This is a genomic window from Bacillus sp. X1(2014), from assembly GCF_007678255.1.
On record NZ_VEED01000006.1, the window covers coordinates 172,133 to 229,803 of the forward strand.

Annotated in this window: 56 protein-coding genes and 1 pseudogene (2 of these 57 running past the window's edge); 16 read left to right on the forward strand and 41 right to left on the reverse strand. The window is 42.1% G+C overall.

From position 1 onward, the window contains the following. Both FS608_RS13940 and FS608_RS13945 read right to left on the reverse strand, forming a co-directional pair. Positions 1-430: the 5' portion of an HD domain-containing protein gene (locus FS608_RS13940; protein ID WP_144551750.1), read on the reverse strand. 869 nt of this gene lie to the left of the window's left edge; only the first 430 of its 1,299 coding nucleotides appear in the window; the start codon lies at positions 428-430; its stop codon lies off the left edge, out of view. A gap of 170 nt (positions 431-600) precedes the next feature. Then, complete coding sequence (locus FS608_RS13945; RefSeq protein ID WP_144551753.1) at positions 601-822, reverse strand: YuzB family protein; 222 nt, start codon at positions 820-822, stop codon at positions 601-603. A gap of 279 nt (positions 823-1,101) precedes the next feature. On the opposite strand from FS608_RS13945, the gene FS608_RS13950 reads away from it, so the two are divergent. Beyond that, positions 1,102-1,893, forward strand: a complete 792-nt coding sequence (locus tag FS608_RS13950) for an RsfA family transcriptional regulator (RefSeq protein ID WP_144551756.1) — start codon at positions 1,102-1,104, stop codon at positions 1,891-1,893. A gap of 242 nt (positions 1,894-2,135) precedes the next feature. Here the strand turns inward: FS608_RS13950 and lipL are convergent, their stop codons facing one another. Further along, entirely contained in the window at positions 2,136-2,966 is an 831-nt protein-coding gene (gene lipL, locus FS608_RS13955; RefSeq protein ID WP_144551762.1) for an octanoyl-[GcvH]:protein N-octanoyltransferase, read from the reverse strand. Positions 2,967-3,160: 194 nt separating this feature from the next. Next, entirely contained in the window at positions 3,161-4,132 is a 972-nt protein-coding gene (gene pta / locus FS608_RS13960) for a phosphate acetyltransferase (RefSeq protein ID WP_144551765.1), read from the reverse strand. A 259-nt stretch (positions 4,133-4,391) separates the two neighbouring features. Between pta and hemQ the strand changes: the two genes are divergently transcribed. Beyond that, a complete protein-coding gene (gene hemQ / locus FS608_RS13965; RefSeq protein ID WP_144551768.1) occupies positions 4,392-5,135 on the forward strand; it encodes a hydrogen peroxide-dependent heme synthase in 744 nt (247 codons plus the stop codon). A 228-nt stretch (positions 5,136-5,363) separates the two neighbouring features. Beyond that, positions 5,364-5,858 (forward strand): spore coat protein GerQ, encoded by a 495-nt coding sequence (gerQ, locus tag FS608_RS13970; RefSeq protein ID WP_144551771.1) that lies wholly within the window; start codon positions 5,364-5,366, stop codon positions 5,856-5,858. Between the two features lie 98 nt (positions 5,859-5,956). Here gerQ and FS608_RS13975 read toward each other — a convergent pair whose 3' ends face one another. The 14 genes and pseudogenes from FS608_RS13975 to fdhD all read right to left on the reverse strand — a co-directional run bounded on the left by FS608_RS13975 (position 5,957) and on the right by fdhD (position 18,793). After that, positions 5,957-6,331 (reverse strand): DUF423 domain-containing protein, encoded by a 375-nt coding sequence (locus FS608_RS13975; RefSeq protein WP_144551774.1) that lies wholly within the window; start codon positions 6,329-6,331, stop codon positions 5,957-5,959. A 148-nt stretch (positions 6,332-6,479) separates the two neighbouring features. Beyond that, positions 6,480-6,800: a YwdI family protein gene (locus FS608_RS13980; protein ID WP_144551777.1), complete on the reverse strand. Its 321-nt coding sequence runs from the start codon at positions 6,798-6,800 to the stop codon at positions 6,480-6,482. Between the two features lie 172 nt (positions 6,801-6,972). Next, positions 6,973-7,992, reverse strand: coding sequence for a thiazole biosynthesis adenylyltransferase ThiF (locus FS608_RS13985; RefSeq protein ID WP_144551780.1), 1,020 nt, complete (start codon positions 7,990-7,992; stop codon positions 6,973-6,975). A gap of 5 nt (positions 7,993-7,997) precedes the next feature. After that, positions 7,998-8,234 carry a molybdopterin converting factor subunit 1 gene (moaD, locus tag FS608_RS13990; RefSeq protein ID WP_144551783.1) on the reverse strand — a complete coding sequence of 79 codons (237 nt, stop codon included), beginning with the start codon at positions 8,232-8,234 and terminating at the stop codon, positions 7,998-8,000. Further along, a complete protein-coding gene (locus FS608_RS13995; RefSeq protein WP_144552156.1) occupies positions 8,227-8,691 on the reverse strand; it encodes a molybdenum cofactor biosynthesis protein MoaE in 465 nt (154 codons plus the stop codon). Before FS608_RS13995 ends, moaD begins: the two co-directional genes overlap by 8 nt. 5 nt (positions 8,692-8,696) lie before the next feature. Beyond that, a complete protein-coding gene (locus tag FS608_RS14000; RefSeq protein WP_144551786.1) occupies positions 8,697-10,628 on the reverse strand; it encodes a molybdopterin biosynthesis protein in 1,932 nt (643 codons plus the stop codon). 13 nt (positions 10,629-10,641) lie between these two features. After that, positions 10,642-11,874 (reverse strand): molybdopterin molybdotransferase MoeA, encoded by a 1,233-nt coding sequence (locus FS608_RS14005; RefSeq protein ID WP_144551789.1) that lies wholly within the window; start codon positions 11,872-11,874, stop codon positions 10,642-10,644. 17 nt (positions 11,875-11,891) lie between these two features. Then, positions 11,892-12,488, reverse strand: coding sequence for a molybdenum cofactor guanylyltransferase (mobA, locus tag FS608_RS14010; protein ID WP_144551792.1), 597 nt, complete (start codon positions 12,486-12,488; stop codon positions 11,892-11,894). A 15-nt stretch (positions 12,489-12,503) separates the two neighbouring features. Next, positions 12,504-13,313 (reverse strand): formate dehydrogenase accessory protein FdhE, encoded by an 810-nt coding sequence (locus FS608_RS14015; protein ID WP_144551795.1) that lies wholly within the window; start codon positions 13,311-13,313, stop codon positions 12,504-12,506. A 120-nt stretch (positions 13,314-13,433) separates the two neighbouring features. Further along, complete coding sequence (locus FS608_RS14020) at positions 13,434-14,147, reverse strand: formate dehydrogenase subunit gamma (protein WP_144552159.1); 714 nt, start codon at positions 14,145-14,147, stop codon at positions 13,434-13,436. After that, positions 14,140-14,964 (reverse strand): 4Fe-4S dicluster domain-containing protein, encoded by an 825-nt coding sequence (locus tag FS608_RS14025; RefSeq protein ID WP_144551798.1) that lies wholly within the window; start codon positions 14,962-14,964, stop codon positions 14,140-14,142. The genes FS608_RS14020 and FS608_RS14025 overlap by 8 nt, the downstream gene beginning before the upstream one ends. Next, positions 14,964-17,366: pseudogene (gene fdnG, locus FS608_RS14030) on the reverse strand (formate dehydrogenase-N subunit alpha); the annotation flags it as partial. The pseudogene fdnG and the gene FS608_RS14025, both read right to left, overlap by 1 nt. Before the next feature lie 12 nt (positions 17,367-17,378). After that, on the reverse strand, positions 17,379-17,951 hold the full coding sequence (locus FS608_RS31905; protein ID WP_483861889.1) for a twin-arginine translocation signal domain-containing protein: 573 nt from the start codon (positions 17,949-17,951) through the stop codon (positions 17,379-17,381). A gap of 65 nt (positions 17,952-18,016) precedes the next feature. After that, complete coding sequence (gene fdhD / locus FS608_RS14035) at positions 18,017-18,793, reverse strand: formate dehydrogenase accessory sulfurtransferase FdhD (RefSeq protein WP_144551801.1); 777 nt, start codon at positions 18,791-18,793, stop codon at positions 18,017-18,019. Between the two features lie 262 nt (positions 18,794-19,055). Between fdhD and pdxK the strand changes: the two genes are divergently transcribed. From pdxK to bshB2, 3 genes are all read left to right on the forward strand, one after another. Then, positions 19,056-19,901 (forward strand): pyridoxine/pyridoxal/pyridoxamine kinase, encoded by an 846-nt coding sequence (gene pdxK / locus FS608_RS14040; protein ID WP_144551804.1) that lies wholly within the window; start codon positions 19,056-19,058, stop codon positions 19,899-19,901. Between the two features lie 171 nt (positions 19,902-20,072). Next, entirely contained in the window at positions 20,073-20,420 is a 348-nt protein-coding gene (locus FS608_RS14045; protein WP_144551807.1) for a YojF family protein, read from the forward strand. Between the two features lie 29 nt (positions 20,421-20,449). Continuing rightward, positions 20,450-21,121 carry a bacillithiol biosynthesis deacetylase BshB2 gene (bshB2, locus tag FS608_RS14050; protein ID WP_144551810.1) on the forward strand — a complete coding sequence of 224 codons (672 nt, stop codon included), beginning with the start codon at positions 20,450-20,452 and terminating at the stop codon, positions 21,119-21,121. Between the two features lie 341 nt (positions 21,122-21,462). On the opposite strand, the gene FS608_RS14055 is transcribed toward bshB2, so the two are convergent. Together FS608_RS14055 and FS608_RS31265 are read right to left on the reverse strand one after the other, a co-directional pair. Then, positions 21,463-22,023: a Crp/Fnr family transcriptional regulator gene (locus FS608_RS14055; protein ID WP_260871684.1), complete on the reverse strand. Its 561-nt coding sequence runs from the start codon at positions 22,021-22,023 to the stop codon at positions 21,463-21,465. Beyond that, complete coding sequence (locus FS608_RS31265; RefSeq protein WP_260871685.1) at positions 21,984-22,205, reverse strand: hypothetical protein; 222 nt, start codon at positions 22,203-22,205, stop codon at positions 21,984-21,986. The genes FS608_RS14055 and FS608_RS31265 overlap by 40 nt, the downstream gene beginning before the upstream one ends. A 242-nt stretch (positions 22,206-22,447) precedes the next feature. Here FS608_RS31265 and FS608_RS14060 point away from each other — a divergent pair, with 242 nt between their 5' ends. From FS608_RS14060 to FS608_RS14090, 7 genes are all read left to right on the forward strand, one after another. Beyond that, positions 22,448-22,903: a c-type cytochrome gene (locus FS608_RS14060; RefSeq protein WP_144551813.1), complete on the forward strand. Its 456-nt coding sequence runs from the start codon at positions 22,448-22,450 to the stop codon at positions 22,901-22,903. A gap of 17 nt (positions 22,904-22,920) precedes the next feature. Next, on the forward strand, positions 22,921-24,786 hold the full coding sequence (gene nosZ / locus FS608_RS14065; protein WP_144551817.1) for a Sec-dependent nitrous-oxide reductase: 1,866 nt from the start codon (positions 22,921-22,923) through the stop codon (positions 24,784-24,786). 89 nt (positions 24,787-24,875) lie between these two features. Beyond that, entirely contained in the window at positions 24,876-25,445 is a 570-nt protein-coding gene (locus FS608_RS14070; protein ID WP_144551820.1) for a hypothetical protein, read from the forward strand. Then, entirely contained in the window at positions 25,446-26,786 is a 1,341-nt protein-coding gene (nosD, locus tag FS608_RS14075) for a nitrous oxide reductase family maturation protein NosD (RefSeq protein ID WP_144551823.1), read from the forward strand. It abuts the gene before it with no gap. After that, the gene (locus FS608_RS14080; RefSeq protein WP_144551826.1) at positions 26,750-27,547 is read left to right on the forward strand and encodes an ABC transporter permease; all 798 of its coding nucleotides are present in this window, start codon (positions 26,750-26,752) and stop codon (positions 27,545-27,547) included. Before nosD ends, FS608_RS14080 begins: the two co-directional genes overlap by 37 nt. Beyond that, the gene (locus FS608_RS14085; RefSeq protein ID WP_144551829.1) at positions 27,544-28,221 is read left to right on the forward strand and encodes an ABC transporter ATP-binding protein; all 678 of its coding nucleotides are present in this window, start codon (positions 27,544-27,546) and stop codon (positions 28,219-28,221) included. The genes FS608_RS14080 and FS608_RS14085 overlap by 4 nt, the downstream gene beginning before the upstream one ends. Then, complete coding sequence (locus tag FS608_RS14090) at positions 28,218-29,120, forward strand: FixH family protein (RefSeq protein ID WP_144551832.1); 903 nt, start codon at positions 28,218-28,220, stop codon at positions 29,118-29,120. The genes FS608_RS14085 and FS608_RS14090 overlap by 4 nt, the downstream gene beginning before the upstream one ends. A gap of 36 nt (positions 29,121-29,156) precedes the next feature. Here FS608_RS14090 and FS608_RS14095 read toward each other — a convergent pair whose 3' ends face one another. From FS608_RS14095 to FS608_RS14110, 5 genes are all read right to left on the reverse strand, one after another. Further along, positions 29,157-30,614 (reverse strand): glycoside hydrolase family 1 protein, encoded by a 1,458-nt coding sequence (locus FS608_RS14095; protein ID WP_144551835.1) that lies wholly within the window; start codon positions 30,612-30,614, stop codon positions 29,157-29,159. Between the two features lie 65 nt (positions 30,615-30,679). Further along, a complete protein-coding gene (locus tag FS608_RS14100; protein WP_144551838.1) occupies positions 30,680-32,599 on the reverse strand; it encodes a beta-glucoside-specific PTS transporter subunit IIABC in 1,920 nt (639 codons plus the stop codon). 372 nt (positions 32,600-32,971) lie between these two features. Next, the gene (locus FS608_RS30275; protein WP_186328728.1) at positions 32,972-33,124 is read right to left on the reverse strand and encodes a hypothetical protein; all 153 of its coding nucleotides are present in this window, start codon (positions 33,122-33,124) and stop codon (positions 32,972-32,974) included. Positions 33,125-33,156: 32 nt separating this feature from the next. Beyond that, positions 33,157-34,011 (reverse strand): Cof-type HAD-IIB family hydrolase, encoded by an 855-nt coding sequence (locus tag FS608_RS14105; protein WP_144551840.1) that lies wholly within the window; start codon positions 34,009-34,011, stop codon positions 33,157-33,159. A 71-nt stretch (positions 34,012-34,082) separates the two neighbouring features. Continuing rightward, positions 34,083-34,751, reverse strand: coding sequence for a DNA alkylation repair protein (locus FS608_RS14110; protein ID WP_144551843.1), 669 nt, complete (start codon positions 34,749-34,751; stop codon positions 34,083-34,085). A 122-nt stretch (positions 34,752-34,873) separates the two neighbouring features. Here FS608_RS14110 and FS608_RS30280 point away from each other — a divergent pair, with 122 nt between their 5' ends. Then, complete coding sequence (locus FS608_RS30280; protein ID WP_222127350.1) at positions 34,874-35,032, forward strand: hypothetical protein; 159 nt, start codon at positions 34,874-34,876, stop codon at positions 35,030-35,032. 40 nt (positions 35,033-35,072) lie between these two features. Here the strand turns inward: FS608_RS30280 and FS608_RS14115 are convergent, their stop codons facing one another. The 3 genes from FS608_RS14115 to ybaK form a co-directional block, all read right to left on the reverse strand. Then, a complete protein-coding gene (locus FS608_RS14115; RefSeq protein ID WP_260871686.1) occupies positions 35,073-35,672 on the reverse strand; it encodes a proline-rich domain-containing protein in 600 nt (199 codons plus the stop codon). A 94-nt stretch (positions 35,673-35,766) separates the two neighbouring features. Further along, on the reverse strand, positions 35,767-36,870 hold the full coding sequence (locus FS608_RS14120) for a PRK06851 family protein (protein ID WP_144551847.1): 1,104 nt from the start codon (positions 36,868-36,870) through the stop codon (positions 35,767-35,769). Positions 36,871-36,964: 94 nt separating this feature from the next. Further along, positions 36,965-37,441: a Cys-tRNA(Pro) deacylase gene (gene ybaK, locus FS608_RS14125; RefSeq protein ID WP_222127351.1), complete on the reverse strand. Its 477-nt coding sequence runs from the start codon at positions 37,439-37,441 to the stop codon at positions 36,965-36,967. Positions 37,442-37,722: 281 nt separating this feature from the next. On the opposite strand from ybaK, the gene FS608_RS14130 reads away from it, so the two are divergent. After that, on the forward strand, positions 37,723-38,184 hold the full coding sequence (locus FS608_RS14130) for a cobalamin-dependent protein (RefSeq protein WP_260871687.1): 462 nt from the start codon (positions 37,723-37,725) through the stop codon (positions 38,182-38,184). 50 nt (positions 38,185-38,234) lie between these two features. On the opposite strand, the gene FS608_RS14135 is transcribed toward FS608_RS14130, so the two are convergent. The 11 genes from FS608_RS14135 to FS608_RS14185 form a co-directional block, all read right to left on the reverse strand. After that, positions 38,235-38,942: an ABC transporter ATP-binding protein gene (locus tag FS608_RS14135; protein ID WP_144551853.1), complete on the reverse strand. Its 708-nt coding sequence runs from the start codon at positions 38,940-38,942 to the stop codon at positions 38,235-38,237. Further along, the gene (locus FS608_RS14140) at positions 38,942-39,721 is read right to left on the reverse strand and encodes an ABC transporter ATP-binding protein (RefSeq protein WP_144551856.1); all 780 of its coding nucleotides are present in this window, start codon (positions 39,719-39,721) and stop codon (positions 38,942-38,944) included. Before FS608_RS14140 ends, FS608_RS14135 begins: the two co-directional genes overlap by 1 nt. Continuing rightward, a complete protein-coding gene (locus FS608_RS14145) occupies positions 39,696-40,670 on the reverse strand; it encodes a branched-chain amino acid ABC transporter permease (RefSeq protein WP_144551859.1) in 975 nt (324 codons plus the stop codon). Before FS608_RS14145 ends, FS608_RS14140 begins: the two co-directional genes overlap by 26 nt. 15 nt (positions 40,671-40,685) lie before the next feature. After that, the gene (locus FS608_RS14150) at positions 40,686-41,564 is read right to left on the reverse strand and encodes a branched-chain amino acid ABC transporter permease (RefSeq protein WP_026568127.1); all 879 of its coding nucleotides are present in this window, start codon (positions 41,562-41,564) and stop codon (positions 40,686-40,688) included. 164 nt (positions 41,565-41,728) lie between these two features. After that, positions 41,729-42,901, reverse strand: coding sequence for an ABC transporter substrate-binding protein (locus FS608_RS14155; protein WP_144551863.1), 1,173 nt, complete (start codon positions 42,899-42,901; stop codon positions 41,729-41,731). Positions 42,902-43,218: 317 nt separating this feature from the next. Continuing rightward, complete coding sequence (locus tag FS608_RS14160; RefSeq protein WP_144551866.1) at positions 43,219-44,424, reverse strand: MFS transporter; 1,206 nt, start codon at positions 44,422-44,424, stop codon at positions 43,219-43,221. 372 nt (positions 44,425-44,796) lie between these two features. After that, positions 44,797-46,659 (reverse strand): ABC transporter ATP-binding protein, encoded by a 1,863-nt coding sequence (locus FS608_RS14165; RefSeq protein WP_144551870.1) that lies wholly within the window; start codon positions 46,657-46,659, stop codon positions 44,797-44,799. Further along, on the reverse strand, positions 46,659-48,389 hold the full coding sequence (locus tag FS608_RS14170; protein WP_144551873.1) for an ABC transporter ATP-binding protein: 1,731 nt from the start codon (positions 48,387-48,389) through the stop codon (positions 46,659-46,661). Before FS608_RS14170 ends, FS608_RS14165 begins: the two co-directional genes overlap by 1 nt. Positions 48,390-48,535: 146 nt before the next feature. Further along, positions 48,536-48,886, reverse strand: a complete 351-nt coding sequence (locus tag FS608_RS14175) for an ASCH domain-containing protein (protein WP_144551876.1) — start codon at positions 48,884-48,886, stop codon at positions 48,536-48,538. A gap of 76 nt (positions 48,887-48,962) precedes the next feature. Next, positions 48,963-50,678: a GMC family oxidoreductase gene (locus FS608_RS14180; protein WP_144551879.1), complete on the reverse strand. Its 1,716-nt coding sequence runs from the start codon at positions 50,676-50,678 to the stop codon at positions 48,963-48,965. An 18-nt stretch (positions 50,679-50,696) separates the two neighbouring features. Beyond that, positions 50,697-51,437 (reverse strand): gluconate 2-dehydrogenase subunit 3 family protein, encoded by a 741-nt coding sequence (locus FS608_RS14185; RefSeq protein WP_144551882.1) that lies wholly within the window; start codon positions 51,435-51,437, stop codon positions 50,697-50,699. A gap of 126 nt (positions 51,438-51,563) precedes the next feature. On the opposite strand from FS608_RS14185, the gene FS608_RS14190 reads away from it, so the two are divergent. Continuing rightward, positions 51,564-52,274: a hypothetical protein gene (locus tag FS608_RS14190; RefSeq protein WP_144551885.1), complete on the forward strand. Its 711-nt coding sequence runs from the start codon at positions 51,564-51,566 to the stop codon at positions 52,272-52,274. A gap of 53 nt (positions 52,275-52,327) precedes the next feature. Here the strand turns inward: FS608_RS14190 and FS608_RS14195 are convergent, their stop codons facing one another. Together FS608_RS14195 and FS608_RS14200 are read right to left on the reverse strand one after the other, a co-directional pair. Beyond that, a complete protein-coding gene (locus FS608_RS14195; protein WP_144551888.1) occupies positions 52,328-56,905 on the reverse strand; it encodes a S8 family serine peptidase in 4,578 nt (1,525 codons plus the stop codon). Between the two features lie 259 nt (positions 56,906-57,164). Further along, positions 57,165-57,671, reverse strand: partial view of an immune inhibitor A domain-containing protein gene (locus FS608_RS14200; RefSeq protein ID WP_144551892.1) — the end only. 3,054 nt of this gene lie beyond the right edge of the window; only the last 507 of its 3,561 coding nucleotides appear in the window; the start codon falls outside the window, past its right edge — the gene reads right to left on this strand; the stop codon is at positions 57,165-57,167.

Here is a 57,671-nt window from a genome sequence, read left to right on the forward strand (position 1 = left end):
CTGGACCAACACGCAACAGCACGTTATTGACTTCGGTATTTCCTAAAATAATTTGCCGGGTAAACTCCTCATGGTCAAAATCGAACACTTTTTCAAATGAATGGGAGAACGGACCATGGCCAAGGTCGTGAAGCAACGCTGCACATAGGGTCAACAGGCGATCGTCATCATTCCACTCTGGTCTGCCCGCAAACACATCGTCAATGATGCGGCGGACAATTTCATAGACACCTAGAGAGTGGTTGAAGCGGCTGTGCTCAGCGCCATGAAAGGTTAAAAACGTCGTTCCGAGCTGCTTGATGCGCCGCAAACGTTGAAATTCTTTCGTACCGATTAAATCCCAGATGGCCAGGTCACGTACATGGACGTAGCGATGGACGGGGTCTTTAAAGACTTTTTCTTCACTAAGTTTTTCCGCCGAATAGGCCATAGACTTCCCTCTCCCTCGTAAACTTGCTCCTGGCGTTTAAGGGCATCTTGCCCTTTTCTTTGTTATTTTCTATTATATCCCAAAAACCACCCTGTTTTCAGCAAAATTCTACACGATTTTTCGACATGGATGGGGGAAAAAAATCACCTAAGTTTATACGACTGAGGTGATCATTTTATCTTTTTATTTACTTTCTCCATTAATTCCTCTTCCGTTAATGCGGCAACGGGGCGGTTATTGACGAAGGCGAAGGTTTTTTTTCGGCCAGGCCCGCAATAGGATTGGCAGCCGATTTTGACTTCAGCCTCCGGATCCAGTTCTTTTAACCGAGGGATTAATGTCTTTAAATTCACGGCCTGACAATCGTCGCATACGCGAAATTCATTGGACATGTAAGACAACCCTTTCTTTGGTCACAATCTAATCTATATCTATAGTTTATCCAGCTTGGATAGCTTAAAACAACCGATTAACTCCTCTGGTATTTTACATTTTCTTGTATTCGAATGCAAGTTGCAATCTTTACTAAACTCGTTAAAAAAATCTACTATCCTTGCAACCATTTTGGTATAAAGGTTCAAAAACTTGTCCATCCTAAGACTAGAACTTTTAAAAACTCGTCAAGAAGCTCGGGCGGGTTCATCCAAAAACTATAAAAGGGAGTTGAACATATGAAAGTTCGTCAAGACGCATGGACAGATGAGAATGATTTGCTTTTAGCCGAAACTGTCCTTAGACATGTAAGAGAAGGAAGTACACAGCTAAACGCTTTTGAAGAGGTAGGCGATAAACTGAATCGTACGTCTGCTGCGTGTGGATTCAGATGGAATGCCGTCGTTCGCCACCGCTACGAAAAAGCACTGCAATTAGCGAAAAAGCAACGAAAACAAAGACAAAGAGTGTTAGGAAAAGATCAAGGCGGCAAGAAAAAGCTGTTATATAGCCCTCCGCTCACTGGAGCACCAGAGTTTGATGCAATCCCAGCTCAAGTTGACATGCCGCTGGAAACTAGCTTTGACATGCCAGATATGACGGCAGAGATGGCAGAGGAAACTTATGTAACCCCTGCTGCTTCAACACCATCACAAGCGCCAGTTTATGCCCAAGCACAGGTTCAAACACCTGTTCAAACCTATCGTCAGGCAAATAACACAGGGCTTTCGCTTGATTCCGTTATTACTTACTTGCAAAACTTTCATCATTCCAATCTGCAAAATGAAGCATTAAAAAGTGAGAATGAAAGATTAAAAAGAGAGTTGGCCGAAGTAAGACGCCTAAATGAAGAAATGGCTGCTAAAATCGAGGGTCTTGAGCAGAATACAGAAACGATTCAAGAAGATTACGAGACCTTAATGAAGATCATGAACCGTGCCCGCAAGCTTGTGCTATTTGAAGAAGAAGAAAGACCAGCTACGAAATTTAAAATGGACCGAAACGGAAATTTAGAAAAGGTCGCTGAATAAATAAAAGCGGAAGAGCCCGTTTAGCGGCGTATGGACTGGAGCACTCCAACTGAGATAAAGGAAACACGGAGAGCGTAGCGCATTCGTGCTTGACTTATCGTAGGGCGGAGGGCGAAGTACACTAGCCGTTGGGCTCTGTAGCTAGATAGAAAACACCGTTAATAGAATTGGGGAGAAGAGCAATAGCGCAACATCTCTTTGAAAAAAAGCCGTAAATCCGCTCAAGTCGGATTTACGGCTTTTTACATGGCATTGATTTTTTCATTTCGGTCAATGACCCGTTGATAATAACCTGGAAATAATCCCAGTTCATACTCGTTTAATGGACCCGCATATAATAGCCCGCTATGATCCTTTAACTGGTTTAATAGACGGAGCATCACGTCGGCGATGGTAAGATCGGTTCCGAGCAACTCTGCAAGCGAGGCCATGACTTCTGGGACAATTTCTGGATATGCAAATTTCGTTTCTGCATCCTGTTTTGCTAGTTTATAAAATTCCCTGACCAATTCGGCCCGCTTCGCACCACTGCCATTCACACAGAGATAAATCTGGACTGCAACCCCTTTTTTAAGACGGCGCTGCGAAATGCCAGCAAACTTTTTCCCTGCAATGCTCAGATCGTAACTTCCCGGGCAATAAGAACCGACAATTTCCCGAGCCTCAATCTGATGCGGGAAATCGGCAAACATGTTTTGAATCAGCTGCCACATTGCATCATAGCCACGGTTAATATCAATCCCTTTTTCCGCTTCAGGAAAAATTAAAGAGATATTAAGGACGCCTTCATCGAGGACAACTGCGAGGCCGCCGGAGTTTCTGACAATCGCTTGATAGCCTTGCTCCTGTAAAAACTGAATACCTTCTTGTAAAAATGGCAATTTAGTATCCTGAATGCCTAAAACGATAGTATTGTGGTGGACCCATGTCCTAGCTGTGGCCGGTGCCTGCCCCGATCCGACAGAGGCACACAGGGTGTCATCGGTTCCAAATGACTGCAATGCTTGAAAATGAATGCCCGCCGCTGATTGATCGATAATTCGCCATTGCGGCTGGTGCAGTAATCCTTCCATTTCGGTGGCTCCTTGAGTTGAATTAATAGTTTTTTTACAAAGTTCAGTAGTTTTTATACAAAGTATTATACTTTATTTACGAAAAACAAGATAATTTTACAAAACCCCAGAACATTTATACAAAGTTTAGGAATTTAACCCAAAAAGGCCAATCCACCATAACCATGGACCAGCCCCTTTTGAAAAACAAACTCTTATAACCCTTGTGCTGCCGTAATTAACGCCAGCTTATAGACATCTTCTTCATTACATCCGCGTGATAAATCGTTTACCGGCGCGTTTAAGCCCTGTAAGATCGGTCCAACTGCTTCAAAGCCGCCTAAGCGCTGCGCAATTTTGTAGCCGATGTTTCCTGCTTCAAGACTAGGGAAGATAAATACATTCGCATCCCCTTGGAGTGGAGAATCTGGTGCCTTGCTTTTTGCCACAGATGGGACAAAAGCTGCATCAAACTGGAATTCTCCGTCTAAAACAAGCGATGGGTCACGACGCTTCGCTTCTGCAACTGCCGCAGCCACTCGCTCGGTTTCAGGAGATTTCGCTGAACCCTTTGTGGAAAAGCTGAGCATCGCAATGCGCGGTTCCATATCAAACATGTGAGCCGTCTTCGCACTTTCAATCGCAATTTCTGCTAAATCATTGCTATCTGGGGCGATATTAATCGCACAATCGGCGAACACATACTTTTCATCCTCACGAACCATGATAAATACGCCGGACGTTTTCTTGACGCCTTCTTTTGTCTTAATGATCTGTAATGCCGGGCGCACTGTATCTGCCGTGGAGTGGGCCGCACCGCTGACAAGACCGTGTGCTTTATTTAAATAAACAAGCATAGTGCCAAAGTAGTTTTCATCAAGTAAAATTTTGCGTGCATCTTCTTCAGTTGCTTTTCCTTTGCGGCGGTCAACAAAGGCTGAAACAAGCTCGTCCATGCCCGCATAGCTTGCTGGGTCATAAATCTCTGCCTCATCTAAAGAAACACCAAGCTCTGCTGCTTTCGCCTGTACTTTCTCGATATTGCCAATTAAAATCGGTGTAAGTAGTTTTTCCTCCGCTAAACGGCTTGCCGCACGGACAATCCGCTCATCTAATCCTTCTGGAAAAACAATTTTCAACTCACGACCAGAAATTTTTTGCTTTAATCCTTCAAATAAATCACTCACTACTAAATCCTCCCTTAATCAACCTACATAAATTAGCATACTTTACCTTTTTTAAATTTCAATGATAAGACTCACTGATAACGTTTTCATACAAAAAATTTATGTTTTCAAAAAATTACGCGCTAGTTTTTATGATTTACTTTTTCCAGGGAAAATATCCATTGATTTGCTTTGATAGGTTTATTCGCGCGCCACTGGGCCAAACTATGTTATAGTATAGGTTGTAAATAAGAAGAATGATTATTTAGGAGTGATTATAATGAGTGAAGCAGCAGTAACGCTTGATGGCTGGTATTGCCTCCATGATTTCCGGACCGTTGATTGGACTACTTGGAAAATGCTCCCTAGTGATGAACGCCAAGCCGCCATCCACGAGTTTTTAAGTCTAGTTGAGAAGTGGAATACCACACAGGAAAGTAAAGAAGGCAGTCATGCTTTATATACAATTGTTGGTCAAAAAGCAGATTTCATGATGATGATTCTTCGTCCAACGATGGAAGAACTGAACCAAATTGAAACCGAATTCAATAAAACAAGACTAGCTGAATTCACCGTGCCTGCCCATTCCTATGTGTCTGTTGTTGAGCTTAGCAACTATTTACCAGCAGGTGAGGATCCATACCAAAATCCACAAATTTTAGCGAGGCTTTATCCAACGCTTCCTAAAACAAATCATGTCTGCTTCTATCCAATGGACAAGCGCCGCCAGGGTAACGATAACTGGTACATGCTTCCGATGGAAGAACGTAAAGCTTTAATGCGCAGCCACGGAATGATTGGTCGTACATACGCTGGAAAAGTTAAGCAAATCATCACCGGTTCCGTGGGTTTTGACGATTATGAGTGGGGCGTAACCTTGTTTGCGGATGATGTCCTTCAGTTTAAAAAGCTTGTCTACGAAATGCGTTTTGATGAAGTAAGTGCTAAATATGGAGAGTTTGGCTCATTCTTTGTAGGTAACATCTTAGAAGAAGAACGGGTAGCTAGTTTCCTACATGTTTAAATTTTTTTAAAGTTCTCAGCTGCAGCTGGGGACTTTTTTTGCTGTTCCTCCCCTGTTAGCTAGTCATATTTCGCCCCTTGTGCTCATACTATTTAAACAGCGAGTCTTAGAAAGAACTCCATTAATCCCAGGGCTATTATTTTTCCTATTTGTAACCAATTTGGGATAAAAGGAGTATTAATAGGATGTTGTGCCACTCGTTTTATTCACTTATTAGGAGGGAAAAGGATGAATCAATTCTACAATCCACAGGGCTTTCAGCCTTATACTGGAGCGGCAGATCAACAACAGAGAGCTCAAGGGATGCCGGGGGGCGGGCAAAGCTTTTATCCCGCACCAGGTGCACAAGGATTCCCGCAATTTCCACCAGCAGGTGCCGGGGGCGGAGGCGTGACTGGCGCTCCGGCTGGCGCACCATCAGGGCAAGTACCAGGCATGCTGCCAATGGAACAGTCATACATCGAAAATATTTTACGCTTAAATAAAGGCAAATTGGTCAGTGTTTTTGCTACTTTCGAAGGCAATAATCAATGGAATGCGAAGGAATTTAAAGGGATCATTGAAGCGGCAGGAAGAGACCATGTCATCCTGAGTGACCCACAAGTCGGGACTCGTTACCTGATTCCAATGGTCGCCGTTGATTATATTCAGTTTTCTGAAGAAATTGAGTATGAATATCCATATGGCAGTGCGCCGCCTATGGCTACTTTCCCGCCAAGATAAATCCTATGAAGCCAACACCAATTGACCGTCAATTGGTGTTATTTTTTTGAAGGACAAAAAAGGCATCGGGTGTTTCTCCCCCGATGCCTAACTTTCATTTATAGATGTTTCACTGCTCCGCCAATCATTAAGATCCAGGCGGCTAAGAAGCATACTCCGCCAATTGGTGTGATTGCTCCTAGGATGCCTATCTTTGTTAAGCTCAGTACATACAAACTTCCGCTGAAGAAAAAAATTCCCGCCAGCATTAACCATCCCGACCAAGTGAATTGTGGGCTGGCAGCAGCTATTTTACCAATTAACAGACCAACAATTAAAATCCCAATTGCGTGGAACATTTGGTAAGTAACTCCTGTTTTCCAAATTTCCAAATAGTGTGCATCTAGTTTATCCTTTAATCCATGGGCCCCAAAGGCACCAAGTGCGACTGCGATAAAGGCATTGATGGCACCTACTATGATAAAAGCTTTCATATTACATTTTCCCCCTAATGTTATAGTCTAGCTGCAGCGCCAAGCCCATCGAGGTCACAAGCCAATCACTTCAGAAGGCAAAAAGCCCCTTCCAAAGTGCTTGTCTTATGCTTTGTCGGGGCTGAGACTGGCGCTTTCGCTTTGTTTATTAAAAATCAAACAATGAATCCCCGTTTGCTTCGTCTTCCATATCAAGTTTTTTTGGCTGCTGTATTGTTGGTGCTTGTTGAATGATGGGTTGATTCATCACAGGCTGTTGATAGGCCTGGAACGAGATAGCTGGCTGAACCGCTTGCACCGGAGCGGCCGGAGCCTCACTTTTTCGTGCTGGCGTTTCATCTAGCAATAACTCACATAATGTTTTAATAGAGTAGACTTTTTCTCGCATGCTTTCTTCCTTTGTACTGCTTTTCGCTAGTTTCAATTCCTCTTCTATTTTCGCTAATAGTTTTTGGACAGATATATTCACTTGTCTGGCACCTCTAATTTCAGTCTCGTTTCTATTCTACATGAGTATCGCCTTTTTTTCGAAAAATTAGCCCGCAAGATGAGTTCACACTTCGACATGATCTTCAATGTTTCACGTGAAACAAGTCGAATGCTGAAAAAATAACCCGCACCAATGACAGTACGGGTTAAAATTATCCTAAAATCCGCTGGTAAACTGATTTGGCATGGGTCAAATCCTTGGTGCCGTGAATAAGGGCGCGGCCGTCTTGAAAAATTACCATCCGCTCTTCGCCCATTTCAACTGATACCAAATAAGGGTTGCCCTTTACCGCATACCCAAGTGAACTAAGCTGCCCGGCGAGGCGTTCTAACGAGATCTCCCCTGCCGTCGACGGGCGGATTTGCACGGTATCACGACCGCACAGTACCGTCGTCTTCGTCATATTTTCCTGATCGAGATAGGGATAGGTCCGCTCCTCACCGCATGATAAGCACCCGGTAAACTTTGCTTTCGACATCTTCAAGCTCGTGTACTGATTTCTCCATAAATCAAAACTGACAAAGGAAGTCCTGACCGCATCCCAATCCTCCACCAACATCTTCAGCGCTTCCGCGGTCTGATGAGCGATGACCATTTGGACAGCTGGAGAAATTATTCCTCCTGTATCACAGGTCATCCCCTGGAGCGGAATAGAGCGTAACAAACAATTCAAACACGGGGTTTTCCCAGGAATCATTGAAAACGTCATCCCAAAGCTGCCGACACAGGCCCCGTAAATCCACGGAATCTTGTATTTTTGCGAGACATCATTCATGGCCATCCGCGTTTCGAAGTTATCAGTCGCATCCATCATCACATCAACGTCCACAACAAGCTCTTCCAACAACTCAGGGGTAGCATCACCAATAATCGAGACTACTTCCACATCTGAGTTAATCGCACGCAGGCGTTTTTCCGCCGCGGCAGCCTTGGGAAGCTTCTCAGCGACATCTTCTTCCGTATAAAGCTGCTGGCGCTGCAGGTTGCTAGCTTCCACATAATCACGGTCAATAATCGTAATCTTGCCGACACCGGCACGAGTCAGCACCTCGGCACTCCCTGACCCTAAGGCCCCTGCCCCGATAATCAGCACATGCTTGCTGCGGATCTTTGCCTGTCCTTCTTTGCCGATCCCCGAAAAGAGGACCTGCCGTGAATATCGTTCATCCATGACAATCAGCCCCCGCTTACTGGCGGAATAAAGGCGATTTCATCCCCATCTTGGATCACTTCATCGTTCGAGGCAAACTCTTCATTGACGGCCGTCATCACTGTGTCCATCTTTGGCAAATCATACTTTGCCGCTAACTCTGCCTTTAATTCAGCCACCGTTTTTCCGCCGGCATCGACAGTAAGAAACTCTGCACCGCCAACTGCGTCACGTAAATGAGCAAAAAACAATACCCTATTCATTTAAGTCACTCTCCTCCGGCTTACCGCTTGGATAGGCAACCGTTTCGAGTTGATTTCCCATCCACGCTTCGCCTTCCTCCCAGTGTTCTTTCTTCCAGATTGGGACGATTTCTTTAATCCGTTCAATCGCATAGCGGTTGGCATCATAGGCGTCGGCACGGTGCGGCGTCGAGACGGCAATGACCACGGCCACATCGGTAATGTCTAAACGGCCGACGCGGTGAGTAATGGCCACGCAAGCACCCTCCCAGCGCTTTTCAATTTCTTCGCCGATTTGCGCCAACTTCTTAACCGCCATCGCTTCGTACGCTTCATAAATTAAAAATAATGTTTTTTTACCTTTGGTTAATTCCCGAACTGTGCCGATAAATGTGGTAATCGCACCGGCATTGCGCTGGACAACCTTATCTATGACAGCTTGAATATCGATTGGTTCTTTTGAGATTTCATACATCATCCTGATTACACCTCTAACCCTAAGCACTTTGGCTCTGCATTTTCGACCACTTGGTACCCGCCAATTTTTTCAACCTGCTCCTTAAAGTTGGCCGATTGAATCATCCCAATTAGCAGCTGGCCGCTCTCACTTTCATAAAAGCTTCTTGTCATAAGTAAATCATATTCCTCATCCGCAACAGGCAAAAAGTCAAGGTCCATCGCCTTCGCGGCTGGATAAATACCAAGACCAGCCCCATGAGCATCCCCGTTTACTTCCGCTGCTACTGCTAAATGCGAAAACATTTCCCGGTCATACCCGTTAATATCGTCTGGTGCCAGGCACCCTTCTTCTAGTAAAAGATCAAATAGGATCCGCGTTCCCGCTCCTTTTTGGCGGTTGACGAAGTTCGCCTTCGTACGTGCTAGATCTGCGGCAGATTCAATTCCAAGCGGGTTGCCTTTTGGCAGAATCCAGCCTTGTTTTCTTTTCAAAAATGGATAAAGAATCACATCTTGATTGGCTAATAGTTTGCTTACATAGGAGATATTGTATTCCTTTGTACTAGGGTCAAGTAAATGAATCCCCGCTACATGGGCTTCTCCTTTTCGAATCGCCATAATGCCGGCCATACTGCCGACATGGGAGGAGACAATTTTCATGTCTGTCCGCGCCCGTTTTAACTGTGACGATAACAAATCAATCGTCAAATCATGGCTGCCGCTGAACACGATGGCATGTTTAATTTCCTCAGGCGGCCGCATTAATTCAACTTCAGCAAGATCGCCTTGTTCATAACCAATGATGTTAGGCGGGACGATTAACAAGCCATCTGCTCTGACATAAGACATCGTAACGCCAGCCGCACGGGTGAGCGGATTGGCCACGAATTGTCCATTCACATAGCCGATATTCATGCGCACGAAATCTTCCGCACCCATGGAAGAAACAATCCGGCGTCCTAACTTAACGGTCACGATCTGCCTTTTAGGCTCAGGAATTTGCAGGTATTGACAGATAAGCGGTCTGACAAACCACTCCAGCGCTAAATAGGCAGAGACCGGATAGCCCGGAACTCCAACGACAATCTTGCCATTTATTTTACCTAAAATCACAGGTTTTCCTGGCCGTGCGGCGACCCCATGGGTAAAGACTTCGCCGATTTCATCAATAATGTGAACCGTGTAGTCCTTGGAACCCGCAGATGAGCCCGCATTAATAACAATGATATCAGACGCTTCAGCTGCATCTAAAAGAACGGCTTTAATGTTTTCCGGTTCATCCTTCACAATTGGATGAAGGTTCGGTTCTCCGCCCCATTCCTTAATGAAGCCCGCAAACACGGTGCCATTGAATTCAATAATTTTTCCAGGGGCTAACTCTGAATTGGCTTCCACAAGTTCATTCCCTGTTGGAATAATTGTCACGACTGGTTTTTTGGTGACTGGGATGACCGATTGCTGTCCAGCTAATAGCACACCTAAATCCGCTGGCCGCAGGATATGACCTTGTGGAAAAAGCATTTCTTCTTGAACCACATCTTCACCAATTGGACGAATATGCTGCCAAGGGGTAGCAGGTTCAATGATTTCAATCGTTTCCTCATCAATGACATCGACATGTTCAATCATAATAACCGCGTTAAACGGTGCGGGAATGGCATTCCCTGTATCAACATAACAAAATTGCCCGCCTAACGTGAGACGGAGAGGATTTTGCTCATGGGCTTGATAGGTGCTTTCTGCGACGACGGCAATTCCATCCATGGCACTGGCATGGTAATGGGGCATCGAAACTCGTGCAAAAATGGGTTCAGCTGTCACACGCCCTAATGCATCCATTGTTAAGATTTCTTCCTTTTCAGGGGTTACGCTTTGAGCCGCAAGAATTTCTTCTCTAGCTTGTGCTCGGGGTTTATCTTCTAAATATATTTTTCTCTTAAAGTGTGTATAATCCATTCCTAGGCCCCCCTTATCGTGATGCAATCACAGGTACAGAATCCCCCTGTGAAATTCCTTCCTTTTCTGAACTAATCTCAACAATTCCATCACTTTTTACTAGAGTTGTGATTAAGCCGGATTTACCAATAATCGGCTCAGCCCACCATTCTCCCTCTTTTTCAAACAAGCGGACACGAATATAATCAGACCGTCCCATTGAGGAAGGGATATTTTTGGTGATCTTTGCAAAAATACGTTCTGGTTTCCGTTCAATCTCCTCGCCCTTTAGCTTACGTAAAATCCGTTCACCAAACAGCTTGAAGATAATCATCGCAGAGGCGGGATGACCTGGCAGTCCAATGACAGGCTTCCCATCTGCCATTGCTAGAATCGTAGGTTTCCCAGGCTTAATCGAGATCCCATGAACAAAAACGCCAGGGTCTCCTAATGATTGGATGACTTCCGTTGTATAATCCTTTGCGCCGACCGAGCTTCCGCCGGAAAGGATTAAACAGTCCACTTGTTCATACAGTTCGCGTGCCTTTTGTTGAAATTCCTGATAATCATCACGGACAATTCCGCCGTAGATGACGTCGACATTCCATTCACTGGCTAAACCGGCAATCGTCAAGAAGTTGATATCGCGAATTTGCCCCTCAACCAGGGTTTCCGTTTGATACGGGACAATTTCATCGCCCGATGAAAGATAACCGACCTTCAATTTTCGATAAACGGTTACTGCAGCAACACCTAGAGAAGCGAGTGCTCCTAACTCCTGCGGACGAAGTTTCGTTCCCGCTGTTAAAAGTGTTTCACCCTCTTTAATGTCTTCACCTGCACGAATCACATTTTCTCCAGGAGCAACCTGCTTGTACGTATTTAAAAGCTGGTCGACATCCTCACAATGCTCAATCATGATAACGCTGTCACTACCAACCGGAAGCATCCCGCCCGTTGGCACATAAACCGCGTTACCTGGGCCAGCTTTTGCAGTAGGAACCTCACCCATTTCCACTTCCCCTGTTACTGTCAGGAAACCTGGCATGGATTCAGAGGAACCATACGTATCCTTCGCACGAACGGCATATCCATCCACAGTTGAACGATCAAAGCTTGGCACATTTTCCTTTGCGATCACTGGCTCCGCAAGGATATAGTGGAGGGCCTCTTCCAGCCCCAGCACCTCCGTTTGTCGGATCGCTGGAATCTTCTCCTCAATTAAGGCAAATGTCTCTTCAACTGTTTTCACTTTGAAAAATTGCATGGTCCCCTTTTTCCCCCTTATCTATCTTTCGCCCACTTTTTAGCGTCTTCATACTCATTTAGGTGATTCATATTAAAAAAGACTCGCTCTAAATCGATGCTGCTGTATGCCTGAAGGTCCTTTTCTGATACATACAGAACATTTAAGCGATCTAGCAGATGTTTCATCCGAAGTTGTCCCGCTTCAATACTTTGTGCTGCCACGTCCGCCACCCTCTTTTGAAAGACGGCAAACAATGGGTGCTGAACTCCATTAATGACAGGGATGACGGCATCATATCCACCACTTTTTTTGACAAGCAGTTCGGCAAGTTCAGCGGAAACAAATGGCATATCACAAGCTGCGATAAAATTCGTCTCATAAGGTGAAGACAGCAAGCCTGCATGTACTCCTGCTAGAGGTCCCTGACCAGGATACTGATCCGAGACCATCTTTACCCCTAAAAATTGATATTCTTCAGGATGATTGGTTACAAGAATTATATCATTAAACGACAGGCTAAGCGCATCTGCAATTCTCTCAATATTGGTTTTCTTGTTTATTTTTAGAAGGGCTTTATTGGTGCCCATCCTGCTTGATTTTCCACCAGATAAAATAATAGCGGCAGCCTTCATTAACCCTTCACCCTCTTAATTTATATCTCTTTCCCCGCCCACAGCTTGATAGCCATTGTCCTGTGCCACATAATCCAAATGGATCGAGTTTAAATCCAGTAAGGCAGCTGATGGCTTTTCAATATATTGGCGTGTATCAATAATTTTAATATAGCCCTTACAACCTTCGCAAACTTGAATTTGTGATACAGCATCGCCTTCAATGGTGAGGAACTTCATTCTTTTATGGTCTTCATTACCGCAATGTGCGCATTCGAGTCGTTTGGCATGCCAGTGCGCGAAGCAGCGCGGGCATTGGATCATCTTTTTACCATCTTCTTCAATTACAGCTAAACGAACAGGTTCACCACATGCAGGGCAGCCGGCACCTGGGATGGCCCTGTCAATTTCAGGTTGGATGTGTTCTGCTGCCATTTGTAAATAAGGGCGGAGCGCCGTTTCTGCCAGGAAGTGTGGAATCCAGTCATCCACTTCGTTCTCGCGGGCAAATTCAATAAAATATAGATGGTGGAATGCAAAAGCCTCTTCCATCCAACGGATGGCTGTTTTTTCAGTTAACAGACCGGTAATCCCTTCGAGCTGCGTCTCGAGTTCAGGATCATGGTTAATTAAAATGTCATTTATTTCCTCTATACACTGTAGGAATAGGGAAATTTCAAAATTAAGAGACGCATTTGCGACCAAAGGCATTCCTGCTTTCATGCCGTCTTTTTCAAAGCTAAGGTGAATTGATTCCGAATCAAGTTGCTGCTTCCATTTATCTTGAAGTAAAACTATTTCGGTTTGAAGATCCTGATATTCTTTTGAAACGACGGACTTCATCATCTGATGCTACACCTCTTTCATTTAGTAAAGAAATGGCTGTCTTCGGTGCGACAGCCACTCCTTCTTTTATCAACGTTCTGTTAGATGAGCTTTTACACAACTTATATTATATTAAGACGTTTAAGCGCCTTTATTTTTCTTATGCTTTGGATCGTCTAGGTTAGGGAAGTTGCCTTTTTTGACTTCTTCGTCGTACCAGTCTGGATAGTGCTCTTTTGCCCACCAAGCTGGAACTTCACCAGAGACGACACCGGTATAGCCAGGACGTGAATTTTTGTGAACAACACTTAGGTACACGTGTCCGACAATAACCGCAATCGCTAAGCCAAAGCCGATATTATGCAGGAAGTATCCCCATTGGACGACAGCTCGCGGAAAGAACTGCGGGAACCACATGAGAAAACCAGAACCGATAATCAAAATCGCTGTGAAGATTAGAATAAGCGAGTTAATTTTTTCACCGGCATTAAAGAATGATTGTCTAATATGTTTAAAATTAAAGCCGAATAGCTCTTTCACAAATTCAGTAAAGAATTGCCAGTCGCGTTTTTTCCACGTCACGAGCTCTTTTGTCCAAAGTTTAAAGCCTTTGAAGTCAAAGATAACCCAAATAAAAGTTGGAGTCATGAATGTTACCGCAAAGATGCGGTGTAGCAAACGGGCATTGGCCGGACCACCAAGAATTGGGTAGAGCCAGTCAAAGAACTCCGTGTACATCGGCAGTGCAGTAATGTATAGAGCAAAGAAGGAAATAGCGTTAACACCATGCGCCCAAACAAATGCTTTTGAAAAACGCCGTACTTTTACATTAGCCTTCGGATGCTTTTTACTCATGGCTGCCACCTCCATCTTCGTCATGATTACTTCTTTTACTAAGAATGCTGTTGGTGATAAAAGCCCCAACAACCGCCATCGTTGTCGCCCCAATCATTGCTTTTCCGATTGGCTGTGCATAATCTTTCCAAAGGACAGCTGAAGTTGGTACCTTAGGTGATTCTGGAAGTCCATAGACGCTTGGTTTTTCAGCCAGCACATAAATCGTGTGCGTACCGCCCACACCTTGTGGATTATAAATATTCGCATTAGGGAATCGGTCTTTAATTTGAGCTAACCGCTTTTGTGCCTTTGCCAGCATTTCGTCTTTTTTACCAAACTGCATTGCATCTGTGTGACAGGTTGTTACACAAGCAGGCTGTAAGCCTTCTTCCAGACGATCCGTACACATCGTGCATTTTTGTGATTTTCTGTACTCTTTTCCATTTTTGTCCTTGTACGTCTTTAGAGAAATAACTTCAAACGGGCAGTTTTCGACGCAATAGCCACAGCCTACGCACTTATCCTGATCAATGACAACAGAGCCAAATTTAGAATAACTAATGGCATTTTCCGGACAAACCTTTTCACATGCAGCTTCCTTACAATGCATACATGAGGAATGGCGGAACAGGTATTCTAAATCACCTTTGCCATTTTCATGTTCAATATACTGCAGCACATTCCATGTATCGGCACTTGTTTTAGGATGGGACTGTACACTTCCTTGGAAATCCGTTACTTCGGCAGGAAGGTCGTTCCAGTTTTTACAAGCTACCATACATGCCTTACAGCCATCACATTTGGTTACGTCAACATATTTTACAAATTCAGCCATTAGTCAGCCCTCCTTATATCACAAAGGAATGCTTTATATTCTGGAATCATTGTGTTGGCATCTCCAATATGTGGAGTCAGGCGGTTTGCAATATCTCCTTTGGCATATCCTTTAAATCCAAAATTCCAAGGCATCCCTAATTGATGCACTTTTTTGCCTCTAACGGTAAATGGTTTATAGCGTTTTGTCACCATGGCATAGGCTGTGATTTCACCGCGTGCGGAAGTAACGATCACTTTGTCTTTATTTTTTATGCCTTTTTCCTTGGCCAGCTCTTCACTTATTTCAACAAACATATAGCGGGCAATTTCGGAAAGCCACTCTTGGTTACGAGTCATCGAACCTGACTGCCAGTGTGCTTCGACACGGTACGTCGTCGCAACAATCGGGAAGTCAGCTTTAAAGCCTTTTTTATTAAAGTCGCCATCATTAATGACCACAGCTGGGTTCAATTCCACCGATGAGAACGCATTTGGTACAGGGCTTTCAAATGGCTCATAGTGTTCAGGGAATGGACCATCATTCATCGTTGGGGCAAATAATAACCCGACGCCATCCTTATTCATCATGAAGGCGCCCTTACCGCCTGGTTCGCTTGGGGAAAGAATCGCTTTAAAGTCAGGAACATCGTTACCAACCCAAGACTTCGCAGTTTCATCCCACCAAATAACAGCTTTTTTCTTGCTCCATGGCTTACCGCTTGGATCGGCAGAGGCACGGTTGTAAAGAATTCGGCGGTTCATCGGCCAAGCAAATGACCAGTTTAGGAAGTTGGCATTGCCTGTATCTTTATTATCACGGCGCTTGGATAAATTTTTCCCCTCTTCCGGATAAAAGCCGGAATAAATCCAGTTTCCGCTTGAAGTGGATCCGTCTTCTAATAAGGCACCAAAACCAGGAAGCAGTTTACCCGTTTTTAGGTCATAGCCGTTAATTTCTTTTGCGATTAAATCAAGATCTGGTGCCTCTTCTTTTCCACAGTTCCATGTAAGTGCTAAGAATGGTTGATCCTCAGGTTTTGGACTATTTGCATATAGCTTTTTCAGTTTTAGCGCCAGTTCATGGATAATATCAAGGTCAGGTCGTGCTTCGCCTCTTGAATCAATAGCTTTCCAACGATATTGCATCCAGCGGGAGCTGTTAGAAATACTTCCTTCTTTTTCAAAAGAAGCAGATGCCGGAAGCAGGAATACCTCTGTGTTAATCTTCGACGGTTCACTGCCCGCTTCTTCTTTCCAGAAGGCGGCTGTTTCAGTTTCCCAAAGGTCAACCGCGACGAGCCATTTCAAGTTGCCAAGCGCCTCTTTTTCCCTCCCTGCATTTGGTCCCCCGACCACAGGGTTTGTTCCCCAAAGGAAGGCACCCTCTAGTTCATTGTTGTACATCGCTTTGAATAAGTTAATGTGAGAGTAGTTTTTGTTGCCCTTTGGTAAGAAGTGATAACCGAACTCGTTATTCTTTGTTGCGCTGTCGCCGTACCAAGCTTTCAATAAGCTAACAAGGAATTTTGGTTTGTTGCTCCAGAAACCAGTTGGAGGTGTTTCTTTTGCCAAATAGCCTGCAAGGTCAATATGCTCTGGTACGGTTGCTTTTGGAACGCCAAGATATCCTGTGAGGTTATCCCATAATAAACCAAAGTCCGTCGAGCCTTGTACATTGGATTCCCCACGCATCGCATTGATTCCGCCGCCTGGTAAGCCAATGTTACCTAGAAGCATCTGAATGATTGCGAAAGAACGAACGTTCTGGGAACCTACTGTGTGCTGAGTTGTACCCATGGCGTAAAGTATTGTTCCTGATTTGCCCACCTTACCTGTTTCACAGAAAGCCTTATACACATTTACTAAATCTTTTTTAGGTGTACCCGTCACTCCAGATACGGTTTCCACATCATAACGTGAATAATGATTCTTCATTAACTGGAAGACAGTGCGTGGATTTTGTAAGGTTGGATCCTTTTTCGGCGTTCCATCTTCATTTGTTGCAATGGTCCATTTTGTTTTATCATACGTACGTTTGGCTTCGTCATATCCTGAGAAAAGACCCTCATTGAAATCAAAGCCTTCTGCCACAATAAAGGAAGCATTTGTATAGTTAATAACATAATCTTTATGGAAAAGATTGTTATCGATTGCATATTTAATCATACCGCCCATGAAGGCAATATCTGTCCCGGAACGCAGCGGAGCATAAATATCGGATACCGCAGAGGTACGAGTATAGCGCGGGTCGACGCTAATAATTTTTCCGCCGTTTTCTTTCGCTTTTGTCAGCCATCTAAAGCTGATTGGATGATTTTCGGCAGGATTTGCGCCCATGATAAGTGCACAATCCGTATGCTGTAAGTCGTTCCAATGATTTGTCATTGCGCCACGACCAAATGATGGTGCCAGACCGGCAACCGTAGAACTATGTCATATTCGTGCCTGGTGCTCTAAGTAGGTGACACCAAGCCCTCTCATTAATTTGGATACTAAATAGGTTTCTTCATTATCAAGTGCCGCACCGCCAAGGCTGGCAATTTTTTCGGTTTTATTTACGATCCATCCATCTTCTTTTACCACGAATGAACGGTCACGGGTATCTTTTGCACGCTTAGCAATGGTGTCAAGCATCCATTCCCAATCTTTTTCTTCCCACTTATTGCTGCCAGGGGCACGATAAAGTGGTTTGGTCATCCGTTTTTCAGAGGTGTAAAGCTGTCTTAAAGTGGTTCCTTTGCTACAAAGTTTTCCTTCGTTAATCGGGTTATCCGGATCCCCCTCCGTATAAACCACGGTATTATTTTTGGTGTGAACAAGGATCCCGCATCCTACACCGCAAAAGCAGCAAATGGTTGGTGTTACAGTAGCTTTGGCAATTTTAAAGTCCTTTGACTTCGCATAGACTTTGTTCTCGTTAAAGCCTAATTCAACAACCGCTAATGTGGCAGCAGTGGCGCCTGACAGCTTTAAAAATTGCCGTCTATTTAGGTTCAATTCAACCATCATCATTCTCCTTCCCCAAATTGTTTAGAATATCCCTATTTCTTCTTGTGATCATTGACTGGTTGTTAATTCCCCCCTTCAATGCTTCTCATATCATCTAACTCGCTTGTGATATCGTTAATGACTCTGCCTGCTGTGGTATAAATCGTCGCCATCTTTCCTCGTAAATAGCCAACCACCTCAAGATTTAAGTATTTAGCCAGCTGTACGGCCTGCTTTGTGGCCGCCGTGCGCGAACCAACTACAGGAAAGCCAAACTTTGCAGCTTTGGAGAGCATTTCATAGGAAACCCTGCCGGTTGTTAATAACATTAACCGCTCGGGCTGCAAGTGATTTTTGATAGCGTAACCAATTATTTTATCGACAGCATTGTGTCTGCCTATATCCTCACGAATGGTGATACTACCGTCTTCATCCACAATACAAGCACCATGCATGCCGCCGGTTTCAAGATATAACTCTGATCTTTGAGCGAATTCACTTCGCTTTTTTAACAGATAGCTTAATTGATAGCTACCTTTTGAGGTTACTTTCGTAAAATTCTTCACATCTGTCATCGAAAAAAACGTGACCCCACGGCCGCAGCCCGCTGTATAATGTTTCTTTTTTGAAAAGAACTGCTCCTCGTCAAAATTTGTAAGGAGCTTCACATTAATCGTGCTTAGTTCCTCATTGATTACAATTGAATCAATTTCATTTGCATCCTGAATGAATCCTTCAGAAAACAAATATCCATATATCCAATCGTCTAGGTTGTATTTGGTTAGTTGAAAAACAGCGATTTCGTAACCGTTAATCAGCAAGGAGATAGGATATTCATCAGGGCAACCTTTACGGTTCATTGCTTTCCCTCCTCATCAGGAATACTTCATTTCTTCATGTTTTCTTACATTTTTACTATTATCGTACTTCCGCTACCGTTAATCGAAAGTAACAATTGTCACTAGAAATGAGTGCAAATAGGACTATGGACGTATTTGTCATTGGATTGTCAACTATTGACTCAAACTGACCCTACTCTTTAATTAAATTGTGACTCCTGTTAAATTTTTAAAAATGTCCTATAATAACTAAGAGTAGAAATTAAAGGAGGAGTACGTACATATGACAATCAAGAAAGTAATGACAATCGCTGGTTCTGATACAAGCGGCGGCGCGGGTTTGCAAGCTGACTTAAAGACTTTTCAGGAACTTGGCGTTTATGGAATGACGGCAGTGACTTCGATCGTGACAATGGACCCAAAGAACCATTGGCACCACAGCGTTTTCCCAATTGCTGTTGATACGCTTGAGACTCAGCTTGAAACCATTCTTTCTGTTGGGATCGATGCAATGAAAACCGGCATGCTTGGTACAGTAGAAATTATTGAATTAGCGGCTCGGAAAATCGATGAAAACAAACTTGAACGTGTGGTTATTGACCCAGTTATGGTTTGTAAAGGCGAAGATGAGGTCTTAAACCCAGAAACCACTGATGCGATGCGCGAGTTTCTATTACCGCGTGCCCTAGTGGTGACCCCTAATTTATTTGAAGCGGGACAGCTGGCAGGAATGAAGACACCTCGTACCGTGGCGGAAATGAAGGAAGCTGCAGAAGAAATCCACGAACAAGGCGCCAAGTTCGTGTTGATTAAAGGCGGCAGCAAGCTAGAATCGGAAGAAAAAGCTGTTGACCTGCTATATGATGGAAAAGAATTTATGCTTTATGAGTCGGAAAAGTTTGAAACCACCTACACGCACGGGGCGGGCTGCACCTACTCATCAGCGATTACAGCGGAATTAGCAAAAGGAAAATCCGTTTATGATGCTGTCGATGTTGCAAAAGAATTCATCACAGCCGCTATCCAGCAAGGTTTCCGTCTTAATGAATATGTAGGACCAACCTGGCACGGGGCATACCGCAGTGCAGAAAAAGCTGTAACCGAGTATTGCGAGGATTGTGTGGAATAAAGAATAGTGAAGAAGAGTTGATTAATTAATCGACTCTTCTTTTTTGAGGTCATTTTTGGTGTCAGGCACCAGTTTCGCATTTTTTACCTAATTTTAGTATGATAGTTACATTATTAACTAAAATAGACATTAGACATAATCTCAATTAAGGAAGGGAAAGGAGGTTATATTTTGGAACTTATTGATGTAAAAGGTGCACAAGCTGCCATTAACAGCTTTGCTAATAAAGATGTCTACATTCACCTTGAAACGACCAACGGTGCCTATGCCTCACATAACGATCAATCTTTCTTTTCAGCAGGTGCATTTATCCGCAATGCCCTTGTCCGTTATGAATTAGGAAAAATAACAGGGAATGGCCCATTTCGGGTTGGGTTGAAGATCCAGCTTGGCTGGATTTACGCAGAAGGGATCACTCATTATGAAATCGATGAGGACAATCATCTCTTATTAGCCGGTCACGACCATGATGGAAAGCTAGCGGTTGCCTTGGAGATTTCCAGCACCCCTTTTGAATAAGAATGCAAGGCCCGAAAGGAGAATGATTTATGGAAAAAGAACGCCAAGTATTGGTCGTTTTCCCTCACCCTGATGATGAGGCATTTGGGGTGTCAGGCACCATTGCCACCCATGTGCAGAACGGAACCCCTGTTACCTATGCCTGTTTAACGTTAGGTGAAATGGGACGCAACATGGGCAATCCCCCGTTTACCAATCGTGAAAATCTGCCGAAGATTAGAAAAGAAGAATTGAAGGAAGCGGCGCGGGTGTTAGGCATTCAAGACCTGCGTATGCTCGGATTCCGTGACAAAACGATTGAATTTGAAGATGAAGAGAAACTCGCAAATCAAATGTTGGCCTTGATTGAGGAAGTTAATCCTTCTCTTATTATTACGTTTTATCCAGGCTACTCGGTCCACCCTGACCATGATGCCACTGGTGCGGCGGTCATTCGTGCCGTTGGAAAAATGAGCCCAGCCGCACGGCCAACCTTACACTGTGTCGCATTCTCGAACAATTGTGTTGATGAGCTCGGGGAACCAGATATTCTTAATGACATTAGCCCTGTTGCCAAAACAAAAATGGCCGCCATCCAGGCGCACCGTTCGCAAACCGAGCAAATGTTTATGGGGATGGAAGAGAAGTTAAAAAACCAAGACCCGCAAGTAATGAAGTGGATTAATAATGAACGGTTTTGGACCTATAAATTTGATAAGTAATCGAAAGCCCCTCATAGTGAAGGGCTTTTTTCCTTTTTAGTAGAACGTTTATAGTTTTAATAAATACACTGGCTCACATGATGATTACAGATTATCATCGTCGTGTATGATGCCGGTTCTATAGGTTTTTTAGTTGTAACGGGAACCATAGAGGCCGTATGATGACCGTTCTCCCATTTTTTCAGGCTTAACGGGAACCATTGGGACCGTATGATGACCGTTCTTCCATTTTTCCAGGCTTAACGGGAACCATTGGGACCGTATGATGACCGTTCCTCCATTTTTCCAGGCTTAACTGGAAACATAGCATTCCTTTTATGATCGTTCCTACAAATTGTTTGTTAAAATTCCCGGTGCAGCAGCGTACACAACGTACACCAATCTCGAATAATAATCTTCCGTGATTTCAATTCGATGATTCCATCTTTTTTTAATTTCGAGAAAACACGGCTGACACTTTCCCTTGTTGTTCCGACCACCGTGGCAAATTCCTGAATAGTCAAGGGAATCTCGATATCCCACCTGTTCAGGCCATTATTAAATTTATTTCCTAGGCGTTCTAATGTCTTGACTGTCTTCGCATACACATCGAGCAGGGCAACGTCTCGTAATTGTGAAGTCATTTCCCTGAGCGCATCACTCATATAACTGATCATTTGAATCGATAGTTCTGGATGGCTGAATAAATCCCGCTCAAGTTCCAATTTATCTAAAAATAGGATCTTTCCATCCTGGAGCATGGTCGCAGTTGCCGGGTAGTATTCTGTCCTTTTTGTAAACAAACAGGCCTCTGCAAACACATCCCCCTGTTGCTTTACACAGACAATAATTTCATTGCCCTGTTCATCCTGCCTCGTAAGCTTCACTGCACCAGAATGAATGAAATAAACCCCCTTGGCCACTTCCGCTTCAGAAATGATCTTTTCCCTTTTTTCAACTCGAGCGTATGAATTCTTTTTTCAATAATCGCTAGCGACTTCTCCGATAAATCCTTAAAGATGACAATTTTTCGAAGTAAATCCGTTTGGACAACCTGTTGATAAATTGCTAGATTTGGATCTTTTAAACAATCGACTTGAATCATCCTTTTCACCACCCTTTTTAAAAATCCTTTGTTGATTAAACACTTACCTTATATTGTAAAGAACATCGTCACTTGAAGAAGTGACGAATTTCACAAAACGTTCATTTTTTCAAAACGCTTGATACAAAGCCCTTTCACAAAACGTTCAAATTCTACAAAAAAAGTGTGCGGCAGGTCACATTTTTCTCCAATGGAAGCGTTTAGGATGAAGGTGTTCATTTGAGAAAAAAGGAGGGAAAAAGATGAAAAAAGCCATTATTAGTTTTGTTATTTGTACATTACTTGGCTTTGGATTAGGCTACTTAGTGTTTGGCGTGATCATGGGGGATTCCGAAAAACAGCCTCAAGTGGCAAAAACTGAAACGAAAGAAACGACAGAAACAGCAGCTGCTAAAGAAGAAACAACAGCTGATTCAAAAGAAGCAACGACGGTTTCTGCCAACGAGGATAACATCCTTAACAAAAAAGGCTGCCTTGGCTGCCACAGTGTTGAATCTCTAAATATTACAGGTGGAGCAGTTGGGCCAGACCTTTCCCAAGCATTTGCAAACGTAGAAGGCAAGCATGGCAAGCCGATTGAGGAATTCTTAAAAGCACCTACTTCTGCAGTCATGTCAGGCGTGATTGGCAAAAATCCGTTATCCGATGAAGAACGCAAGCAAGTATTAGATCTACTGAAACAAGCATCTGAAAAATAAAAAAGGTGGTGTATATAATGAAAAAATGGATTCCGATTGCATCGGGTCTCTTAGCTGGGTTTGTCGCAGCAACGATCTCGTTTGCTGATTTCTCAGCAAAGACAGAAACGCAAGCAGCGTCAAGCACAAAGAGTGATGCTGAAAAAGTATATGTTCCATTCGGCCAAAAAGATGATTATTACCTATTTGCTTCCGGCGGCCACTCCGGTCAAATGTTTATTTATGGAGTTCCATCGATGCGTCATATTCGAACGGTTCCGGTCTTCTCGCAGGATTCGGCTACAGGGTATGGTTTTGATGAACACTCGAAGAAATTAATGGGCGGTTATACATGGGGTGACCTTCATCACCCGGCCTTCTCAGAAACAAATGGTGACTATGACGGTAAATACATGTTCGCGACCGATGTTGGTAACAGCCGTGCGGCGGCGATGGATTTGAAAACATTCACTGTGAAAGACATTATTAACGTTCCAAATACAAGCGGACCACACTGTGCGGCCTTCGTTACTGAAAATACCGAGTATATGTTCCTGCCGACTCGCTTCGCTGTTCCGCTGCAACACAAGTACGAATCACTTGATGATTACAGTACAAAATACCGCGGCGTCATGTCTGCTGTCACGTTTGATGAAAACAAACAAAAACTAAATATTGGTTACCAAGTCGCCCTTCCACCATGGTCTTATGACCTTTCTGATGCAGGTAAAAGGGAATCAGCTGATTGGGCGGTTATGACGACTTATAATACCGAAGAATCAACTACTAATCTTGAAATTAATGCTTCACAAGCCGACCGTGACTATATTGTTCTATTCAACTGGAAAGAGCTCGAGAAAATGGTCAAGGAAGGCAAGTACGAAAATGTGGGCGGTCAGAAAATGATTTTCCCTGAAAAGCAAAAAGGCGGCATTTATTTAATTCCAGTCGCTAAATCACCACATGGTGTCGATGTTACACCAGACGGCAAGCACTTTATTGCTTCTGGGAAATTAGCACCAACCATGACTGTCTTCTCATTTGAAAAAGCGTTTAAAGCTGTCGCAAACAAAGACTTCGCTGGTGAACGAAATGGTATTCCAGTCCTTAATTACAAATCTGTGATGGAAAGAGAAGTTAACCCTGAAAATGCCTTAGGACCACTGCACACTCAATTTGATGACAAAGGCATGGCCTATACCACCATGTTCATTTCTTCAGAAATCGTGAAATGGGATCCAAAAACAGGTGAAACTTTAGATCGTGTCCCTGTTCAATATTCTCCAGGACATTCTGTTGCCGCAGAAGGTGATACGGTTGCACCAGATGGAAAATATATCATTGCATTAAATAAGATTGCGAAGGACAGCTATTTATCCGTTGGACCTTCTCATCCTGAATCCATGCAGTTAATTGATATCAGCGGAAAGATGAAGATCATCCAATCTGCACCAGTTAACCCGGAACCACACTATGCCCAAATGATTAAAGCGGATAAAATCAAAACAATTGAAGTCTATCCGAAGGACCCAAAGAATAAAGAGGCTGTTTACAAGCAGAGCGATACAAAAATCGTTCGGAATGGTAACAAAGTCGATGTATATGGTATCGCGATGCGTTCGAAATTCATCTTTGATGCCAAAGCAAAACGTCCTGATGTAATCGAAGTAAATGAAGGAGATCACGTTACGATTCATCTGACAAATATTGATTTCGATGAGGATATTACCCACGGATTTGCCATCAACAGCTATAACTTAAACATGGAAGTTCAGCCAGGACAAACCAACACGATGGAATTTGTCGCAAATAAAGCAGGAACCTACCCACTTTATTGCACAAACTTCTGTTCTGCACTACACCAAGAAATGACCGGCTACTTCCTTGTAAAACCAAAACAGTAATTCAGCAATATGTTGGCGATGGGTATCAATGGAAAAAATTGATACCCTTCTCCGTTTTACAACGATTTCATTAAAAAGGCGATGTTAACATGAAAGATAAAACAAAAAAATTATCAATGGTTTCTTCATTATTGCTTGTTACTTCAACTATTTTAATAGTCATCTCATTATTTTTTCCATGGTGGAAAATGGTCTTTGTTGCTCCCCAATATCCAGAAGGGCTAAATATCATTGTGTACCCGAATAAGCTTGAAGGCGAAATTGATATCGTTAATGGGCTTAACCACTATATTGGTATGGCGAACTTCAGTGAAAAAAACTTCCCTGAATTAGCGTATTTACCTTATCTAGTTGGTGGTTTAGCGGCTTTAACTCTTTTAACCGCCCTGCTTCGAAAAAAGTCTGTTCTATACGGATTAATCGGCTTATTTGTGATTGGCGGCGGGCTAGGTGTCTATGACCTTCACCATGCATTGAAAAAGTTTGGTACCAATTTAAGTCCCGAAGCTCCCATAAAAATGGATCCATTTGTTCCGCCTATTTTAGGACACAATACAGTGGCGAACTTCCAAACCAACAGCCTGCTTGGCCTAGGAACATATTTGGTAATCGCTGCGTTTATCCTCTTACTCATTCCGTTATGGAAGGATCGAAAGTAAATGAAAAAACTTGCGCTCTTATCTTTCATTTTTTCTCTATTGCTAGTCATGAGCCCTGAGAAAAAGCTGGCAGCCGAACAATTACAAGCAACCATCGACAGCCTGAAAGAAGGGGCGGTCCTGAGGCTTGAAAATAAAACCTACCAGGGCAATATTGTCATTAACAAACCGATAACGATTATTGGCTCAAAAAAGACCGTGATCAAAGGAGACGGTACCGGAAATGTCATTTCCATTAAGGCACCTGATGTGAAACTGAGCTACCTGACAGTCACGCATGGAGGTATGAACCGGAACTCAGCTGAGGAATATGCAGCCATAAAGATTTACACAAACAACAATGTCGTCGAACATATCATCATCCGCGACTCCTTTCACGGCATTTATTTAAGCCAGGCACACAAAAATACCATTCGTTCCAACCGAATTAAGGGTCTGGGGAAAGGCGAAATCGCCGCCCAGGGCAATGGGATTCATGTTTATTATGCTAATGATAATCTGCTAGAAAAGAATACAATAGAAGGCACCCGGGACGGGATGTTCTTTGAATATGCGAACAACAACAAAAGCTATGAAAATAATATTAGTCACACAAGATATGGTTTGCATTACATGTATTCCGACAAGAACATTTTCAAGAAAAATATATTCACGATGAACACCGGCGGCGCAGCGATTATGAACTCGAATCATGTAAAGCTCGAGGATAATCAATTTCTCGTGAACTACGGCAACCAGTCGTTTGGATTATTGCTGCTTCAAGCTAATGACAACGAAATTGCCAATAATACCTTTTACATGAACCAACGCGGCATGTACATTGATCAAGCGACTAGAAACGAATTCCGCCACAACAAAGTCGTTCAAAACCAAATCGGAATTGAACTGTGGTCTAGTTCCAATGACCAAGTTTTCACCTTAAATCAAATTACCGAAAATACGATTCCTGCTGTAACTCTTGGCGGCAATAGTGAGAATAATTCCTGGAGCATGAATGGCAAAGGGAATGACTGGGGCAGCACGTTCCCCATCACCGATTTAGACCAAGACAGCATCGGGGATTTTCCAATAACCTATCGTTCTTCTTTATATCAATTAATAGAAGACCAAGAATTATCCTATTTATTTTTAAAAAGTCCCGCATTGAAGATTTATGAAAAATTGAATGCGGCGCTGTCAAAGGAAGCCGTCATGTTTCATGACCCACACCCGCTAACAGCGGCAAAGGGATCACATTCGAAAGCAATTTTCCTTATTGCCACCTTACTAATTGTGGGGATTTTACTAAAAGGGAGACACCTACTATGCATTACATTTGGAAGGAATGGAAGGAAAATATAAGAGGAAAAGGACTTTGGCTAAGTTTAAGTATTATTGTTCTGATTTCAATCGCGATTTTATTTCGTTCCTCAGCCCTTTCATTTGATAAAGGCTTTTATGTGCTCTTAATCAACTTGTTTGATACGATTATCTATTTTATTCCGATTCTATGCTTATTTATCGGGGCATTCTCGATTTTTCAAGAAAAGGAACAAAAGACATTGATTATCCTGCTGACAAAGACAGACCAATTCGGAAATTTTCTAATCAAAAAAAGCCTAGGACTCTATACAGTTGTCCTTGTCCCGCTGATTACGTGGTTTTTCATTTATTTGTTACTATTAAAATTTAACTTTCAACTAGATATGAAAAGTTATTTCATCTTTGTGGCAGCGATTGTTTCAATAAGCCTCGTCTTTTTGCAAATGGGCGCTGCCATCGGAAGTATCAGCCGTTCGAGGATGCAGATTTTAGGGTTTACGATCTTTGTCTGGTTCTACTTTTTCTTCTTGCATGATTTTATCTTGCTGTCGTTTTTACCTGATGTGACGCATGAAAATGTAAAACTATTTTCTTCGGTTTACTTTTTAAATCCTCTTCAGGCTGTTCGAATGTTCTTAGAAACAGGCACTGGGGTATATTCCTTCGGCCATATGTCGAGACTCTTACAAGCGTTTATGTGGACGAAACCGATATTCTTCCTGCTCGGAAATCTATTGTTCTGGCTCATCGCTTCATTTTTCACAGCGATTGTTTTCAATCGTAAGGAGGGGTACGAATGATCACCGTAAAGAATTTAAACCAATCATTTGGAAAAAAAACGGTCTTGGATTCAATCAATCTAGACATTAACCGGAATGAAATTTGTGCTCTGGTTGGACGCAATGGCGCCGGGAAATCGACATTTATCAATAGTTTGCTTGGACTATTGCCGGTCAAGCAAGGGGAGATTTTGATAAATGGTATTGCCGTGAACAAGAAAAATAAGGAGTGGAAAAGAAAAACCGCCTATTTGCCGGAAAAATTTATGCTTTATCCGATGCTGACCGGATTGGAAAATATGACGTTTTTTGCAGAGGCGGTGGCTAAGTCCGCCAACCCGGAACGAATAGAGCATGTGCTTCGTTCGGTCAGCTTGTGGGACGACCGCAATGAACAAGTCAAGAAGTACTCGAAAGGAATGCTGCAGCGCCTCGGTTTAGCAATCACCCTTTATCAGGATTCAAGCCTGCTCATTCTTGATGAACCGACAAGCGGTATTGACCCGCTCGGAAGAAAAGAAATTTTAGATGTACTCAGTTCCCTTCAGGATAAAACGATTCTGCTGTCATCACACCATCTGGATGAAATTAAGCAGATTTGTACCCATGTTGCTTATTTAGAAAATGGAAAAATGAAGAAATATAAAGTAGAAGATTTTTTACAAACTCATAATTTAGGAGGAATCAGTTCATGAAGATACGGGTAATCTCCGCCATCCTTCTTTTGATTGCCGTGATCACAGGATGCAGTTCAGACCCTGAATATAAAGTGGCTGTCACAAAGGATCTTTATTTCGTCAAGGATACAGCCATGCCTTTTGAAGTAAAGGTAACCGAAAACAAGAAAGCGGTAAAAGGGCTAGATGTATCTGCCAACCTAGCAATGACGGAAATGGATCATGGCAGCTTTGATGTCAAGCTTGAGGAAGGAAAAAATGGCACCTATAGCGGCAAAGTAAATTTGCCAATGGGCGGTAAATATGAGGCTGTGTTTACGCTTAAAAAAGACGGGAAAAAGACGGAAAAAGTTATTGAACTGAACGTAACCAAGCCAAAAGGGGTTGCCAAGGTGAATGGCGAGTGGATCACTGCTGAGGATGTCAGCTTTTATAAGTTCATTAACCAATTGCAGCTAGCGATCAACCGTGAGAGTGCAGAGAAACAATATAAGGGCGAGCAGTTAGAGGAAGAACTCGCTTATTTAGAGACACAGGAAAAAACACTTGAAGATAAAAATCAGCTATTAACACAAATCATCCGCCTCCGGGCAATGGCCTTACTGGGGGATGAAAAGGGCCATAAAGCAACGGAGACGGAAGTGAATGCGGCCCTTAGCAAAGCACGCGAACAATATAATCAATTTGGGTCAGCTAAAAAGCTAATCAACGAGTACGGAGAAGAGAAGTTTTGGGCAACAGAAAAGCAGCAATATCAATTGATCGTCATGTCCCAGAAGGTTCAAAAGGATTTAATTGACAAAGTTAAAAAGGAAAATCCTAAAGCTGGCGAACAAGAAATCTACTACCAAGCTCAAAAAGAATACGAAGAACTGCTGGTTTCACAGGTGAATTCATTAAAGATTGAGATCCTATAAAAAAAGAGATTGGAATCTCCAATCTCTTTTTCACATTTACAGTTGTTCACCGTTGGTTGCAATGACATTTTTGTACCAATCGAATGATTTTTTCTTCTTTCTTGCTAATGTACCGTTACCATAGTCATCTTGGTCAACATAGATGAATCCGTAACGTTTAGACATTTCTGAGGTACTTGCACTAATTAAATCGATACAGCCCCAGCTGGTGTAACCCATTAAATCTACTCCGTCTTTGATCGCTTCGCCCATTTGTTCAATATGTGCGCGCATGTAATCAATCCGGTAATCATCGTTGATCAAGCCGTCTTCCTCGACTTTATCGTAGGCACCTAAACCATTTTCCACAATGAATAAAGGTACTTGATAGCGGTCGTACATTTTCTTCAATGTAATGCGGAGGCCCTTCGGATCAATTTGCCAGCCCCAATCAGATGCTTGTAAATAAGGGTTTTTAACACCATTAAAGAAGTTCCCTATTTCTTTTAATCGCTCTTCATTACCACTCGCCACCATGGACATATAATAGCTAAATGATAAGAAGTCTACTGGATGCTGCAACAAGATTTCCTCATCACCTGGCAGCATGTCAATTTGGATATTCTTCTTTTCAAAATAGCTTAACATATAGCTTGGATAATAACCGCGCACTTGAACATCTGTGAAGAACAGGTTCTTCTGGTCTTCTTCTAATGCTACTAAGACATCATCTGGGTTGCACGTTTCTGGATATACTTCCATACGAGCCAGCATACAGCCAATCTGTGCACCAGGAATGATTTCATGACAAGCTTTTACCGCACGTGCACTTGCCACAAATTGATGGTGGAGCGCTTGATATACAGCTTGCTCTTTATTCTCAACACGATCCACTAAAATCCCGCTGCCGATATACGGAGAGAAAGTTGAGATATTAATCTCATTAAAGGTTAACCAGTATTTTACTTTGTCTTTATAACGAGTAAATACAGTTTCAGCATAGCGGACAAAGAATTCCACTAAACGGCGGTCAGTCCAGCCATTATATTTTTGCACCAAGTGAAGCGGCATTTCATAGTGTGATAGAGTCACCAAAGGCTCGATGTCATATTTTAATAGTTCATCAAACACTCGATCGTAGAAAGCCAGACCCTCTTCATTCGGCACTAACTCGTCCCCATTTGGAAAAATACGCGGCCAAGAAATCGACATTCTGAATGTTTTAAAGCCCATTTCAGCGAACAGCGCAATGTCTTCTTTATAGCGGTGATAAAAGTCAATTCCACGGCGTTTAGGGAAGTTATCTCCCTCTTTTCCTGCCAATAACGCTTCTAGCTCTTCTTCACTTCTGACATCCATCTCGATATCATTTGTACGTTCTTCCTTTGGGATAAAGGTAACCATATCAAAAATTGATAGGCCCTTACCGCCTTCATTATAGGCACCTTCTAACTGATTGGCTGCAGTTGCGCCGCCCCATAAAAATCCTTCTGGAAATGATGTTTGTCTTGTCATCTTTATTTCCTCCTCCATTTTTAGAGACTCCGACTGTTAACAATCGGAATCTCTTTTTTTAAAAATTAACCACAAATCGTTAATAATGTTTCTTTCTGATCAATTGCTGTTTTTGCTGTTGGATTAATTTCTGCATAATCGCCGCTATTGGTGATAATGATAGGCGTGGTCACTTCACAACCTGCTGCTTTAATTTTAGCGATATCAAATTCTACTAACAGATCTCCTGCTTTGACGGTGTCGCCTTGGTTGATATGAGCAGTAAAATGTTCTCCGTCTAATTTAACGGTATCCATTCCCACATGGATTAATATTTCCACGCCTTTATCGGATGTGATTCCAATCGCATGTTTTGTTTTAAAAAGTGTTGTTACAACACCATTGACTGGCGATACTACTTTTCCTTCTGATGGTTCAATCGCAATCCCTTTTCCCATTACTTCACTTGAAAAGGCCGCGTCTTCTACTTGATTTAATGGAATTACTTTTCCTTTTAACGGACTTGCAACCTCTTGCGTACGGGTTTTATCGATCACTTTTACTGTCCTTGGTTCATTAGTTGCTTTTTCTTTATTTGCTGGATCTTTAAAACCGAATAGATAAGTTAAAACAAACGCTACGACAAAACCTGCCACTAACGCAATTACTGCTCCCCAGACAGTCATATCAAGTGATGAACCGGGCTTGATAAAGGTTGGTATCACGAAAATACCCATGCCGCCGAACATCCATAATTTCCCCGCAGTAGCACCAATAATTCCGCCGCCTACTGCTCCACCAATACAGCTCATAATAAATGGCTTTTTAAGTGGTAACGTTACACCGTAAATCGCTGGTTCTGTCACGCCAAAAATACCTGAAATGAAAGCCGGAAAACTAAGTGTTTTCAATCCTTTGTTTTTTGTCTTTAACATAACGGCTAAAACAGCACCAACTTGTGCGAAACAAACCATAACTGTGGTTGCTAGAACCGGGTCGTAATGTAAAGTTGTTAAGTTGTTAATTGCAATTGGAACAAGTCCCCAGTGAAGTCCAAAGATAACAAATATTTGCCAAAATCCTCCGAGAATTAAACCAGCTACAACAGGGCTTAACTTATAAATCCATAATGTGGCAGCACCAAGAAGAGTACCTGCCCATGTAGCAACTGGACCAATCACTAAGAAAGTTAATGGAACCATTATGATAATGGTCAAAAATGGAACGACGAAAGTTTTTACAACATCTGGAACAATCTTTTTGAAACCTTTTTCGATCTTTGTTGCAAAAAACGCTGAAAGTAGAATTGGAATAACGGATGAAGCATAACTCATCATGATGACTGGAATACCTAAGAATGTAATACGTATATCTGACTGGATTAACGATCCTTTAAATAGTGTATAAAGTGGATCTCCTGCTGTTAACGTTGACAATGTTGGATGCACCAATGCGGCGGCGATTGCCATTCCGACAAAAGGTGTACCACCGAATTTTTTCATAGCTGTGTAACCTAAAAATATTGGTAAGAAATTGAATAAACCGTCTCCTGCGATATTCAGTAAGTTATAAGTGCCTGATGTTGCTGTCACCCAGCCTAAAGCTAGTATTAGTGCCGCCAAACCTTTAATCATACCTGTTGCAGCTAAAACGCCTAGTATTGGAGTAAATACTCCTGAAATCATATCTATAAATCTAGCACCTAAACCTGCTTTGTTTGTATCTTCTGAATCACTTTCAGCTGCTCCACTCATATTGGCAACTTGTAAGAATGTTGCATAAACATCTGGTACATGGTTCCCAATGACCACCTGATATTGACCGCCGCTTTGCATTACAGTCACAATGCCCTCAAGATTTTTAATCTCTTCCGTTTTGGCGATCTTTTCGTCCTTTAACTTAAAACGTAGTCTTGTCACACAATGAAACACGCTGTTGATATTATCTTTCCCGCCGACTAACTCTAAAATGTTGCTTGTTAAGCCTGTGTAATCCTTTTTAGCCATTAAAAACACCTCCAAATTTTATACAACCAAATTTGTATCCGCTTTCCATCCCAAGAAAACAAAAAACCTAAACTACCCATACATAAGTAAATAATCCTCATGTGTTGAGTAATTTAGGTTTTGCCTGCCGAACCAGTAACAATCCTAAAATAATTATCAAGTTTTTAATCAAATACACCGTTATAGGAAGGCAGCCACCCTGAGTTCCTTTTTTCCGGATCAAAAGTTTCTCAAGAATACAAAAAAACCTAAATTGTGCGCCTCAAACAAATGTTAAGAGACGACAATTTAGGTTTTGCCTGCACGACCAGTAACAACCCTAAAGAATCGGGTGTATTTAATTTATAGATTGATAGTATCATGATAATTTTATCATGTCAACGCTTTCATTTTAAATTTTTTAGCTTTCTTGACAAGGCCTGTTGTTTTCTGCTCCAGGCACTTCGCTTTCCGCGGGCGGTCCGGGGAGCCTCCCGCAGGAGTCTTCGTGCCTTCCGCTCCAATCAACAGGGTGCCAGAATTCACATAGTGCCTGACACCCTTACTTACATCATAATTTAAATGACTTCAAGTATCGCCTTTGCTACGCCGCTATCTACATTAGTGTCTGTAATTACATCACAAAGGGATTTGATTTCATAATTGGCATTTCCCATCGCCACTGACCTGCCTGCTTTTTCAAACATTGACACATCATTATAATTATCACCAATCGCCATCGTTTCCGCCAAGTCAATTCCTCTTTCTTTCACAAACGATTCAAGTGCAATTCCCTTTTGAGCCTCACGGTTCGTGATTTCGAGGTTTTCATGACCGGAAGATGCGATGGCTAGTTCTTCTAAGTCGGCTAATGCTTGATTTGCTGCTTCTAATTTTTCCCCATCAAATGAGAAGACAAGAAATTTATAGATTTGATACTGATCATTTGCAAATAGCAGTTCATACTCTTCGATTGTTTGGACTAAGCCATCACGGATTCTTGCCCCTGCGGCTTCTATGATCTCAGCCTGATTGGCTTCTGGATTCGCACTCATCACGATATCAACAAGAATGGAAACAGCTTTGTCTGGGTCGATCGTAAAGGCACCCTGATTTGTGTAAACTTCGAAGTACACGTCCTTTTTTGAGAGCCTTGCAGCAACCTCTCGAGCTAATTGTTTCCCAATTGGAGTAGCTGAAAGGACGTCCCCCTCTTTGGAACGTACTTCCGCGCCATTCACACAAATAACTGGGCAGGTTAAGCCCGCCTCAGAAAGGACGAAAGTAGCCTCTTGATAGGACCGGCCTGTTGCAACCACTACTTCAACCCCTTGTGACTGCGCTTTTAAAATAGCTTCCTTATTCTCTAAGCTGATTTGTTGAACCGAATTTAATAATGTTCCATCCATATCTGTTGCAATACATTTAATCATGATGTCCACCCTCTATCCCTTTTCATTATTGCCATTTTAACAGATTATCTAAAACATTATCTCCCTAATGCTCAAGCTAAATACTTACTTCCTTCGCGAACACTTAACGGTGCTAGCTTTGTCGCTTGGATAAATTTTTTCACGGAATCAGGATTGATCTTTGAATATTCCCTTAACGCCCAGCCGATGGCCTTTTGGATAAAAAATTCCTTACTGTCTGCATTAAGGCGTATGTATTGATAAAGAAGCTCTTCATTTGTGTTCTCTTTATACTTTAATTGAAAAAGAAGTGCCGCCCTGCGCAGCCAAAGGTAATCATGGGTGGCCCAGCCATCAATTGTTTCCGCCACGACATCAGGAAACCTTTTGGCAATTTCCCCAACCGGTTTAGGGGAAATCGCATCAACTGTATCCCACCATGATTTGGTTTGAATCAATTCCTCCATAAAAGGTAAATCGATCTTCTCCAGCTTTTTCAACGATTTTTCCATATAAACCAATCCTGTATATTGGTATTCACGTTCATCCTTCGCCCAAAGATCGCGAATAAATTCTTGGTTAAACGGCTCCTTTAACAAACCTGTTTCTTTAAAAAACTGCTTCTCGAGTACACTTCGATTTGGTTTCTTGATGCCAAGGAAAGGGAAGTGGTCTTTCATATATTTCTCCATTGGTCCAGCATTTGCTTCATTGCGATTTGCTTCAAATAGTTTTGTTAATAAGTCTATATTTGACTGCACCCAATCACCCTTTTAAAAAATTCCAGTCAGCTAACTAATAATTTAAATATTACCTTTATTTAACTGTATAAACAACATACTCGAAACCAAACTAAACCATAGTAGAAAAGGAGGGATCGATGATGACGAAGAAATACAACAAAGGCAGCAAGAATCAAAACTCCCCGCAAGCAGGACATGCAGAAGCTGAATTTGCCAGCGAGTTTGTCAGCGGTGATAACAGTAAAGGTAATAAGCGCAATACCAAAGGGCAGAAAAGCAAAACAAATCCAAACTCTTAAAAAAAGAAAGAACTGCCCAATTTAGGACAGTTCTTTCTAATTAGTGACAACTAAATGAACGGATTCTGTTTAAATCCATTCCGTAATATTCCCAATGGTATCCACTCCAGCGATATCCGGCAATCGAGGTTCTGCCAACATAAGTCGGATAATACCAGAAGTTTCTTCCATTATTCAACCAAATATAGGTATAACGGTACAAACAGTGCCGAATTCCTCCTGGGTCAACCGCATATAAGCCAACTGTTTCATGCGGAATAAAGGTTGGTGGCGGTCCAGTCGGGGCACCACCGTAATGTGGGCCTCCTCCATGTGGTGGATGATATCCTCCGTGCGGCGGCGGTTGATGGCCTCCCCCGTGCGGCGGCGGTTGATGGCCTCCCCCGTGCGGCGGCGGTTGATGGCCTCCTCCATGCGGCGGTGGTTGATGGCCTCCCCCGTGTGGCGGTGGTTGATGGCCTCCCCCGTGTGGCGGCGGTTGATGGCCTCCCCCGTGTGGCGGTGGTTGGTGGCCTCCCCCGTGTGGCGGTGGTTGATGGCCTCCCCCGTGTGGCGGTGGTTGTGTTTGTTGCCTAAGGTTGTTTTCATAAGGAAAATTAGGCATTCTACCATGACCCTGAGGGTAATTGAAATGATCCATGGTTATTAGTCCCCTTTTATTTAATTTTCCCTTTAACGTATGCGCCCCGCCTAATTTGGTGAAGGTAAAACATTAGTCCTATTTGAAAGTTTTGTTACTCTACTTTACTTGCTGCTAACTCTCTTATTTCCTCAGCAATTTTATTCTGAATCTGTTCTACAACAGAGAAATCCATCGCAGCAATATATATTTCCTCTAACTCATCATGAAGTTCCTTTGCCTTTGCTAAATAGGAGATTGCCTCATTCATTTTATTTTTATAATTGGTTGAGATTTTAGTAATGATATCTTCAAAAATTTCATCTGTCCCAGGCGCGATTAGTAATTCATACATATCAATGATTTCATCGCCATCTCTGCTTGGGAAGTACTCATGCGGTGCCGTACTATCAAAAATCGCAATTCCAAGCTCCCTGAAAATTACCATATCAAGGCTGTGCGGGTCAAAGCCACAATGATAAACCTCTACATCCACCCCTCTGACTTCAGCCGCTGCAGCAAGCTTCTTCAGCATGGTGGATTTCCCAGAGCCCGGGCGCCCTTTAATAAAGTAACGTTTTGGAATCTCTTCGGTTAGATTCGGAACATAATCAACCGCTCCTTTAGGCGTTGCTGCCCCTAAAAAGCGATGACGGATATCTGATTTTTTACTAAGCTTCATTTTTCCAAAGAAAGTATCAATTAATTTGTTCGTTAATTGATCTGCTTTCTTAAAATCCATGCTGTTGATATAGATCTTTTCCCAATCATCATGAATATCTAATGCTTCTTTAAACGTATCATATGCCTTATGAAAGGACTGGCTGATTTGATTGGTTAACTTCAAGATTGTACTTTTATGGATCGCTAAGGCGCGAGCATTCCAAGCCTCACCGAGGTTAATATACTCATCCACCGCACCTGGTGCTTTTGGTTCAATCACATGTGGAGCTGTTCCATCAACAATTCCCACCTTTAATGCCGGTATTAACACGCCATCAATGGAATTATTATCTGAAGAACAATGTAAGAATTCAACATCATAGCCCTTTTCAAGCCACTCATTGCCGACCTTTTTCATGAGTGAGGATTTACCTGTTCCTGGCCCGCCTTTTAAAATAAATAACCGGTCGAGATCTTGAAGATTGGAATCATATAAATTATGGAAACCTCTAGCTGTATTACCGCCAGCAAAGTAATTTTTAATTTTCCCTGCCACTGATCAACACTCCCTTTTATCGTGACACTCGTAAGATAATTTCACCCTATCTTATGCGATTGTCACCTATAGGTGAGTGCCTAGGAAAAAAATCTTACTTAATAACTGGGACAATGTCAGCTTTTGTGACCTCTTGCAATTGGACTGGGGCTAAAACGATTTGGACACCAATCTTCCCGGCACTGACAATGATGGTATCCAAGTCCTTTGCATGTTCATCAATAAACGTCTTATACTCCTTTTTCATACCAATCGGCGAACAGCCGCCACGGATATATCCTGTCCATTTCTGAATATCCTTGACGGGAAGCATTTCAACATTCTTTTCACCAGCTGCCTTCGCGGCCCTTTTTAAATCCAATTCCTCAGCAACGGGAATAACGAAGACATAGATATTCTTGCTGGCTCCCTGTGCAACGAGCGTCTTATAGACTTCCTTGGGGTCTCTGCCGATTTTTTCAGCAACAGAGACACCGTCAATTTTTCCATCTTTATTATCATAGGTAAACATGTCATAGCTGACCTTTTTTGCATCTAATATGCGCATCGCATTCGTTTTTGCTTGTGCCACGTTATCATTCCTCCCTGAATTTGAAGGCTCCAAAATAATTTCTAGCATACTGGATTAGCTGAATTTACACAAAATCACCCAAAATCTGTCACCCATTTGTCACTCTAATAAACAATTATTATAGTACACTAAAATTAATAATAAATTACTTTCATTTCCAAAATAGATAATATATTCATTAATACTATTTAAAAACAGGTCTATGTTCAACACTTCACAAACAATATACAAACATATAAAATGACGCTGTTTTCTATACTATTTTCCATGAGGTGAAATAAATGAAATACGATTTAGTCCTTTTGCATGCACCAAGCGTCTATGATTTTCGGAAAAACTCCCTGCTTGCCGGTCCCATCAGTGATGTGGTCCCCTCGTCACCCGTATTTGAGATGTACCCGATTGGCATTACCAGTATCGCGGAATACCTGGAAAGGTACAGCCTTCGAGTGAAAATCATTAATATCGCCAATCGCATGCTCATGAGTGACAAATTTGATGTCGAAGCAAAGTTAAAGAACATCCAAACAAAAGCCTTCGGAATTGACTTACACTGGCTTCCACATGCACATGGCAGCATCGAGGTAGCTAGACTAGTTAAAAAGCTTCATCCTATTACCCCTGTAATCTTTGGCGGCCTACAGTTGTATGAGGATTATGCAAACAAAATTAGACATCTAATGCAGCCAAAACGCCGTCAGCAATTCCGGCTTGATCCTGAACACCGGAAAATGAAAATATAATGTTAAAAGGAGTTGGGGGACCCCCAACTCCTTTTTGAAGGCGGATCGAATTAATGTCCGCCAAGATAAGCATTTCTAATTTGGTCACTTGAGCTAAGCTCTTCGGCTGTACCAGAAGCGACAATTTTTCCTGTTTCAATAACATAAGCACGGTCCGCGATCGAGAGGGCCATATTGGCATTTTGTTCTACTAATAGAATCGTTGTGCCTGTTTTATTGATTTCCTCGATAATCTTGAAAATCGTTTTTACTAATAGTGGAGCAAGACCCATGGACGGTTCATCTAACAGTAATAGACGTGGCCTAGCCATCAATGCTCGTCCCATTGCGAGCATTTGCTGCTCTCCACCTGAAAGGGTACCTGACTGCTGTTTTTTACGCTCTAACAACCGTGGGAACAGTTGATACACCTTTTCAAAATCTTCCTGAATTCCTTTTTTATCTTTCCTTAAGTACGCACCTAATTCAAGGTTTTCCTCCACTGACATGTTCGAGAACACGCGGCGGCCTTCCGGTACTTGTGAAATTCCACGTTTCACAATTGATTGTGGAACCTTTCCGGCTACATGTTCGCCTTCAAACAATACTTCACCATTTTTCGGCTTTAATAGTCCTGAGATTGTTTGTAAAAGCGTGCTTTTACCTGCACCATTGGCACCAATCAACGTAACAATTTCTCCTTGATTGATCTCGAGGGAAACCCCCTTTAGTGCGTGGATATTACCATAATAAACATTTATATCATTTACTTTTAGCATTAGGAGACCTCCTCTCCAAGATAGGCTTCGATGACTTTTGGATTATTTCTGATTTGTTCTGGTGTCCCATCCGCAATTAATTGACCGTGGTCAAGCACATAGATGCGCTCGCACACCCCCATAACAAGACCCATGTCATGTTCAATTAAGAGGATTGTTAATGAAAACTTTTCACGGATTAATGCAATTAAGTTCATTAATTCTTCTGTTTCCTGCGGGTTCATCCCGGCAGCCGGTTCATCGAGTAGTAATAATTTTGGTCCGGCTGCTAAAGCCCGGGCAATTTCAAGGCGGCGCTGCTGACCATACGGTAAGTTCTTCGCCTTTTCATGCATTACATTTTCCAACTTGAAGATTTTCAAGAAGTCAATTGCCTTTTCTTCCATTTCCTTTTCACCAGCAAAGTGAGCTGGAAGGCGGAAGATAGAGCTTACCATCGAATGCTTAGCCAACGAATGATAAGCGACCTTTACATTATCGAGAACAGACAGATCACTAAACAAGCGAATGTTTTGGAAGGTCCGACTAATTCCTTTTTTGGTGATTTTATAGGGTGCTGAGCCATTAAGTTTTTCACCTGCTAACGAAATGGTTCCCTCTGTTGGAACATAGACACCTGTTAACAAGTTAAAAAATGTGGTTTTACCTGCACCATTGGGACCAATTAAACCGACAAGTTCACCCTGATTTAATTGCAAGTTTACATCAGATACAGCTTTTAAACCGCCGAATCGGATCCCAACATTTTCTACTTTAAGCAATTGGGTTTTTGTTGTCATGCTTTACTCCTCCTTTAGCCGCTTTACCAACTTTAAAGAATGAGGTAATTTCTTTTGTGCCGAGCAGGCCTTGTGGACGGAAAAGCATCATCACGATTAAGACAAGGCTGTATATAACCATCCGAACTTCTGGATAGCTAGATAGATAAGTTGAAATGATCGTTAACAGGATCGCAGCAATCACTGCTCCTGACATACTTCCTAATCCGCCTAGAACGACGAATATTAAAATATCAAATGATTTCAAAAAGCCAAAGTTTGTCGGCTGGATAATATAAAAGTTATGCGCATATAAAGCACCGGCAATTCCGGCAAAAAACGCACCGATGGCAAAAGCTGTTACCTTATAATAGGTTGTATTAATCCCCATCGCATCGGCAGCAATTTCATTTTCTCTGATCGAAATACATGCTCGTCCATGAGTTGAATTAGTGAAGTTCGCAATCACTACAATTGTTAAAATTACGCAAAAGATCAACCAAGGCCATGTGGTAAAGTGGGAGACTGTCATTCCGCTTGCTCCACCGACATAATCAATATTTAAGAAGACAATTCTCACAATCTCTCCGAATCCAAGTGTGGCAATCGCAAGATAATCACCTTTTAATCGAAGGGAGGGAATCCCAATAATGAGACCGGCTACTGCCGCAGCTATACCGCCAACAAGAAGGGCCACTGGAAATGGGAGGCTTAATTTCATTGTCATAATGGCTGAGGCATAGGCACCAACGGCAAGGAACCCAGCATGTCCAATCGAAAACTGACCGGTAATACCAATAATTAAATGAAGACTTACTGCAAGAATAATGTTTATTCCAATAAAAAATAGCGTATTTACATAAAACTGATTCAATGAACCACCATTAATTAAAAATTGCATGACGACCGCAAATACAACGGCTAAAACGATCGAGGTCCAGAAAAATTTTGCTTGTTTTAAAATTGTCATTGCTTAAAGACCTCCTTACACCTTTTCCCTGATATTTTTACCAAATAAACCAGCTGGACGGAAAATCAAAATTAAGATAAGTACAACAAACGCTACACCGTCTCTCCATAGAGAGTAACCAGCAGCACTTACAAGTGACTCTATAACCCCTAACAATAAACCACCGGTCATCGCGCCAGGAATAATTCCAATTCCACCTAAAACAGCTGCGACAAACGCTTTAAGCCCTGGGATAATTCCCATTAACGGCTCAATTTTTGTATAGTATACCCCAAAGACGACGCCCGCCGCTCCTGCTAGAGCAGAACCGATCGCAAAAGTCGCTGAAATCGTGTTATTTACATTGATACCCATTAATCTTGCAGCATCCATGTCATGTGATACAGCCCGCATGGCTTTACCAATTTTTGTTTTATGAACGATAAATTGCAGTAAAATCATTAAGATGACGGATGTTCCTAAAATAAGGATGGACTGGCCGCTAATCTTTACTCCAAAAATCTCAAGGGTTTTTAGAGGAACGATTCCATCTGGATAAGCTTCCGGCTGAGCACCGCGAATATAAATGGTTCCATACTCGATAAACAACGAAACCCCAATCGCTGTAATAAGGGCAGCGATTCTTGTTGCATTCCGAAGAGGTTTATAGGCAATCCTCTCGATTAATACACCGAAGATTGCACAGGCAACCATTGAAATAAGTAATGCTGGGAAAAATCCTAAATCAAGAATAGTAATGGAATAAAAACCTATAAATGCACCGACCATGAAGACGTCCCCATGGGCAAAGTTAATTAATTTTACAATACCGTATACCATTGTGTAGCCTAGGGCGATTAGTGCATAAATACTGCCCAAGGAAATTCCATTGACAAGCTGCTGTATTAATTCCATATGTCTTACACTCCTTTGGACCGACTTCTACGAATCTTTTTTTAAATACAATTAAACAACGTTTGCATGTTGGGAAACTTGCATTTCTTTTAGAAAGGGGAATAGGGAGACATTACGCTCCCTATCCCTTTGGCAAACTATGAAAATTTGTCTAGCAGATACTATTATGGGTTGATCTTTGTCTTAAATTGTTGTTCACCGTTTTTGTACTCAAGGATAACTGCGGCTTTGATTGGATCGTGGTTTTTGTCAAGCTTCACTTTACCTGAAACAAGCTGTAATCCATCAGTCTCTTCAAGCGCCTTTTTAATTTTACTAGAATCACTGCTTCCAGCACGCTTAATCGCATCAGCAAGGAAGTATACTGTGTCATAACCTAGAGCTGTAAAGGCATCCGGAGATTTACCATCGTATTTCGCTTTGAATGCAGAAACGAATTCTTGAACCTTTTTATCACTATCACCTGAAGAGTAGTGGTTTGTAATAAATGTGTTATTAAGTGTTGGTGCGCCAGCGATTTCTACTAGTTTAGGAGAATCCCAACCGTCACCACCCATGATTGGTACATTTAAGCCAAGCTCACGAGCTTGTTTAATAATTAACCCAACTTCTTCATAGAAACCAGGAACAAAGATATATTCTGGATTTGCTGCTTTAATATTTGTTAAAGTAGCACGGAAATCTGTATCCTTTGCCACATACGCTTCTTCTTTAACAATTTTCCCGCCATTTGCTTCAAAATTCTTTTTGAAAGAAGCAGCCAGACCTTTAGAGTAGTCGCTTGAGCTATCAATTAATACAGCTGCACTTTTAACCTTTAAATCATTGGTCGCAAAGTTCGCGGCAACTGTACCTTGGAATGGGTCGATAAAGCATGTACGGAAGACAAAGTCATTTAGCTTTCCGTCTTTATTTGTGATCGTAGCGTTTGTTGCAGTTGGTGTGATTAATGGAATTTTGTTATCTTGAGCAATCTGTACTTGAGCTAGTGTGTTTGTACTTGTTGCTGCCCCAATCATTGCCACAACTTTATCTTGGGTGGCAAGTTTTAGTGCACCATTCGTTGCCTCAGCAGCATCCGACTTATTGTCGACTGTCACTAATTTTAATTTTTTGCCATTAATACCTTCTTTGTTGATTTCTTCGATGGCTAGTTCAATACCTTCTTTTGCCGACTGACCATAAGAAGCTACTCCGCCAGATAGTTCAAGGTTGGCACCAATTTTAATATCGCCGCCTTTTTCTCCATCACCACTAGCACTTGAATTACATCCTGCCAACACCCCTGCTGCTACCATAAAAGACATAAATACTCCAGCTAATTTTCTCTTCCTCATGACTTACCCCCTAATTTTTTGAAAAATTTTCCCAACTACTTTTGTCTAACTGTTTTAAAAAAAGATAATATTCTGAAAACATTGTACATAATATTTAAGGGTTCGTCTAGTAGTATTATACATTATTTTAAAATAATTTGCAATATATTAAAAATACTGTTTTATTAAGACAAAAACTTTATTCCACTAAAGTCGAAAAGGATTAGCTTTTATTAGGTGGGAAAGCACTGTTTTTCAAACATTTTCGTTAAATATGTTTCCCTGTTTACAATAAAAGAAAGAGACTCCAAATTAAGGAATCTCTACACCCAAAATTATTATACTAATTCTTTTCTTTTCGTTTCTTTTCCCAAGAAAAGGACCGAAAGAGCACCAACAAGAACGGCGATACAGAAAATCGTGAAGATTGTTGAAATTGGCACGTTTTTCGTAACAAGCGACCCTACCAATAATGGGCCAAGTACCCCGCCGATCCGTCCAAACGAAGCAGCCATCCCCGTACCCGTTCCACGGATGATCGTTGGGTATTGTTCTGGTGAATAGGCATAAAGGCCGCCCCACGCTCCAAGATTAAAAAATGATAACAGGATTCCTGCTGTCAGCAATTGGGCGGTGGAATCTGCCGTTCCAAAGAAATACGCACTGACTGCTGTTCCAAGTAAATATACGACTAAAACAAATTTCCGACCGAATTTTTCAATAAACCATGCGGCCGTGAAGTAACCTGGCAGCTGTGCCAAGGTCATAATTAAAACATATTCAAAGCTTTTTACTAAGCTAAAGCCCTTCATACCCATGACGCTTGGAAGCCAGAGGAACATCCCATAATAGGAAAAGACGACACAAAACCAGACGATCCACAGCATTGTGGTCTGACGGCGATACTCCTTCGACCATAATTTTGCAAAGCTTTGAAAAGCAGAGATTCTTTCGGTTTTCTTTAATGCTGTAAAGCGCGGTGAGTCAGGTAAACCAATTCTTAAATATAAAGCATACAAGGCAGGAATAGCACTAATAATTAAGGCAATCTGCCAGCCATACTTTGGAATGATAAAGTAGGAAATAAGGGCGGATACCAACCATCCGCCGGCCCAAAAACTCTCCAGCAGGACAACCACTCTGCCGCGTTTTTCAGCAGGGACACTTTCTGATACGAGGGTCGAGGCAACCGGTAGTTCTCCCCCAAGACCCGCGCCGATAAAAAATCTTAGTGCTAAAAAAGCGCCTAGTGTTGTGGTAAGCGCGGAAAGACCGCTTCCGATAGAAAATAATAATAAGGTGATGATAAATACATTTTTACGGCCGATTTTATCTGCCATTAGACCAAAAATAAGTGCACCAACGGCCATCCCGATTGAATTGATACTCCCAATCCAGCCCATCTGTCCAGGAGTTAGATCCCACTCTACTTTTAAGGCTGCGATAATGAATGAAAGCATGCCGACGTCCATGGCATCGAACATCCATCCCATACCGGCGATGCCAAGCAATCTCCGGCCTGATATTTCCTTTTTGTTGTTCATGTCGATCCCCCTAAGTTCGTAGCTTTTTTTACATTATTCCCTAAATTTCTTAAGTTTAGGTACAGAATAATTCTATTAATCATTAGTATTCTACCAACTGTCTTTACAGTTGTCATTATTTAGTGTCATTTTTTGATAGAGAGGTTTGGGATTTTATAGGAAAGGACATGAAATGGGGGCATTAACCGTTTTTTGAAAAAACAAGTCTCTACAGGCAATGAACGGGTGGTTCATTTACCGCTACAAGTCAAAAGTCGTCTCAATGGTCAATCCAAGGCAGCTTCATTTACCGCATCTACCAAAAATATGCTCCCTCCGGCAATGAAAGCTATATTGAGCACAAAAAAAGAGACTAGTTCCCCAGTCTCCACATCATTCTAATCCCGCGTCCACGTTTTTGAATTGATTATAAAACATACTATAATATTTACCTTCTTGGCTCATTAATTCCTCGTGATTACCGTTCTCGATGATTTCTCCGTGGTCGATGACCATGATGGTATCAGCACCCTGAATCGTGTTGAGGCGGTGGGCAATGATGAAGCTGGTCCGGTTCTCCATCAAGGATAGCAAGGCTTCTTGAATATGAAGCTCGGTTCGGGTGTCAATACTGCTTGTTGCCTCATCCAAGATGAGCAAAGCAGGCTTCGCTAGGATCACTCTCGCTATCGCTAACAGCTGCCGCTGTCCTTGACTTAAATTGCCGCCGTTTTCGGTTAAGACTGTTTCATATTGGTTGGGCAGCCGCTTAATAAACGTGTCGGCATTGGCCATCTTCGCCGCACGCTCGACCTCGTCGTCGGTTGCCTGCGCATTTCCATACTTGATGTTTTCCTTGATCGTTCCTGAGAATAAATATGTATCCTGGAGAACAAATCCAAAGCATCTCCGCAAACTGTCCCGTGTGTACTCACGAATATCATGGCCATCAAGCAGAATGCGTCCACTGGTCACGTCATAAAATCTCGTTAGCAAGTTTACAATGGTTGTTTTTCCTGCACCGGTTGGACCAACGAGGGCGGTACTGCTGCCGATAACAGCTTCGAAGCTGACATTTTTTAGTATGGGAACATCGGCCCGATACCCAAAACTAACATTTTCAAAAACAACATGTCCTCTTGGCTTTTCTAAATTAATGGCATGAGGATGGTCAAGCGGTTCCTCTTGTTCATCGATAATTTCAAAGACGCGCTCTGCACCAGCCACTCCGGACTGAAGAATATTAAAAATATTAGCCAAATCATTAAGCGGGCGGACGAATTGCCTCGAGTAGGTGATAAAGCTGGCAATTGCCCCAATCGTGATGATGCTTTTTACCGCAAGAATTCCACCAACCACGGCGACAATAGCAAAGCCTAAGTTATTGATCACGTTCATGATTGGCATCAAAAACCCGGACCAAATTTGCGCCTTGAGGCCGACCTCACGCAATCTTGTATTGACTACATCAAACTCTTCAATGACTTTCTCCTCATGATTAAAAGCTTTAACAATTTCAATTCCAGATATTGTTTCCTCAATCTGTCCATTTAATTTTCCAAGCTGGACTTGTTGGTCCTTAAAAAAAACACTGGTCCGTTTCGCAATCGTCCTCGTCAGTAAAAAGACGAGCGGTACGGTAATTAAGCTGGCCAGCGTTAATAATGGGCTTATTAGAAGCATTAATATTAATGACCCGGTAATAATGACCACTCCGGACATTAATTGCGTCGTCGATTGCGAGATGGAGTTACTCACGTTATCGACATCGTTCGAAAGCCTGCTCATTAACTCACCGTGTGAACGAGCATCGAAAAATGATACCGGCAAGCTTTGCAACTTTTTAAAAAGGGCATCTCGTAAGCGTTTGACAATCCGCTGCGATACACCTGCCATCAGCCAGCCTTGTAAAAAAGTAAGTAAACTGTCAGACACATAAGCAGCTACCAAAATGGCAATCATCACTTCAAGAAAGCCAAAATCGACTTTACCGCCCTGACTACTCATCGCATCAATTGCTTTTCCAATCAGGAAGGGGGCAAGCAGCATCAGGGCAGAATCAATCACGATAAAGATAAAAATGACCGATAGCATTTTTCGTTCTTTGCCGAAGTATTCCCACAGCCTTTTCAGCGTTCCTTTAAAGTTCTTCGGCTTCACAACTGGCCCGCGGCGATGAGCACCGCCAAATCCGCCAGGTCGCATCGGCGGCGGGGCAGCGGGGGTGGAGGTGGTTTGTATGTTTTCCTTTGACATTAATGCGACACCTCCTTACCTACTTGTGATTGGTAGATTTCTTGATAGACGCGGCAATCCTTCAATAGATCCTGATGGGTCCCCATCCCAACCAACTTGCCGTGATCGAGGACGATGATTTTATCGGCATCGATAATCGAGGTGATCCGCTGCGCAATTAACAAACAAGTGAGCCCCTTTGCATATTTCTTCAAGGCCTCCTTGATTTTTGCCTCTGTGGCAACATCCACGGCACTTGTACTATCATCTAAAATCAATATCTCTGGCTTTTTCACTAACGCCCGGGCAATCGAAATCCGCTGTTTTTGTCCGCCCGAAAAATTAACTCCGCCCTGACCAATTCTCGTTTGGTAGCCTTCTGGAGATTTCTCGATAAAATCATGCGCCCCTGCGATGGCCGCAGCAGCTATTACTTCCGCATCGGTTGCGTCTTCTTTCCCCCAGCGAATATTTTCCGCGACACTTCCTGTGAATAAAATATTCTTCTGAGGAACCATCGCAATTTTCTCCCGTAAAATCTTCGGGTCGACCAGTTTACTGTCCACACCATCGACCTTAATCGTTCCGCTCACGGCATCATAGAAGCGGGGAATTAGTCCGACAAGCGTGCTTTTCCCCGATCCGGTTGAACCGATGATCCCAACCGTTTCTCCAGGCAGAATTGTAAGATTAATATTTTTTAAAATAGGGTCACCCACACCACCTTCATAAGAAAAAGAAACATCTTCAAATTCAATTCGTCCTTTTTCTGTAAAAGGTTCGTCCTGCCGTTCATTCCAAGTAGGGGGGTCCTCTTGTAAAAATACTTCATTGATTCTCCCTGCAGAGGCTTTAGCTCTGACAAACATGTTAAAAACCATCGAAATCATCATCAGTGAAAATAATATTTGTGTCATATAGTTGATAAAGGCAATAATATGTCCAACTTGAATATCACCGGAATCCACGCCGTTTCCGCCAATCCAAAGGACTGCTACAATACCAAGATTGACAGTCAACATAATCAGCGGGCTAAAGGTGGCCATCAGGCGGTTCGCTGCGACGGATTTCTGTTTATAGTCGTCATTCACTGCTTTAAATTTGCCAACCTCAACATCAAACCGATTAAAGGCTTTGACAACCCTGACACCGGATAAGTACTCCCGCATCACACTGTTCACTCGGTCCAATGCTTTTTGGACACGAGAAAAGCGGGGGAATCCTAATCGTAGATTAAAAATAATTAACAAGGCAACAATCGGGACGACCACAGCCAGAACAACCGAGAGCTGCAAGTTTAACCTTGTCGCCATAATCAACCCGCCGATCGCGAGTAACGGAGCTTTAACGAATATCCGCATTAATCCATTGACAAACACCTGAACCTGGGTGACATCATTCGTCAGCCTTGTCACTAATGAGGCACGGTCAAATTTATCAATGTTTTTAAACGAAAGCATTTGAATCTTTTTAAATAAGTCTGATCTTAACTCGGTCCCGAAGTTTTGGGAAACAATGCTCGCAACCACACTTCTAGTCGAAGCAGCTACAGCGCCACCGGCTGTAATAAGCAGCATCAGTCCGCCCATTTTCAACACATAGTGGATATCCCTGTTAGCTACCCCTTCATCAATAATTTTTGCCATAATGGTAGGCTGCAATAAATCACTTAGGGCCTCAAAGGTAAGAAATAGAACCGCTATGCTAAAAGATTTCCAATATGTCCTTATGTATTTTGATAAAAATTTCATCCTCTCACTCCAGCCTGCCGGAAATCTTTCTCTAGGATTATTATAATTTTTTCCAGTGATTTAACCAAGTAATTACCCCGCTATTTTGGTTTAATTGCCCATAAAAAAAGCGGCCCATTGATGAATGGACCACGTTTCTGATGTTTCTATTTTTGAACAGGGCTAAACTCATGAACCCAAACTCGCATTTGCGGCAGCCAAGGCATTCCAGGGTGATAGCTTAAAATAGACTGTTTATATTCTTCAACTGTCGCAAAGCCCTCGCGGCGGGCATCGTCATCTGTTAGTTCACCTAATGCTTGGGAATAGACGCGATCTACCACAAAATCACGGCCTTCTAGTGTCATGATTTCACCTGGGTCTGCATAGCGGCCATTACGGCGTGTCGCTGTTTTTTCACCTGAAAGAACTTTTTTCACATCGGCTTCCATCGTTACTAAGCGATCTACCGAGCAAGTTTTTGGTGGTAAGGTATTGTTATCATTTACTGTCGTCATTTTTTCTCCTCCTATTTCCAATTCATTTATCTATATTAACACTATCAAGATGATTTAATCCAATTTTGAAAAGAATTTACACCACTTGTCCGCCTTTATCCCGGTATTTAAGAATGCCTTCAGCTGCGCGGTAGGCTAGGGCACCGACTGTATCGGTTGGATTGTAACCGGAGTTGTGCGGAAACGCGGTTGCACCCACAACAAACAAGTTATCATAATCCCACATTTGCAAATAATTATTTACTGCCGAGGTTGCAGGGTCATCCCCCATGATGACGCCGCCGGTATTGTGTGTGGATTGATACGTAGTGATATCATATGGACCCAATTCTTTCATCGTATCGATATGATTCGCTCCCATTTCTTTCATGACATCCGCACATTTGGAGGCAAGAAACTTGGCAAGATTCCGATCTTGATCCTCAAAATCAAACGTTATGCGTATTAATGGATCTCCGTAAGCATCTTTATAGGTTGGGTCAAGGTCTAAATAATGGTGTTGAAACGGCATAGAGGAACCTTGAGCACCTATGGATAAAAAGCGGTTCGCATATTTAACCGACTTTTCCTTAAATTCTTTTCCCCAGGTTGGTTTGCCGCCAGGAACCGGGTTATTTTGAATCGGTCTCATTCCCGTTTGGCTGAGCGAAACCATTCCGCCATGGATAAAATTGACCTTAGAGTGGTCAAAATTATCACCATTATAGTCATCCAAAACCATGCCAAGCGATCCTGCCCCTGCAAAGGTATTAAACTCTTTATCATCAAAAAAGCCTACCGCATTTCCTTTGATGACTTGATACGCATAATTTTTTCCAATCACGCCTTTACCTGATTGCGGATCATATGCTTTACCTACGTCCGACATTAATAATAGACGGATGTTATTAAATACATAACTGGTCATTACAACAATATCTGCCGGCTGCTCAATTTCCTCACCGGTAGTCACATCGGTGTACAATACGCCCGTTACTTTATCGCCCTTTTTTAATATTCTTCTTACATTTGAGTGGGTTCTTATTTCAAAATTGCCCGTTTTGTTGGCAACAGGAATAACGGTCACCACAGGGTCTGCTTTTGCTCCATATTCACAGCCAAAGCGCTCGCAGTAACCGCAATATTGACAGGCTGCCCGTGAGACTCCATCTGGATTTTTGTAGGATTCTGAAAGATTCGCAGACGGCATCATATATGGGTGCAATTTCAGCTTTTTCGCCGCTTCCTCAAACATCTTTAATGGTGGTGACTTTTTCATAGGCGGCGTAGGATACTTGTCCGAACGTTTACCAGCCAGCGGATTCTCTTCTCCGGAAATACCGGTTAGCTTTTCAAATTTATCATAATAGGGTTCTAATTCATCATAGGTAATGCCCCAATCCTGGATGGTCATCCCGGCTGGAATTTTCTTTTTCCCATATCTTTCGACGGTTTTGCTATAGATTTCAAAATCGTAGGGCAAAAAGCGGAAAGTCTGTCCGTTCCAATGGACACCCGACCCCCCTAAACCATCGCCAAGCAAAAATGACCCATACTGACGCATCGGCAAAGCACGAATTCGTTCATTTCCTCGGAAAGTAATTGTTTCCTTTGACAGATCTTGCATCATTCCATAGCGTAATGCATAACGAAGTTCGTCATGAACCATAAAGTAATCTTCTGTTTTGCGTTCCTTACCCCTTTCCAAACCAACGACCTTTAGTCCCTTTTTTGTCAGTTCAGAGGCAATGATTCCACCTGCCCAACCTACACCAACAATCACTACATCGACTTTCGGTAATTTCCTTGCCATCGCTGCCACCTGCCCTTTTTAGTGATTTAAATGATTCTTTAAGCTTTGTGGATTTATTTTCTTAAAATCTTTTTCAATAACATCTGTGTATGCCATTTGACTGCCTGGATAATTTCTCATTTTCCAGCCGTCCATATTTTTATTTCCTCCATAGAGTGGATCGCTATAAGCACCTTCTAGCGTTGCGCTTCTCAGCAAAAGGAAGAATCCACTTGGAGAAATGGTCGTCAAATTCACCTTATCTTGTTCAAAATCACTAAGAATGGCATCCTGTTCTTCCTCTTTGAGTTCGGTGAATTTTTTCTTATGGACCGCCATACTGTGATTTTGAAGTTCCCTTAGGCCAATATCAAAAATGTCTCTGCGCCTTAACCGGCCTTGGTAGCCTTGGACTTTTTCCCCTTTAAAAAAAGGAGCCTGCATATATTCCCTTGCATTAAAACCCCAATCACCTGCTAACTGATGGTCAATGAAGAAAGCTACCCCGAGTGCTTTAGCACCCGGTCCAGACTCATCCTCAGGAAAAATCCGTTCCGTTGCGGCTTCAGTCAGTTGAAATTGTTCAGGTGTAAAATACATGAGTGCCTGATTGAAATTCTCTGCCGCAGGTGGTGGTGCTTTTTGTTGTTTATCATTATTTCGAGGGATTAGACTACCCAAGACACCACCAACTGCTAGACCGCCAACAGTGAAGCCTGTATTGCGTAAAAACTTTCTTCTTGATAAGGTTTCAGGATTCTGTTTGTTTTCTTCAGCCATTTTCGAACCTCCATGGTTTTTCGACATTATTCTCAATCAACTAATTTTAATATGTTCCCAAAATAATCCACTCATACTTAGAAATAGCAGCGGAGAAAATAATTAAAAAAAAAGGAGGCATTTTTTATGTTGAAGCGTAAATGGAAAATTTGGGGATTACCATTCTTTGGTGCTGTTTTAATGCTAACAGCTTGTGCAAGTCAAAACGGAATGAAAGAAAATGAAGTAGGGGCTGCTGAAAATATCAACTATCATGATCAATCGGTAAATAACAAAGGAAATGGGCATGTCCACAACCAAAATAGTGTCAATGTAATTCCAAGCGTAGATCGAGCAAAGAAAAGTACAACCAATCGAAACAGCCAAACAACAGAAGGGATAGGGGCAAATGTTTATAGTTTAATCGGCAGTTCCAGCCTTCATGACGGCGGAATATCCTCTCATTTGGAATCACGCCTATCCGGAGAGGGCATCCCCGGGATTAAAGTATTTGTCCTAGATGACACTGTTATTTTGGCACGTGCCAAACAAGAAGCTACCTCAACTCGTTATGATGAGCTTCAGAATAAGGTGTTAAAAAGCACCTCCGGCTCCTCAGGCAAGGGGAATCTTGATGGAGTTGACCCAGACAAGTTAAATAATGATGATAATTTGGATCGAGCAAAAGAAGTGATTGATAAAGCTTTTAACGGTAATGTTCAGGTTTTAACGATTACAAACCCCAAAGCGTTGCCGCTGATTAATGGCATCAAGGCCAATATAAAGGCCAAAAATCCATCTTATAGCAAGCTTTCAAGCGATATTATTACCCTTGTAAAAATGTCCAATGAAAAATAAACACAAAAAAACGCTCGAATCCAAAGTGATCCGAGCGTTCCTTTTTGTTCTTACTATTTACTTAACCCTTTTGATACCACACTAGAATAGGAACTGTAAACCTTAGAACCATTTACTGTACGATAAGCTCTTACTTTATAGTAGTACGTTTTGCCCTTGGTTAATTTCTTATTGGTGTAGCTTGAAGAAGTAGTCGATTTTACTTTTGTGTAGCTGCCAGATTTTGAAGTGGCACGATATACTTCATAACCGCTTGCACCACTTACTTTAGCCCAAGAAACTTTTATAGATGTGCTGCTTGCCTTAGCAGCTTTCACACTTGTTGGAGTTTTAAGAGCCGGCTTCGCACTAACAATGCTTGAGCTTGGACTAACAAGTTTTTTACCTTCTACTGATGTATAAGCAATAACCTTATAGTAGTAGGTATGACCTGTAGCCAAGCCGCTATTTACATAGCTTGCTGTGCTTCCGCTGGCGGTCGCTACTTTGCTATAGGAACCTGTTTTAGAAGTGGCACGATATACTTCATACCCACCTGCTCCTGTTACTTTTGCCCAGCTGACGGTTAATTTATTGTAGTCAGAAGAAGCAACCTTTACTGATGTCGGTGTAGAAGGATTTTTAACAAAACGTGCATATACGTTTGTGTCTGCCACAATCGGTGCGTTAAAGTCAAATTTGGTTTTAAAGCTTGCATCTTTATACCAGCCGAAGAAGGTATAACCTGATTTAGTTGGAGCCGCTGGAGCCGCAACTTTTGAATTCTTTATTACGTCAGCTTGCTTAACTAGCGTGCTGCCGTTGTAAAACTTCACCTGATAGCCCTTAAAGACGTTAACCTCTTTGGTTGTCTTGTTGCCTGCAATATCAACAAGTTCAAGTGTAAAGGTATTTTTACCAGGGGCTAGATCAAGCTTGGTTGTTACATTTTGACTTATGTTTCTCATTTGATATGGTTCAGCAAAATCCTTAAAGAATTCTTCGCTTCCATCAACAAAGTAGCGGATCTTATCAAAGTTATCAGAAATGGTTGCATTTAGGTCCACAGAGTTTACATCTGGTTTCACTCTAGTTGGAACACTGACACTAATACGAGGTGCTGTGGTATCCACGATAAGATCACGAACTTGGTAGGAAATAACATTCCCTGCAACATCCGTACCGGAAATTTGAATTTTGTGTACACCGTCTTTGGCGACCTTGACGGTTGTACTGAATTCATAACGAGCTTCCTCAGCGTTAAACGTTAACTCTACAGGCTTCCCTTCAACAGTTAATTCACGAATTTTCGAATCATCTGTTACATATCCCTCAACAGGCAGTTCATGAGAATTGTAGACTCCTGTTGCACCAATAGAGGTAACATGAATAAATGGAATTGTACCATCATTTGCACCATTTGTTACGGCAGCTTCGGCCATACTTGAGTTACCTGCAAAGTCATAGGCTACGACCTCTACTAATGCACCAACTGCTGGAGTTTCTTTTAATGTATACTCTGTTTTATTGCCTGCTAATGGGAGTTCGCCATTACTATATACAGATTTGCCATTCACCGTAATATCGTAATAAGCCACACCCGAACCAGTTCCATCTGTTGATGCAACGGTTAGTTGATTGCCATTTACGCTTGCTGTTGTTACAGTTGGTGCAACTGTGTCAACTAGGACAGGGAATGTCACTTTTTGTGCATCTTTACCAGCATAATCAATAGTTGCATCTACTTCGTAGAAATATTGACCATCTGCAACTAGCTTGTTCTTTATTTTTCCATCCCATGCATTGGCAGGATTTAAGTAGTATTGAGCCCCTCTTCCGCCATCGTTGAAGTTTTTAGAAACGAGCGTGTCAGACTTGAGTTTGCGAAGGACATTTCCGTCTTTATCAACAATCTTGTATTCTACTGTTTTCGCATTGCGCAAGAAAGAAAGAATTGGAATCGCATTATCATTTTGACCATCACCATTTGGTGAAATGGCGATTTTAGCTTCTTGAGCTGTTTCATCTGCAGGATTCACGCCTAAATAGTTAAAGTTCTGATTACCATCTTCGTCCGTGCCGGCAGCTGTAAGCATACCAGTCCAGCCATAGAAGGAATCAGCAAATTTATCATCGTAAATCATTGAATCGATAATAGGTGACTTATTCCAATCACCATTGAATCCTACATATGGTACGGAAACCGTTGGATTTACATCGTTAACATCTGTTAACGTAACATATCCCTCGACGAAATAACCATTAGCAAAAAGGACATCTAATGGGACGTTATAAGCCCATTCCACTGTATCAGTTAAGTCAACGGTAACATCTAATGTCACGCTATCCTTAGCAGGGATCGTCAACTCATCTTGGCTAAATGAGATAGGGAATTCACCCTTCCATGGAGCGGCTTCTGCTACTGTACCAGCTTTATAGATCCCTTGAGACTCAAGTTGATCTACCAGGTAACCACTAGCATCTTCAAGTACTAAATCTGTTAACACACTTCCGTCCACTTTATAAGTAACTGCTTGGTCGGAGAAGTTTTGTGCTTTTAGGGTAAATGTTGCTTTATTATCTTTGATTTCTTTTAGTGCAACTTTTGCTTCATTTGTGGCCGCGTTTGTAACCACGATTGGTGTACTTAATGCAGCATGTAATTGCATCACACCAGCACCTTGACGACGTGGTGAGTAAGGATTGTGCGTATAAGCAGCATTATATGTGCCCTTATCATCAATCACTTTACTAGTGTTCATTAAAATGTTTTTTGCCATGCCTACTTTTGCTGCACCTGTAAGATCAGCAAAATCCTCTTTCACTCGTTCAAGAACAAGTGCAGATCCACCAGAAACGTGTGGGGCAGCCATCGATGTCCCACTCATGACACCATAAGAGTTGTTATTAAAAGTGGAATAGATATTTCCACCTGGAGCAGTAATTTCAGGTTTGAAATCTAAATTAGATGTCACGCCCCATGAAGTGAACGTAGACATTTGTCCAGCAGATGGATTTTGTGTTGTCTTCTTGTCTCCTTGGAATTCAATCGAAACTGCTTGGCCCGCATCTAATGCAGCCTTCATCGTGTCTCCATCAGATTTTAAGGCAAATAGCTGTGGAATCTTGATTTCTGGAGATGTAGCCATGCTAAGTAAACCACTTGTATTGTTATAAACGATAATTCCTGCTGCACCTGCATTTTGTGCATTCATCGTTTTTTCAACAAATGTAAGGGTTCCACGTTTTACTAACGCGTATTTCCCAGTGAAATCTTTTCCTGCAAAATCGGAAGGCTGTCCGATTCCCGCATCAATAATATCAAATTTCTTTTGCTCTAACTTATTAGGATCGACGCTGCTGGAAGAAAGATATGGGGCCTTCCCAGCTTCCGTACCGTCAAATGAATAAGTAGCAGCATAAAGATCAAGATAGTTATTTTCAAGTGAAGCAACCTGTATTGAGCTGTTTGAACTACCAGGTGTACCGACAACACCGTAATCAGGATTTCCGGCTAATGGATTGCTATAGCCATCTCCAAAGTGGTTTGAATTACCAGCTGAAATAGACATTAACACACCATTATCAACCGCTCTTTGAACGGCTTCTTGCTCTGGAGCGTCCGGCTGAACGAAACCAGCAGTCGAACCTAAGCTCATGTTGATGACATCTGCACCTAATGTAATGGCATCGTCAATCGCTTTGATTTCGATGTCACCCCATGTAGAAGGCATTTCTGGATCATTACCGAATATTTTAAGGGCAAGCACCTGGGCTTCTGGTGCAACCCCTTTAATACCGCCATTCGCTTCGTCGCCGTTTGCTGCAACCGTACCAGCAACGTGCATACCGTGCATGGAAGCTTCAGGACCTAAGTCTAGAATTTGAGCATTTTCATCGTAATAGTTATAGCCATAAGGGACTTTTTCGGTGTAAAACTTACCTGACAAGCCCTTTCCAGCGACCGCTGCATCCACTTCTTCCTTGGTAAGTGCTGCTTTGGAACCATCTGTTAAAATAAAATCTTTGTGGCTTGGGTCGACCCCGGTATCGATAATACCAACGACCATTCCTTCACCTTTTTTACCAAAAGCTTCCCAAGCTTTTTGAGCCTCAACGATTTCTTTACTATATAACATGTTTGGTTCAATTTCGGGACGTTGATATTCAGTTGCAATCGACACATTTGCAACCCCATCTATTGTTTTAATGGCAGCGATTTGTCCATATTCAACAACGCCACTGAATCCATTAAATGTAGTCGTAAAGTTTTGCTTGAACTGCATTTTGATCGCCTTTTTGGCAAACTGACCTTTTACAGCCTGCTGGGCATCTAGTAATTTATTTTGGAGTTGTGCTTTGACTGATTTTGATAGCTCGCTATATTTTTTCCCTTGCTTTGTTGCATATGTAATCGCAGGGGCACCATCAACTTCAACAATTACACGAACTTTATCTGATTTTTTATAATTTTTTTCTGTCTCTTTTACTTTTACTGATTTTGGAAGTTTTTTCAAAGTACTAGCTTTAGCTGATGCAGTTGCCTTATTTGCTTTGCTAGTCTTTGGCAATGAAGGAGCTGCTGCCGATGCAAAGCTAGAGAAGACCATTAAAAAGACCAAAAGTAACGGTAAAACTCTTCTGATTTTCAACCACTATTCCCCCTTTTTTGTTTTTAATCTTTCTAGCAATTTATCACTCTACTAGAGTAAAGTAATAATTTAAAAGATATGAATCCCCCCTATTTGTCCTATTCTCACACACAATTAAGTCTATTTAGAATTTATAGAATAGTCAATAAACAAAAACACCGAAATCTCGGGCTTTTTTGCAGATTGTCGAATGTTACAATCTAATCAAAAACGCAAAAAAATACCCCTGAAAAGTTATTCAGGGGTATTCCATGGTTATTTATTTCTTAACAACTTTAACTGTAGCAGTAGAGCTAGTGTTTCCAGCCTTATCTTTTACAGTTACTGTTAAAACAGTTCCTGTTTTAAGAGCTTTTTTTAGCTTAACACTGTACTCGCCTTTAGAATTTACAACAGCCGTTCCAACTGTTTTTGATCCAACTTTAACCGTTACAATTGCGCCTGCTTCTGCTTTACCAGTAACTTTCAAATCATTGCTGTCAACTTTCTTAACAGAAGGTTTTCCAGGCTTTGTTTTGTCTTTTACTGATACAGTTGCAGCTCCACTTACATTTCCAGCTTTGTCAGTTGCAGTTACACTAACAACCGTTTTAGCCTTAATTGAATTTCTTAATGTAACGCTGAATTTACCATATTTATCAGCATAAGCAGTACCTACAGTAGTAGAGCCAACTTTAGCTGTAACTTTAGATCCAACTTCTGCCTTACCAGTTATCTTCTTATCATAGTCTTTCACTTCGTACACAGTTGGGGCGCCAGGTGCGGC

What these genes read in the sequence shown, in the direction of transcription:
- FS608_RS13945 (WP_144551753.1), bottom strand. Translation starts at nt 822, where the DNA reads ATGTCCAATGAATTTCGCGTATGCGACGATTGTCAGGCCGTGAATTTA.
- FS608_RS13950 (WP_144551756.1), top strand. Translation starts at nt 1,102, where the DNA reads ATGAAAGTTCGTCAAGACGCATGGACAGATGAGAATGATTTGCTTTTA.
- lipL (WP_144551762.1), bottom strand. Translation starts at nt 2,966, where the DNA reads ATGGAAGGATTACTGCACCAGCCGCAATGGCGAATTATCGATCAATCA.
- hemQ (WP_144551768.1), top strand. Translation starts at nt 4,392, where the DNA reads ATGAGTGAAGCAGCAGTAACGCTTGATGGCTGGTATTGCCTCCATGAT.
- gerQ (WP_144551771.1), top strand. Translation starts at nt 5,364, where the DNA reads ATGAATCAATTCTACAATCCACAGGGCTTTCAGCCTTATACTGGAGCG.
- FS608_RS13975 (WP_144551774.1), bottom strand. Translation starts at nt 6,331, where the DNA reads ATGAAAGCTTTTATCATAGTAGGTGCCATCAATGCCTTTATCGCAGTC.
- FS608_RS13985 (WP_144551780.1), bottom strand. Translation starts at nt 7,992, where the DNA reads ATGGATGAACGATATTCACGGCAGGTCCTCTTTTCGGGGATCGGCAAA.
- moaD (WP_144551783.1), bottom strand. Translation starts at nt 8,234, where the DNA reads ATGAATAGGGTATTGTTTTTTGCTCATTTACGTGACGCAGTTGGCGGT.
- FS608_RS13995 (WP_144552156.1), bottom strand. Translation starts at nt 8,691, where the DNA reads ATGATGTATGAAATCTCAAAAGAACCAATCGATATTCAAGCTGTCATA.
- FS608_RS14000 (WP_144551786.1), bottom strand. Translation starts at nt 10,628, where the DNA reads ATGGATTATACACACTTTAAGAGAAAAATATATTTAGAAGATAAACCC.
- FS608_RS14005 (WP_144551789.1), bottom strand. Translation starts at nt 11,874, where the DNA reads ATGCAATTTTTCAAAGTGAAAACAGTTGAAGAGACATTTGCCTTAATT.
- mobA (WP_144551792.1), bottom strand. Translation starts at nt 12,488, where the DNA reads ATGAAGGCTGCCGCTATTATTTTATCTGGTGGAAAATCAAGCAGGATG.
- FS608_RS14015 (WP_144551795.1), bottom strand. Translation starts at nt 13,313, where the DNA reads ATGATGAAGTCCGTCGTTTCAAAAGAATATCAGGATCTTCAAACCGAA.
- FS608_RS14020 (WP_144552159.1), bottom strand. Translation starts at nt 14,147, where the DNA reads ATGAGTAAAAAGCATCCGAAGGCTAATGTAAAAGTACGGCGTTTTTCA.
- FS608_RS14025 (WP_144551798.1), bottom strand. Translation starts at nt 14,964, where the DNA reads ATGGCTGAATTTGTAAAATATGTTGACGTAACCAAATGTGATGGCTGT.
- FS608_RS31905 (WP_483861889.1), bottom strand. Translation starts at nt 17,951, where the DNA reads ATGGTTGAATTGAACCTAAATAGACGGCAATTTTTAAAGCTGTCAGGC.
- fdhD (WP_144551801.1), bottom strand. Translation starts at nt 18,793, where the DNA reads ATGAACCGTAAAGGTTGCCCTGATGAATATCCTATCTCCTTGCTGATT.
- pdxK (WP_144551804.1), top strand. Translation starts at nt 19,056, where the DNA reads ATGACAATCAAGAAAGTAATGACAATCGCTGGTTCTGATACAAGCGGC.
- bshB2 (WP_144551810.1), top strand. Translation starts at nt 20,450, where the DNA reads ATGGAAAAAGAACGCCAAGTATTGGTCGTTTTCCCTCACCCTGATGAT.
- FS608_RS31265 (WP_260871685.1), bottom strand. Translation starts at nt 22,205, where the DNA reads ATGATTCAAGTCGATTGTTTAAAAGATCCAAATCTAGCAATTTATCAA.
- FS608_RS14060 (WP_144551813.1), top strand. Translation starts at nt 22,448, where the DNA reads ATGAAAAAAGCCATTATTAGTTTTGTTATTTGTACATTACTTGGCTTT.
- nosZ (WP_144551817.1), top strand. Translation starts at nt 22,921, where the DNA reads ATGAAAAAATGGATTCCGATTGCATCGGGTCTCTTAGCTGGGTTTGTC.
- FS608_RS14070 (WP_144551820.1), top strand. Translation starts at nt 24,876, where the DNA reads ATGAAAGATAAAACAAAAAAATTATCAATGGTTTCTTCATTATTGCTT.
- nosD (WP_144551823.1), top strand. Translation starts at nt 25,446, where the DNA reads ATGAAAAAACTTGCGCTCTTATCTTTCATTTTTTCTCTATTGCTAGTC.
- FS608_RS14080 (WP_144551826.1), top strand. Translation starts at nt 26,750, where the DNA reads ATGCATTACATTTGGAAGGAATGGAAGGAAAATATAAGAGGAAAAGGA.
- FS608_RS14085 (WP_144551829.1), top strand. Translation starts at nt 27,544, where the DNA reads ATGATCACCGTAAAGAATTTAAACCAATCATTTGGAAAAAAAACGGTC.
- FS608_RS14090 (WP_144551832.1), top strand. Translation starts at nt 28,218, where the DNA reads ATGAAGATACGGGTAATCTCCGCCATCCTTCTTTTGATTGCCGTGATC.
- FS608_RS14095 (WP_144551835.1), bottom strand. Translation starts at nt 30,614, where the DNA reads ATGACAAGACAAACATCATTTCCAGAAGGATTTTTATGGGGCGGCGCA.
- FS608_RS14100 (WP_144551838.1), bottom strand. Translation starts at nt 32,599, where the DNA reads ATGGCTAAAAAGGATTACACAGGCTTAACAAGCAACATTTTAGAGTTA.
- FS608_RS14105 (WP_144551840.1), bottom strand. Translation starts at nt 34,011, where the DNA reads ATGATTAAATGTATTGCAACAGATATGGATGGAACATTATTAAATTCG.
- FS608_RS30280 (WP_222127350.1), top strand. Translation starts at nt 34,874, where the DNA reads ATGACGAAGAAATACAACAAAGGCAGCAAGAATCAAAACTCCCCGCAA.
- FS608_RS14115 (WP_260871686.1), bottom strand. Translation starts at nt 35,672, where the DNA reads ATGGATCATTTCAATTACCCTCAGGGTCATGGTAGAATGCCTAATTTT.
- FS608_RS14130 (WP_260871687.1), top strand. Translation starts at nt 37,723, where the DNA reads ATGAAATACGATTTAGTCCTTTTGCATGCACCAAGCGTCTATGATTTT.
- FS608_RS14135 (WP_144551853.1), bottom strand. Translation starts at nt 38,942, where the DNA reads ATGCTAAAAGTAAATGATATAAATGTTTATTATGGTAATATCCACGCA.
- FS608_RS14140 (WP_144551856.1), bottom strand. Translation starts at nt 39,721, where the DNA reads ATGACAACAAAAACCCAATTGCTTAAAGTAGAAAATGTTGGGATCCGA.
- FS608_RS14145 (WP_144551859.1), bottom strand. Translation starts at nt 40,670, where the DNA reads ATGACAATTTTAAAACAAGCAAAATTTTTCTGGACCTCGATCGTTTTA.
- FS608_RS14150 (WP_026568127.1), bottom strand. Translation starts at nt 41,564, where the DNA reads ATGGAATTAATACAGCAGCTTGTCAATGGAATTTCCTTGGGCAGTATT.
- FS608_RS14155 (WP_144551863.1), bottom strand. Translation starts at nt 42,901, where the DNA reads ATGAGGAAGAGAAAATTAGCTGGAGTATTTATGTCTTTTATGGTAGCA.
- FS608_RS14160 (WP_144551866.1), bottom strand. Translation starts at nt 44,424, where the DNA reads ATGAACAACAAAAAGGAAATATCAGGCCGGAGATTGCTTGGCATCGCC.
- FS608_RS14165 (WP_144551870.1), bottom strand. Translation starts at nt 46,659, where the DNA reads ATGTCAAAGGAAAACATACAAACCACCTCCACCCCCGCTGCCCCGCCG.
- FS608_RS14170 (WP_144551873.1), bottom strand. Translation starts at nt 48,389, where the DNA reads ATGAAATTTTTATCAAAATACATAAGGACATATTGGAAATCTTTTAGC.
- FS608_RS14175 (WP_144551876.1), bottom strand. Translation starts at nt 48,886, where the DNA reads ATGACGACAGTAAATGATAACAATACCTTACCACCAAAAACTTGCTCG.
- FS608_RS14180 (WP_144551879.1), bottom strand. Translation starts at nt 50,678, where the DNA reads ATGGCAAGGAAATTACCGAAAGTCGATGTAGTGATTGTTGGTGTAGGT.
- FS608_RS14185 (WP_144551882.1), bottom strand. Translation starts at nt 51,437, where the DNA reads ATGGCTGAAGAAAACAAACAGAATCCTGAAACCTTATCAAGAAGAAAG.
- FS608_RS14190 (WP_144551885.1), top strand. Translation starts at nt 51,564, where the DNA reads ATGTTGAAGCGTAAATGGAAAATTTGGGGATTACCATTCTTTGGTGCT.